Source organism: Streptomyces sp. NPDC043996, from assembly GCF_056435225.1.
Window position 1 is genome coordinate 367847 of sequence record NZ_JBWKEY010000009.1, and the last position, 56910, is coordinate 424756.

Consider the following 56910-nt stretch of genomic DNA (forward strand, 5'->3'; position numbering starts at 1 on the left):
GGTGTTGTTGTGGGGGAAGCCGTTCTTTTGGGTGTGGAGGGCTGGGGGGTTTTTCTTGTTTTCGTTTGTACCCCCCCCCCCCCCCCCCCCCCTCCCCCCCCTTTTCTCCCCCCCCCCCCCCCCCCACCCCGGTATCGGCGCTTCGCGCCTCGTCCTCACACGCCGGACGGGCTTGAACTACCGTCCGGCGGGGGCGTCGCCGCCGCCTTCTCCAGCTGGAAGGCCTCGTTGCCGAGGCCGATGCGGGCGTGGGCCGCGGGGCGCCGCACCCGCAGCGCCGTGCCGTGCGCCAGGCCCACGAGGGCGGCGACGGCGATGATCGCGGGCAGGGCCCAGCTGAGGGCGGAGCCGGGGCCCGCGGCGACGAGGACGTCGAAGTCCTTGACGGTGTAGCCCGCGATGACGAGCAGCGCGACGGCCGCGAGGCCGGAGGCGACCAGGCGCCACAGCTGCGCCCGCGCGGCCCCGCGGCGGACGAAGAAGACGATGACCGCGACGGACGCGGTGGCCATGAGCAGCAGCACGCCGAGCGCGCCGACGTTGCCGCCCCAGGTGAACAGGCGCAGGACCGGCGCGGTGGGGTCGCCGTGGGGCTTGTCGTCGGTGAGGGCGAAGACCACGACGACGACGGCGGCCACGACGGTCTGCAGCAGGGAGCCGGTCCCGGGCGCGCCGCTCGCGCTGTTGGTGCGGCCGAACGCCGCGGGAAGCAGCCCCTCGCGGCCCATGGCGAAGGCGTACCGGGCCACCACGTTGTGGAAGCTGAGGACGGCCGCGAACATGCCCGTGACGAACAGGACGTGCAGGACGTCCGTGAAGGTGCCGCCGAGCCGGGACTCGGTGAGGCCGAAGAGCAGGCCCGCGCTCTGCTCGCGCGCGGCGGGCACGATGCCGGAGGGCCCGGCGGCGACGGTGAGCGCCCAGGAGCTGAGCGCGAAGAACACGGCGACGAACCCGACGGCGAAGAACATCACGCGGGCGACGACGACTTGGGGGCGGCTGGTCTCCTCCGCGTACACGGGTGCCTGCTCGAAGCCGGTGAACGCGGCGATGCAGAAGCACAGGGAGGTGGCGACGCCCGCGCCGGTGAGCGTGTCCGGGTTGAAGGCGTGCAGCGACAGGCCCTCGGGGGCGGGGTCGGCGACGGCGGCGATGTCGAAGACGACGACCAGGGCGACCTCGATCAGGAGCAGCACGCCGAGCAGGCGCGCGTTGAGGTCGATCTTCAGCCAGCCGAGCACGGCGACCACGGCGACGGTGGCGAGGGCCGGTATCCACCAGGCGACGGTGAGGTCGAGGTGCTTGAGCAGAAGGCCGGAGATCTCGAAGCCGAGCATGCCGTACAGGCCCGCCTGGAGCGCGCTGTAGGCGACGAGCGCCACCGCGGAGGCGCCCGCCCCCGCGGTGCCGCCGAGTCCGCGCGAGATGTAGGCGTAGAAGGCCCCGGCGTTGTGGACGTGGCGGCTCATCTCCGCGTAGCCGAAGCTGAACAGGGCGAGGACGACGCCGAGCGCGAGGAAGAGCAGCGGCTGGCCGACCACGCCCATCACGCCGTACGTGGTGGGCATGACGCCCGCGACCACCATGAGCGGCCCGGTGGCGGCGAGCACGGAGAGCAGCAGGCCCGCCGTGCCGAGGCGGCCGGCGCGCAGCGCGCGGTCCTGGCCCATGTACGTGCTGATGCCGCCGGGCGCGGCGGCGGGTTTGCCGCGGGCCCCTGTCCCGGCCGCCCCCGCGGTCCGCCCCGCTCTGCCTGCACTCGTGTTCGAACTGCCCGTCGCCATGGCGCGGTGGTCCTTTCCGCTGGTCGTGGGTCGATCGGTGGCTGTGCGGCGGGTGTCGTCACGCGGTGCCGAGCGCGGCTGCGCGGGCGGCGACATACGCCTCGTGCGGGTCCCGGTCCGGGTACGACCAGGGCGCTTCGGTCGCGTACCGGCCGATGCGGTGGAACAGTGCGGCGGCCTCGGCCGACCGGCCCTCGCAGGACATGGCGTGGGCGAGGTAGTTGAGGTCGACGAAGGCGCGCGGGTGGCCGGTGCGGCCCCCGTCCTTCGGCGTCCCCGCCGCCGCGGCCGGGGCCTCCGAGGCGAGCCACCAGTCGAAGGACGCCTTCATCACCTGCCGGGCGCGGCGGCTCGTCCAGTGCCCGGAGGCGGCCGGGTCGCGGCTCTCGCTGCCGGCGGCGGCGAGGACGCGGTAGCGCTCGGCGTGCGCGATGACGGGCAGGACCGCGAGCGGTGAGCGGCGCGGCGCCTGTTCGGCGGCCCAGGAGGCGAAGTCGTACACCTCGTGCAGCGGGTCCTGGCCCGCGCCGGGCCGCCGCTCGGCGAGCCGCGCGACCATCAGGTGGTGGGCGTGGTGGTGCTCCGGGTGGCGGTGCCTGACCTCGTCGAAGAGGCGGACGACGTCCTCCTCGTGGCCGAGGGAGCGCTCCAGGAGCAGCAGCGCGAGCCACGGCGTGGGGTCGCCGGGGACGCGTGCGGCGGCGTCCCTGCAGGCGGCGCGGGCCTTCTCGGAGCGCTCCTTGCCGCGCAGCGCGCGGTGCACGGCGGCGTGGGCGAGGAGCACGGCGGCGTCCGCGCTCTCCGGTTCGGCGAGCCGCCAGTCGCGGGCCCAGGCGGTGGTGGTCGGCTCCCGGGCGAGCACGTCGCAGCGGTGGCCCCTGCGGTCCCAGTCGGTGCCCGTGGCGGCGAGCAGCTCCCGCACCTCGCTCCAGCGGCCCTGCGCCAGCGCGGCCCGCGCGGTCACGAGTTCGGCGTCGTCGAGCGCGGCGTCGAAGACCTGGGCGGCGCGTTTGCGAGAGCGACCGAGTGGTGGGGGTGGTGGCACCGCGGGCGTCCTCCCCGACGCGGTAGGCGAGCGTGTGATCACGCACAGCCAACCGGCAGGCGGCACTCCGCGTCAAGGCCCATACGCCCCAAGCGTCTTGACGCGCCGCACACACCTCCTGGCGAACTCCTTCACAAGGAGCACCAGTTCACCTCATACACCGTGAAATGCACCGCGAACGGCGCCGCACTCCGTGCCACGAGCCTCCTCGCGGGCGCCGGTCGCGCGGGCCGACGGGCGTTCGCTAACCCACTGCCTTTGCAGCCGCACGCCCCGCGGCCCGGCCCGAGAAGAGGCAGCCGCCGAGGAAGGTGCCCTCCAGGGAGCGGTAGCCGTGCACACCGCCGCCGCCGAACCCGGCGGCCTCGCCCGCGGCGTACACGCCCGGCAGGGGCGCGCCGCCCTCCTGGAGAACGCGCGAGGACAGGTCGGTCTCCAGGCCGCCGAGCGTCTTGCGGGTGAGGATGTTCAGGCGTACGGCGATCAGCGGGCCCGCCTTGGGGTCCAGGACGCGGTGCGGGGCGGTGGAGCGGATGAGCCGGTCGCCGATGAATTTGCGCGCGCCACGGATGGCCATGACCTGGAGGTCCTTGGTGAAGGGGTTGACGATCTCGCGGTCGCGGGCGGCGAGGGTGCGGTGCAGGGCGGCCTCGTCGATGAGGGGTTCCTTGGTGAGCGCGTTCATGCCGCGCACCAGCGCGCCGAGGTCCCGCTCGACCACGAAGTCGACGCCGTGGTCCATGAAGGCCTTGACCGGACCCGGCACGTCGGCGCGCGCCCGTTCGATGACGCCGCGTACGGACTTGCCGGTCAGGTCGGGGTTCTGCTCGGAGCCGGAGAGGGTGAACTCCTTGCCGATGATGCGCTGGTTGAGCACGAACCAGGTGTGGTCGTAGCCGGTGGACATGATGTGGCTGAGGGTGCCGAGGGTGTCGAAGCCGGGGAACAGCGGCACGGGCAGCCGGTGGCCGCGCGCGTCCAGCCACAGCGAGGAGGGGCCCGGCAGGATGCGGATGCCGTGCCGGTGCCAGATCGGGTTCCAGTTCTCGATGCCCTCGGTGTAGTGCCACATGCGGTCGCGGTTGATCAGGCGCGCGCCCGCGCGTTCGGCGATGCCGAGCATCAGTCCGTCCACGTGCGCGGGCACCCCGGAGATCATCTTGCGCGGCGGCCTTCCCAGGCGCTCGGGCCAGTTGGCGCGGACCAGGTCGTGGTTGCCGCCGATGCCGCCGGAGGTGACGACGACGGCCTGGGCGCGGAGTTCGAAGGAGCCGGTGACCTCGCGGCCGCTGGCCTGGCCGCGCTCCACCGTCGACGCCTCCAGGACCTCGCCGGTCACGGTGTCGACGGCGCCGCCGGTGCGGGCGAGTCCGGTGACGCGGTGGCGGAACCTCAGCTGGACGAGACCGCGTTCGACGCCGTCGTACACGCGGCGCAGGAACGGCGCGAGCAGTCCTGGCCCGGTGCCCCAGGTGATGTGGAAGCGGGGCACGGAGTTGCCGTGGCCCTGGGCGTCGTACCCGCCGCGCTCGGCCCAGCCGACGACCGGGAAGAACCGCACGCCGAGCCCGTGCAGCCAGGCGCGCTTCTCGCCGGACGCGAAGTCCACGTACGCCGTGGCCCACTCGCGCGGCCAGTGGTCCTCCTCGCGGTCGAAGGCGGCGGTGCCCATCCAGTCCTGGAGGGCGAGTTCGCGGTGGTCCTTGATCCGCATGCGGCGCTGTTCGGGCGAGTCGACGAAGAAGAGCCCGCCGAAGGACCAGTGCGCCTGGCCGCCGACGGACTGCTCCGGCTCCTGGTCGACCAGGATCACCCGGCGGCCCGCGTCGACGAGTTCGGCGGTGGCCGTGAGCCCGGCGAGTCCCGCGCCGATCACGATGACGTCCGCGTCGTAGGCCAGGACGGCTCCTTCTCGACGTACCGAGTGGGCGAGTTGCAGAGTCCCCCGAGGTCCCGGTTGCCCGGCGTTCTGGCTTCCGGTTACTCGTGGGTCAGATCCTGGATAGCCCCGCGCCCCACGTCAACCGCCAGGAGCGGACGGTTCGCGCCGCGGACCGCTATCACGGCCGCGCAGCCGCTGGCGGGCATCGCCTGCGGCATGGGCTTCCTCGGCGACCGGGTGCGCACGGACACCGGCGCGCTCGCCTGGGAGGCGGCGGGCCTGGCCGGGATCGTGACCGGCATCGTGCTGCTCGGCCCGCACCCGGCGATGCCCGCGGGCACGGGCGGCGGGGGCACCGGGGCACGGGCCTCCGCGCTGGGCTGAGCCGCCGGGGGGCTGAGCCGTGAGGGGGCCGGGCTGCCAGGATGGCCGCATGAGCGCTGACGCCACGAACCCCGCGGACGAGGTCCTGACGATCGTCGACGAGCACGACCGCGTGGTCGGCGAGGCCCCGCGCGGCGAGGCGTACGCGCGGGGGCTGCGCCACCGCTGCGTCTTCATCGAGGTCCGCGACGCCGAGGGCCGCGTGTTCGTGCACCGCCGCACGCCCACGAAGCTCGTCTTCCCGTCCCTGTACGACATGTTCGTCGGCGGGGTCGTCGGGGCGGGCGAGTCCTACGACGACGCCGCCCTGCGGGAGGCGCGGGAGGAACTCGGCGTCACCGTCCTGCCCCGGCCGACGCCGCTGTTCAAGTTCCTGTACGACGACGGCGCGGGCCGCTCCTGGTGGTCGTACCTCTACGAAGTGCGCTGTACGAGCCCGGTCGACCCGCAGGTGGAGGAGGTCGCCTGGCACGGCTTCGTCACGGACGCGGAACTGGAGCGGGCGGCCGGACAGTGGCGGTGGGTGCCGGACGGCCTGGACGCCTACCGGCGGCTGCGCGCCTTCCGCGGCGACCCGAGCGGCCCGTCCGGCGGGTGAGGACGCGGCCGGAGGGCGACGAGCGGCGCCCGCGCCTCGGGGAACCTAAAGTGCGACGGTGAGCACCTTCATACAGAGCCTGAGGCTGTGGATCTCGCCCGCCCGGCTGCGGGCGGAGGGCGAGACGCCCGACTACCGGTTCTCGCTGGCCAACGAGCGCACCTTCCTCGCCTGGCTCCGCACCGCGCTCGCGCTCATCGGCGGCGGCTTCGCCGTGGACCAGTTCCTGCCGGACCTCAGGTGGGGCGTCCGCGTGGGGCTCGCGCTCGCCCTGCTCGGCGCCGGGGTGCTCTGCGCGCTGCGGGCCATCAACCACTGGGTGCGCTGCGAGCGGGCGATGCGGCGCGGCGAGGACCTGCCCGTGTCGCGGTTCCCGGTGCTGCTCGGCGTCGCGGTGGCGGTGGTCGCGGTGGCCATGGTGGTGGTCGTGCTCTTCGGGTGGGAAGGGTGACGGCCGGGACCGGGGCGGGAACCAGGGCGGGGGCCGGGGCGGGCGCGGGCCGGGACCCGGGGCTCCAGCCGGAGCGCACGCGTCTGGCGTGGCGGCGTACGACGCTGGCGTGCACGGTCGCGGCGGTGCTCGCGGTGCGGGCCGCGCTCCACGGCGGCCCATCGGCGGCGGGGATCGCGGCGTGCGCGCTGATCCTGCTGCTGTGGCTCGGCTTCCTGGCGGCGGCGCACCGCAGGATCACGGCGCTCGCGGCGGCCCGCCCTGAGGCGCTCGGCGCGGGGGCGGCGGCCGTGGCGGCCCTGTGCGCGGGGGCGCTCGCGCTGTGCGCGCTCGCCGTGGTGCTGTGAGCGGTGCCGGGCCCGCGGGCCGCGGAGCGCCAGCGGGGAGCCAGCGGGGCGCTAGCGGGGAGCCAGCCCTCCCAGCCCACGGTCACCACGACCTTCCCGCGGACCCGCCCCCCCCGCTCAGCCGACGGGCCTCGGCAGCCCGCTCCAGCGCACGTCCTGCCCGGCGAGTTCCATGCTGCTGTGGCTCAGCTTCCCGGCGGCGACGCACCGCAGGATCACGGCGCTCACGGCGGCCCGGACCGAGGCGCTCGGCGCGGGGACGGCGGCCGCGGCGGCCCTGTGCGCGGGGGCGCTCGCCGTGGTGCCGTGAGCGCGGGCCGTGGAACGACAGCGGGGCCCTAGGGCGTGTCCGAGCCCTCCCAGTCCACGGTCACCACGATCTTCCCGCGGGTCCGCCCCTGCTCGCTCAGGCGGTGGGCCTCGGCGGCCCGCTCCAGCGGGAACGTGGCGTCGACGTGGACGGTGAGCACGTCCTGCTCGGTGAGTTCCGTGAGGCGCCGCAGGTCGTCGGCGTCGGGGCGGACGAAGCAGTACCGGCCGCCGAGGCCGATCACGGAGCCGTCGGCGATCGAGGCGAGGCGGCCGCCGGGGGCGAGCAGGTCAGCGGAGACCTTGAGCGTGTCGCCGCCGATGGTGTCGAAGGCCGCGTCGACGCCCTCCGGGGCGAGGGCGCGGACCCGCTCGGCGAGGCCCTCGCCGTAGCTGACGGGCTCGGCGCCCAGCTCCCGCAGGTAGGCGTGGTTGCGTTCGCTCGCGGTGCCGATGACGCGGGCGCCCGCGTGCCGGGCTAGCTGGACGGCGAAGGAGCCGACGCCGCCCGCGGCCGCGTGCACCAGGACCACGTCCCCGTCACCGACCGCGAGCGCCTTGTGCACCACCTGATAGGCGGTGAGCCCGGCGAGGGGCAGGCCCGCGGCCTCCTCGAAGGTCAGGTTGCGGGGCTTGCGGGCGAGGGTGCGCACGGGGGCCGCCACGTACTCGGCGAACGTGCCGCGCGACAGGAAGTCCTCGCGCACGTACCCGATGACCTCGTCGCCGACGGAGAACTCGGGGACGGCGGCGCCCGGCTGCACGACCACGCCCGCCACGTCCCAGCCCGGGATCACAGGGAAGGCGGTGTCGAGGACGGAGTCGAGGTAGCCCGCGCGGCACTTGTGGTCGACGGGGTTGACGGCCGCGGCCCGCACCTTCACCAGGACGGTGTCGGGGCCGACCTTGGGGTCGCGCACGTCGCCGTACTCCAGGACCTCGGGTCCGCCGTACTCCCGGTAGCTGATCGCCTTCATGGGGTCGCCTTACGCAGTCAGGGCACTACCGGCAAAGTTCGCACAACGGGAGCCAAGGGGCATCGAGGGCTAGCCTGAGAGGGTCATCCGGCTCACGGGAGGCGTACTCATGACCACGCTCCACCAGGAACACACGGCCCACGACCACGCGCACGGACCCGCCTGCGGGCACCCCGAGGTCCCGCACGGCGACCACGTCGACTACGCGCACGACGGCCATCTCCACCGCGCCCACGACGGCCACTACGACGAGTGCGAACCGGGCGGCCACACCGCGCACGACGGCCACGACCACCAGCACGGCGCCCAGTGCGGGCACCAGGCGGTGACGCACGGCGACCACGTCGACTACGTCCACGACGGCCACCGGCACGCGGCCCACGACGGCCACTGGGACGACCACTGACGCCCTAGGGCCCTGGCCGCCGCTCCCGGCGGCGGCCACCGCGATCCTGATCACGTTCGGGCACCCCCCTCTGGACGACATACCGACTGGTCGGCATCATGAACGCCAGCGCACTGTCCGCCAGTTCGGCATCCGCCCGCCCACGATCAGGAGCGACCGCCCATGAGCGCAGACCACCCACCCGGCCTGGACCTCGACCGGCTGCGGGGCCACCTCGACCGCGAACGCCCGGGGCTCGTCGGCCGGGGCCCGCTCACGGCCCGCCTCATCGAAGGCGGACGGTCGAACCTCACGTACACGGTCACGGACGGCGCGGCGCGCTGGGTCGTGCGCCGCCCGCCGCTCGGCCACGTCCTCGCCACCGCGCACGACATGCGGCGCGAGCACCGCGTGATCAGCGCGCTGCACCCGACGGCCGTGCCGGTGCCGCGCACCGTACTGCTGTGCGAGGACGAGTCGGTACTCGGCGCGCCGTTCTACGTCATGGAGTTCGTGGAAGGCACGCCCTACCGCACGGTCGACCAGCTCGCGCCGCTCGGGCCCGAGCGCACCAGGGCCGCGGTCCTCGGCCTCGTCGACGCGCTCGTGGACCTGCACGCGGTGGACCCGCGGTCGGTGGGGCTCGACGACTTCGGGCGGCCCGAGGGGTTCCTCGACCGGCAGCTGCGCCGCTGGGGCAAGCAGCTGGCGGCCTCGCGCGGGCGCGAGCTCACCGGGATCGACGAACTGCACGCGGCGCTCGGCCGACGCCTTCCCGCCTCGCCCGCACCCACCGTCGTGCACGGCGACTTCCGCCTGGACAACGTCCTGATCGACTCGGGCGACGGCTCTGACCGGATCTCCGCCGTCCTGGACTGGGAGATGTCCACGCTCGGCGACCCGCTCACCGACCTGGGCCTGCTCGCCATGTACAGCGTGCGCCTGGAGGTGCCCGACTCCCCCGTCAGCACCACCGCGAACGCCCCGGGCCACCCGGACCCCGCCGAGCTGATCGAGCGGTACGCGGCCCGCTCGGGACGGGACGTGTCGGCCCTGCCCTGGTACACGGCGTTCGCCTGGTTCAAGCTCGCCGTGATCCTCGAAGGCATCCACTACCGCTACACCCTCGGCCAGACCCTCGGCGCGGGCTTCGACCGCATCGGCGATCTGGTGCCGGTGTTCATCCGGCACGGACTGACCACCCTTCAGGAAGGCTGACCGGACCCCATGGACTTCGCATTCGACGCCCGCACCGAGGAACTGCGCGGCAGGCTGCTCGCCTTCATGGACGAGTACGTGTACCCGGCGGAGCCGGTGGCCGAGGAGCAGCGCGCGGCCCTCGCCTCGCCCTGGGACACGCCCGCGGTGGTGGCGGAGCTGAAGGCCGAGGCCCGCCGCCAGGGCCTGTGGAACCTGTTCCTGCCCGACTCCGGGCACGGCACGCACGGCGCGGGCCTGACGAACCTCCAGTACGCGCCGCTCGCCGAGATCACAGGCCGCAGCCCGCAGCTGGCGCCGACGGCCCTGAACTGCGCGGCGCCGGACACCGGCAACATGGAGGTCCTGGCCGAGTTCGGCACCCCCGAGCAGCGGAAGGAGTGGCTCCAGCCGCTGCTCGCGGGCGAGATCCGCTCGGCGTTCGCGATGACCGAGCCCGAGGTGGCCTCGTCGGACGCCACGAACATCACCACGCACATCCGGCGGGACGGCGACGCGTATGTCGTCACGGGCCGCAAGTGGTACATCTCGGGGGCGATGAACCCCGACTGCAAGGTCTTCATCGTCATGGGCAAGACCGACCCCGAAGGGCCCGACCTCCGCCGCCAGCAGTCGATGGTCCTGGTCCCCCGCGACACGCCGGGCGTCGAGGTGCGCCGCGCGATGCGGGTGTACGGGTACGAGGACCACCACCACGGCGGGCACGCGGAGGTCGTCTTCGACGGCGCGCGCGTGCCGGTGGCGAACCTGGTCGGCGAGGAGGGCGGCGGCTTCGCCATCGCGCAGGCACGGCTCGGGCCCGGCCGCATCCACCACTGCATGCGGCTGATCGGCATGGCCGAGCGGGCGATCGACCTGATGTGCGCGCGGGCGGTGTCCCGCACCGCCTTCGGCAAGCCGCTGGCCGCGCAGGGCGTGGTGCGGGAGTGGATCGCCGACGCGCGGGTCTCGGTGGAGCAGCTGCGCCTGCTGGGCCTGAAGACGGCGTGGCTGATGGACACCGTGGGCAACAAGGGGGCGCACACCGAGATCCAGGCCATCAAGATCGCCACCCCGAGGGCGGTCGTGGAGATCCTGGACCGGGCCGTCCAGCTGCACGGCGCGGGCGGGGTGAGCCAGGACTTCCCGCTGGCCGAGCTGTGGGCGGCGGCGCGCACGCTGCGCCTGGCCGACGGCCCGGACGAGGTGCACCAGCGCTCCCTGGCCCGGCGCGAGCTGAAGCGGTTCGCCTGACGGCTCCGGGTCCCGGGCGGGGCCCGGGGCTCAGGGTCTGAGCGCCCGGAGCAGCAGGTCCGCCAGGTGGTCGGCGACCTGCTGGGGCGTCAGCGGACCGTCGGGGCGGTACCACGTGGACAGGTGGTGGACGGAGCCGAAGTGGTAGTCCACCACCAGGTCCGCGGGGGTCGCCGAGGAGAACACGCCGGCCTCCTGGCCCTCCTCGACGAGCGCCCGGAACCGTTCGTGGTAGCGGCGCCGCTCGGCCCGCACCTGCTTGTGCTTCTCGGGGCTCAGGTGGTGCATGGAGCGGAAGAAGATCGCCGCGTCGTCCAGGTTGGCGATGGTGGTGACCACGACGTCGGCCGCCGCGTCCCGCAGCCGCCGCTCCACCGGCGCGTCCGCGTCCGCGAACGCGTCGAGCCGCTCCTGCTGGACCCGCAGCATGCGCGCGTACACCTCGTGCAGCAGGTCGTCCTTGGAGCCGAAGTAGTGGTACAGGGCGCCCTTGGTGACGCCGGCCGCCTCCACGATCTCCTGCACGGACGTGCGGTCGTAGCCGCGGTCGGCGAAGAGCCGGGTGGCGGCGGCGAGCAGCCGCTGGGGGACGGGTGTGCCGTCACCGTCCGTCGTCCTGGCCACTGCCGCCACCTTCCTTCCAGTCACATGTCATGTGTCGCGTCGTCATCGCGGGTCCCGTCTCTCACACGCCACCGGTGACAACGCGGTTCCCGCCGCAGGATCTTCCCATTCGCCGCTGCCGTTTACCGCGTCGCCTCCCACTTGCGCTGGATGTGGTTCATGCTGGTGAGCCACTTGTCGGGGGCGGTGGCGCGCGCCTCGTAGTAGGCGGCGACCTCGGGGTGGGGCAGGATCAGGAAGCGGTCGTCGGCCATTCCGGCGAACAGCGCGTCGGCGACGTCGTCCGGATCGATGGCGGTGGGCACGAGGACGAGCTCGCCCGCGGACCCGGCGGCGGTGAGCATGTCGGTGCGCACGCCCTGCGGGCAGATGGCGTGGACGCGCACGCCCCGGTGACGGTAGGTCAGGGACAGCCACTCGGCGAAGGCGTACGCGCCGTGCTTGGTGACGCTGTACGGGGCGGCGCCCACCATGGTGAGCAGCCCCGCCGCCGACACCGTCGAGACGAACCGGCCCTCGCCGCGCTCCAGCCAGGCGGGCAGCAGCGCGTGTGCGGCCCGGACGTGCGCCATGACGTTCACGTCCCAGGCGCTCGCCCACACCTGTTCGTCGGCGGCCTCGGTGCCGCCCGCGGGCAGGCCCGCGTTGGCGCAGTACACGTCGATGGCGCCGTCGAGCGCGGCGAGCGCCTCGGGCAGGACGGCGGAGGCGTCGCCGGGCACGGCCGTGCCGCCGATCCCGTCGGCGACGGCGGCGGCCTTGGCCGCGTCCAGGTCGTTGACGACGACGCGGGCCCCGGCCGCGGCGAATCGGCGGGCCAGTGCGGCCCCGATCCCGCCCCCGGCGCCGGTGACGACGACTGCCTTGCCCCGCAAGCTCTCCACGGACCCTCTCCCTTACGTCCTCGACCAGCTGCGCGAGCAGACTAACCGGTCGGTATGTGTGGGTGGAAGGGGTGCCGTGGAGGGGGCCATGGCAGGGGGTGTGGAGGGGTCCGTACCGGTAAAGCGGTAGGCGCCGCGGGGAGCTCGCCCCCGTGGCGGCCGGGGTGCCTCCCGGCTGGTGACGCGCCGCGGGACCGGGGATCGTGATCCATGGCCCAAGTCGGGCGCACGGCAGGCGAGTTGAGGAAGTGGTACGGCATGGCACGACACCGGGCACACACGGCGCGGCACACGGCTTCCCTGCTGCTGGCGACGGCGGTCGGCGCGGGCCTGCTGGTGGCACCGCAGGGCGCGCGGGCGGCTCCGCGCGCGGACGAAGGGACAGGACCGGTGCGGGCGATCGAGCGGGTGGCGCAGCCGCTGCGCTCGACGGCTCCGGGCGGCGGCGCGAAGGACCTGCGGCCGCTGGGCGCGATGGTGGGCGGGGCGACGGTGGTGGGCCTGGGCGAGGCCACGCACGGGTCGCACGAGTTCTTCACCATGAAGGACCGGGTGTTCAGGTACCTGGTCGAGGAGAAGGGCTTCACCACCTTCGCGCAGGAGGTCAGCTGGACGACGGGCCTGCGCTTCGACGCGTACGTGAGCGGCGGCCCGGGCAGCGTGCGCGCGCTCGTCCACCGCGAGCTGGCGAAGACGCCGTGGGACACCGACGAATACGTGCGGCTGCTCACGTGGATGCGCGCCTACAACGAGCGGCACCCCGAGCGGCGGCTGCGCTTCATGGGCAACGACCTCAACTATCCGCACCTGGGCGAGGAGGTGTACGACGGGGTGACCGACTACGTCCGGCGGCACGAGCCCGATCTGCTGCCGCGCCTCACCGCGCTGTACGCGCCGCTGCGGCGCCTCACGGACGGCGACGCGCACATGGGCAGGCCGCTCGCGGAGCGCGAGCGCCTGGCGGAGCGGGCCACGGCGGCGTACCGGCTCCTGAAGGAGCGTCGGCCCGAGGGCGGGAGCGAGCGGTTCGCGTGGGCGCTGCGGCACGCCCGGTCCATCCAGCAGACCGCGCGCGTCTACGCCTTCGACCTCGGCACCGCCGACGGCGACCGGGCGGCCATGCTGTACCGCGACCGCCTCATGGCCGAGAACACCGCCTGGTGGCAGCGGCACACGGGCACCAAGGTGCTCCTTTCGGCGCACAACGCCCACGTCGCGTACGCCTCGTACGACCCGCGCTACCCGAAGATGCAGGGCGCCTTCCTGCGGGACCGGCTGGGCGCGCGGTATGTGAGCCTGGGGTTCACCTTCGACGGCGGCGCGTTCCTGGCGCAGCCGAGCGGCGAGACCGCGTGGAAGCCCTTCGCGGTGGGCCCGGCCCCGAGGAACAGCAACGAGCACACGCTCGACAAGGTCCGCCCCGACGGCTCCGCCGACTACTACGTGGACCTGCGCACGGCACCCCGGGCCGCCCGCGCCTGGCTGAGCCGGGCCCGTCCGACGTACACCATCGGCGCCGGCTGGCCCGACGGTCCGTACCAGGTCGCCCTCGCGCCCTCGCACGACGTGCTCATCCATCTGCACCGGGTCACGGCGGCCCACCGCCAGCGCCCTTGACACGGGCGCCCGCGGCGGGGGAAGACAGCGGGGACAGCCTCAGCCGCAAGGGAAGGCGTACTCGGACTTGTAGCTGAAGTGGTTCCGCATGCTCGCGGTCACTTCCGAACATACGAAACTGGAGACGTAGACGGGGCCCGCGTACTGGGTGAAGTTGCCCGAGTCCGTGTCACACCCGCTGCCGCCGATCGTCTGACACACCTTCAGGGACATGTACTGACTGCCACCGGCGTTGTTGTCCAGGATGGCGCAGCCCTTCGAGCCCTTCATGTAGGTGAACAGGAGCCCCTTCCGCTTTCTCGGATCGACACCTTCGGGAAGGGGAATGGCCCTGTTCAGCTCATAGCCGGAGCCGCACGCGGTAGCGGCGGCCGCGACATCCTGGGGGGCCTCTCGCGCGATGTTCCGGGTCCCCGTGTCGGCACCCTTCGAGATTTCCACGTTCGGCTCTTGAGCGGCGACGGTCTGCGCCCCCGCGAGGGCAGAGACAGCCAGAACAGCCGTGGCCAGGACAGTACGCACAATCATTCGCGATGTCGACATAGCAAACAAGATCCTTTCGTTCCGCAGGCGAGGCACCAAAGCTCAAGCACTCTAAGCCGCGCCTACATCGCCCCATCAAGGGAGCGTGCGAGGCCCTCAAGGCGATGACTTGAAAGCGTTTGCAAACGGAATGACCTGATGGATTCTTAGTGCGCCAGCCACCAGTGAGAGCTTGCGCCGTCTCCATGAAACGGAGCGGCAGGAACAGAAATCAGCCCCCGTCTAAAGTGACTTGAAATCGTCGCCCCTTCGGCCATGACGACCCTCGCGACGAGGCCCTCCCGCTCACTTCCGGAGCCATAGACTCCGGACCGCTGTCCGCGGCCCGGCCTCGCCCAGCGGCATTCAGATGCTTTGCACCTGCACGGAATGCTGGGTTCCTCTCCTCCGGTCACGACGAGGCGTTCCGCTTCGTGGCGCTGTTCGCCACGCTGGTGGCCTCGGTGTGCCGCTGGCTTCCGGCCACCCTCCGGCACGCACGGATCTGGCCAACTGCCCCGCGCGGCGGGACGATGCGGTGGTGGAGGCCTTCTGGGAATTGACCTTCGACGCCGACGGGGACGTCGACGCCGCGCAGCGCGACCGGCTCCTGTCCGGCGCCGAGGACCGGCGCGTCACCGATCTGGTGGTGTTCGCGCACGGCTGGAACAACGACCGGCGCGCGGCCCGCGGCCTGTGCAAGCGCTTCGTCGCGCCCCTCGACGGGATCGTGGGACCGGACGTGCGCCTCGGCTGCGCGGTCGTCCTGTGGCCCGCGGAGCGCTTCCCCGACGAGCCGTTCCCCGACTTCGACCCGTCCGCCGCCCCGCCCGCGCTCTCCCCGGCGGCGCCGCCCGCCCTGGACGAGCCGATGCGGCGGGTGCTCGACCGGATGTTCCCAGGCCCCGATCAGGCCGCGCGGCTCGACCGGCTCGCCGTGCTCCTCGACGAGCGCTCCGAAGTCCGCTCCCGGATCGATGAGTTCGCGCGGCACGTGCGCGATCTGGTGGCGGTGCGCGAGTCGAGCCCCGCGCACCAGTTCGCCGACGACATCGGCGCGGGCGAGCCCGCCATGCTCACCGACGACGCGGTCGCGGTCTGCGAGGTCCTCGCCGCCGCGCTGGAGCGCGCGGGCGCGCCACACCTCCTCGGCGGCCTGCGCGACCGGCTGTGGCGCGGGGCGCGCGAACTGCTGCGCCAGGCCTCGTACTACGCGATGAAGCGGCGCGCGGGCGCCGTCGGCCAGGTGGGCCTCGGGCCCGCGCTCGGGCTGCTCGTGGGGGACGTGCCCGGCCTCCGGGTGCATCTGGTGGGGCACAGCTTCGGGGCCAGGCTCGTGTCGTACGCGTTGCGCGGGATGCCCGCGGGGGTGCGCTGCGTGAAGTCGGCGACGCTGCTGCAAGGGGCGTTCTCGCACTATGCGTTCAGCGAGCGCCTGCCGCACGACCCCGCGCGCGGCGGCGCCCTGCGCGGGGTGCCGCGGCGCGTCGACGGGCCGCTCGTCGCCTGCTTCTCCCGCCACGACGACGCCCTCGGCAGGTTCTATCCGCTGGCCTCCAAACTCGCCGGGGACTCCGCCAGCTTCCTCGGCCTGTGGGAGCGCTGGGGAGCCCTCGGATACGACGGGATCAAGGCGGTCGACGGCGCCGCACGCGTGCGCCTGGGCGCCGCGCTGCCCCGGGGCGGCTGCGTGAGCGTGGACGCGGCCTCGGTGGTGCGGCGGGGCGGGCCGCCCAGCGGCGCGCACAGCGACATCTGCCATGAGGCGCTGGCGCGCGTGGTGTGCGCCGCTGGGCGGATCGCTACGGCGTGAAGGCCGTTGGGGCGCGGGCTCGGTCTGCGGCCGCGGGCCCGTTGTGGCTGGGCGCGCAGTTCCCCGCGCCCCCGCGGGGCGCTTCGGCAATTCGCGTTCACCGGCGCCGGGGGAACTCCACCACCTGCTGGTACGTCGGCCGGTTCTGCCACTGGATCGCGCGGTGCGTGATGCCGCCGAGGGGCCGGTGGATCACCGCGTCCGCGCACCACTGGTCGCCCGCCTTGCAGGAGGCGTCACCGGGGTAGACCTCTGCCGCCGGGACCGCGAGGGCCTGCTTCAGCGTGGTCAGGAGCGTCTCGCGGCAGGCGTCCAGGGTGCCGCCGCCGCAGTGCGCGGTGCGGCTCCAGCCCTGGGCGGGCCTGCCGAGCGCGGTCCGCAGGTCCTTGTCGACATATCCCCACCAGCCGTACTGGAACGCCGACCCGGCGTGCGCCCCGGTCGGTCCGTGCCCCGCCGAGGGCGCCTCGTCGACGCCGAGCTGCGCGGTCAGCGCCTCGTACAGCTCCTTGCCGAGTCCGGGCTTGAAGGCGGCCTCGACGAGCCTCGGCCACCAGGCGTCCATGACGCGCACGGCGTCGGGGTGCGCGTAGGTGTGCGAGCCGCGTGCGGTCTCCCTGCGCTGGGCGCCCGCCGTGCGCCAGGCGTCCAGCTGCTCGACGGCCCGGGCGAGCGCGGGGTCGTCGACGGCGCGGGAGCGGATCACCTCGAGCAGCTCGGGCAGGACCTGTTCGCCGCGCAGGTCGGTGACGGCGGCCTCGGCCATGGCCCGGGTGAGCGAGGCGCGGGTGACGCCGCCCTTCTCCACGAGCCTCTTCACCCGTCCTTCGAGGAGGTCGCCGCGGTGCACGGCGCTCATGCCGAAGCCGCCTGAGGTGTAGTCGGTGGCCTGCTTATTGTTCCAGGAGATGTAGTAGTCCTGGTTGACGGACTGCGGGTGCGCGGCGGGCGGGGTGCGCGCGGAGGTGTTGTCCGCCGGGTCGAAGTCCCGCCACTCGTACTCCCGCTGGGCCGCGACCGGGAAGTTCGGGTCGACGCCGCTGGCGCGCTCGGGGTTGGCGCCGCTGTTGTAGTAGGCGGTGTCGCGCGCGTCGGCGTAGAACCAGTTGAAGGCGTAGGAGATGTGCTCGGCCGCCTTCTTGAAGGACGCGGCGTCCTTGACGTATTCCGGGTCGTTCAGCATCTGGAAGCCGATGATCGAGTCGGCCTCGTGGCGGTAGGTGGAGCGCAGCGAGACGTACGCGACGGGACAGCCGTCGACCGTCGCGCGGTGCGTGACGACTCCGTAGCGGGTGCGGAACACCTGCATGCGGTAGGAGCCCGCGGCCGTGGAGTCGGCGAGCGATGGCTTCCAGGCGTTCTTGCGCTCCAGCTTCTCCATGGGCACGCAGGTGCCGCGGTAGCGGTAGTGCGCGGACTGCTTGGTGGGGGTCCCGCCGCCGGGTTCGCACAGGTCGACGGCGTAGGTGTCGGTGATGTCCTGGGTGGCGGAGGTCGCGGACCACGCGTAGTCCTGGCCGCGGCCGAGCTGGACGTACATGCCGACGCCCGCGAAGGACACGCCGCGCGCGCTGATGCCGGGGCCCTGGAGCTCCTGCTGCATGAGCAGCTGGGGCGCGAAGTAGCCGGTCTGCGGGCCGAAGACGGCGACGGGGTGGCCGCTCGCGGTGTGCTCGCCCGACACGAGCAGCGCGTTCGACATGCCCTTGCGCTGGGCGGTGCCGAACAGGTCGGCGGGCAGGACGCCGCCGTCGTGCATGCCCTGCAGGGGCCGCAGCTTCTTCGGCGCCTTCACGGGGTCCTTGGCCGCGGTCCTCGCGCCGCCCTCGCGGTCGAACACCAGCTGTTCGCGCTGCACCGAGCCGGGGTCGGGCAGGGCCGCGCCGCGCGGGTCGGCGGGCTTGCCCGCGTACGGGAAGCGGCTGCCGTCGTGGAGGGTCTGGACGGTCTCCGGGTCGTTGCGGGCGCGGAAGTCCTCCCAGACCTCGGTGCCCTTCTGTACGCCGTACTTCCGCTGCGCGGCGAGCAGCGAGAGCGCGGACTCGACCTCTCCCCCGCCGCCGTTGCCGAACAGGCCGCCGACCACGGACGCGAGCGCGATCATGTCGGTGATCTTGAAGGGTGCGATCTCGCCGACGTTCGTGATGGCGTCGATCTTCCCGGTGAGGACGTACTCGCCGGGGAAGTAGCGGCCGTCCTTGGCCTGGACGCGATAGGCGTTGAGGCCGTCGATGTAGGCCTGCGCGTCGGCCATGGCCCGCTCGCCGCGCTCGCCCTGGGTGCCCTTGATGTAGTCGACCTGCCGCTGGAGGTCCTCTTCGGTGTACGGGGCCTGCGGCCAGAACTGCTGCTCCAGGCCCTGGTTGGCCGGGGCGCCGCCCGCGAAGGGCGTGAGCTGGCCGCGGCCGATGTGCCGGAACAGGTCGATCAGCCACAGCCGGTCCTGCCCGGCGGCGTAGCCCGCGCCGAACTCGGTGCCGTAGCGGGTGGTGCCCTGGATGTGCGGGATGCCGTACTTCTTGTCCCGGGTGATCGTCACGTCGTCGCGGGGCCTGGTCACGGAGGCGACCTGGTCGGCCTGCACGCCGAAGGAGGCGTCGCCGAAGAACTCGCCGAGCTTGTCGTCGGTGAGCGCGGGGTAGCCGGTGGCGAGCGCGTCGTAGGGCCCCACCTGGTCGTCCGCGTGCGGGGGCTGGGTGCCGAAGACGCGGTGGCTGAGGATCTCGGCGAGGGTGGCGTTGCCGCTCGCGCCCGGCGGCAGCACGTCCGCGCACTGGTCGCCGCAGTAGTCGGGGGCGGCGGGCGGCGGCTCGGCGGCGGCCGCGCCGGGCCCGGGCGCGAGCAGCAGGGAGGCGCCGAGGGCGAGGGCGGCGGGCAGGGTCAGGGCGCGAAGGCCCCGGCGGCGGGGGGCCTGGCGGCGGGGGCCCTGGCGGGCTCGGCGGCTTCTGAGGCGTGCGCTGCGTGGACGCATGGGCGCTCCTGCGGGTCCGGAGATGCTGGTGTCTTCTCTGGGGTGTCCTCGGAGGTGCGGGGTGGACGTGGGCCCTGGCGCGGGCCGACGCGGCGGAGGCTACTGGCGGGTTGTCGAACCTGAAAGATGAACAACCGTCGCCTTTTCACAACCGCCACAAGCCGGCGCCGCGCGGCGGCCGCGCTCCCGCCCGCACCGCACCTCCACATCCCTCGCGCATCCCCGGCGCCCCCTGGGGAACGCGCTGGTGAGAGGCCATTCGAAATCGGATGGCACCAAATCGCGTGTCGATACGTCTACTCGGTGTCCGCTGGGTCACTGGCGACGTCCGAGAAGGTGCGACGGAGGTGCAGGGCGATGGCCGGATTCCGGAGTCTCGCGAGACAGGTGCGCGATCCGCAGAGCGACTTGGCGCTGCGGCGCTATTCACTGCGCAAGTGCCTGGAGAGATTCGCCCCCTATGGCCACCGGGCGACCTGGGACCATCTGTGCTCCCGGGCGGGCTTCGGCCCCGAGGACCGGTCGCCGGATCCCGCGCGCCTGGTGTCCGCGCTCGACGAACTGCAGGCGGCCCGCGATGTGTGGCTCGCCTACGAGGAGGACTTCGCGCGGCGCCGCCGCAAGGAGAAGCACGACGGCCTGCGGCGGCCCAGCAGCGTCGACGACTGGCACCGCTGCACGTGGGGCGGGCATGGGGTCGCCTGGTGCGACGACCCCGGCGTGCACCCGTCCGTGCCCCTTGCCGAGGTGCTGCGCCGACTGATCACCGCCCTGGAGCGAGAGCCGGGCGCCGCCTGCCCCGTGTGCGGCGACGCGGCCCTCGAATGGCGCTACGGCCTGGCGCACGAACCGTCCTCGGGCCCCGTCTGCACCGGCTGCGGCATCGTGGTGCCCGCGCCGGTCCTCACGCCCGAGGCGGTGCGGGGGGCGCGGGTGAGGCGGTCGCGGTCGCTGGTGACCGCCTGACGGGCGGCCGCCTCAGGGCCTGATGACGTCCGTCTGTATGGCCAGCTTGAACTCGGCCAGCAGCAGCGGCGCGGCGATCCTGACGTCGCCGGGGCCGCGCGCGGAGATCTTCAGGCCCACCGGGGTGCCGGGGTGCACGAACATCTGCCAGCTGCAGGTGCGGTACTGGCCACCGCGGGTGGGCACGTGGTCGGTGGTGGCGGTGGAGTCATAGCCCGTCGACAGGTGCAGCGGATCGCGCACGAAGCGCGAGCGGTACTCCGTCGGCCTGCTGTCGGGCTCCCAGAAGACCATCGCCGTCAGAGTGGCCCACCCGTCGTGGCTCGGCCAGATCAGGCCCGAGCGCGCGTCGGGGAACTTCGACGGCTTGGCTCCGCCGTGCCCCGGACCGTGCATGCCCCAGGGGTCGTACGCCTCCTCGGCCACGTCGTACGGGAAGCGCACCAGGTGGTACCCGTCGCTGTCGTACGTGATCCGCTGCCGCCCCCCGCGGGCGGCCTCCCATTTCAACGAGCAGACGGCAACGCTCATCGACTCTCCCCGTGTGTGATGTCATGGCCTGACGCTCTGGCAGGCGTGACGTACAAGTACACCCCAAAGCTTCACGGTGAAAGGGCGGGCGAGGGAAAGAGCCCGCCCGGCGTTTGAGGGCGAGCGCGCAGCGCGATGATTCAGCCCGTCCGGCGTTTGAGGACGAGGCGCGAAGCGCCTATCGCCGGTCAGGGCGCCCCACGGCGCTCGCCGAGCAGCCGGGAGCCCACGATCCGGTCGCCGAAGACGTCGTCGGGGTTGGAGAGCACACAGGTCTCCATGGAGAGGCAGCCGCACCCGATGCAGTCCGTGAGGTGATCCCGCAGCCGCCCCAACTGCAGGATGCGCTCGTCGAGTTCGGACCGCCAGGTCTGGGAGAGCCGGGCCCAGTCCTCCCGGTTGGGCGTACGCCCCTCCGGCAGCTCCGCCAGCGCGTCGCGAATCGTGGCGAGCGGGATGCCCACCCGCTGCGCGGCCCGGATGAAGGCGACGCGCCGCAGCGTGTCCCTGCCGTAGCGGCGCTGGTTTCCCGAGGTGCGGCGGCTGCTGATGAGCCCCTTGGTCTCGTAGAAGTGGAGCGCGGAGACGGCCGCGCCGCTGCGCGCCGCCAGCTGGCCGACGGTCAGTTCGTGGATCTTCTCTGGGATCTGGGGCACCCCTCGAAGCCTACGTGACCGCTCGTTGACACCGGTCAGCGCACCCAGCATGCTGAGCAAGCGCTTAGTTCACCCACGCACGGGAGGCCGCACATGGCAGAGCCGAGGATCTTCACGTCCGCCGACGAGCTGCTCGCCGCCGTCGGCGAACAGCTCGGGCACAGCGACTGGCTGGAGGTCGACCAGAAGCGGATCGACCTGTTCGCGGAGGCCACCGGCGACCACCAGTGGATCCATGTGGATCCGGTGCGGGCCGCGGCGGGCCCGTTCGGGGCGACCATCGCGCACGGGTACCTCACGCTGTCGCTGCTGCCGGTCTTCGTGCCGCAGGTGCTGCGGGTCGAGGGCATGCGGATGGGCCTCAACTACGGCACGAACAAGGTGCGCTTCCCCTCCCCCGTGCCGGTCGGCTCCCGGCTGCGCGCGAGCGCCTCGCTGACGCGGGTCGAGCCGACGAAGGACGGCGGGGTGCAGGTGACGGCGGCGGTCACGGTGGAGCGCGAGGGCGCCGACAAGCCCGCCTGCGTGGCGGAGTCGGTGTCGCGCTACTACTTCTGAGCCGGCTTCAGCTCCGCGCGGCTTCCCGCGTCGCCCCGACCATGCGCAGCACCAGGCCGGCGTAGAGGGCACCGACCTCGTCCGGGGTCCGGTGCCCGGCGGCGTTGAACCAGCGGGCCACGTCGATGCAGAGCGAGAGCACGGCGAGGGTGGTGCCGGGCACGTCCGGGACGTCGAACTCGCCCGTCCGCACCCCGTCGTTGATGATCTCCCGCACGGCGGCGTCGGACTTCCGGCGCAGCGCCACGATCTCGGTGCGGTGCTCGGGGCCGAGCGCGTCGAGCTCGTACTGCACGACCCGGGCGGTCATGTGGTGCCCGGCGTGCCAGCGGACGAAGGAGCGCACGGCGTCGGAGAGCCGCTCGGCGGCGGTGCCCCCGCCGTCGGCGGCCGTGCGCAGGATGTCGAGGGCCTTGGCGTGGCCGAGCCCGCTGATGCGGTGGAGGAGCTCTTCCTTCGTCTTGTAGTGGATGTAGAGCGCGGCGGGGCTCATTCCGGCGCGGCCCGCGATGTCACGGGTGGTCGTCGCGTGGTAGCCGCGCTCGGCGAAGGCCTCGACCGCGGCGATCAGCAGCCGCCTGGCCGCGTCGGGACTGACCTCGGCCCACGGCTGTTCCTCGCCGGGGGTCTCTTTCGCCGCACCCATGCGCGCTCCCTTCCACCGCTTTGGACCGTCACCCTACCCTGAGGGTGAGCAAGCGCTTAGGCAAGTGGCCGGGGGCGGGCGGACCTGCGCGGGCGCCGGTCAGAAGGCGGAGACGCCGGTGAGCGCGCGCCCGATGACCAGCTTCTGGATCTGGCTGGTTCCTTCGTAGAGGGTCATCACGCGGGCGTCGCGCAGCAGCTTGCCGACCGGGTACTCGTCGATGTAGCCGTAGCCGCCGAAGACCTGGAGCGCCTGGTTCGCGGCGCGCACCGCGGCCTCCGAGGCGAACAGCTTGGCCTTGGACGACTCGGTGGCGAAGGGCAGCCCGCGGTCGATGAGGTCGGCGACCCGCCAGGTGAGAAGGCGGGCGGCGTCCACGTCCACGGCGATGTCGCTGAGCAGCTCCTGGACCAGCTGGTGGCGGGCGATGCTCTTGCCGAACTGCTCGCGCTCGGTCGCGTACGCCACCGCCGCGTCGAGGGCGGCCTGGGCGATGCCGACGCAGCCCGCGGCCACCGACATCCGCCCCTTGGCCAGGGCCGCCATCGCCACCGAGAACCCCTTGCCCTCGGGGGCGAGCAGGGCGCTCGCGGGCACCCGGACGTCCCGCAGGACCAGTTCGGCGGTGGCCTGGCCGCGCAGGCCGAGCTTGCCGTGGACGGCGCGGCGGGTCAGGCCGGGGGTGTCGGCGGGCACGAGGAAGGCGGAGACGCCCTTGTGTCCCGGGGTGTCGTTGGTGCGGGCGAAGAGCAGCACCACATCGGCCCAGGTGCCGTTGGTGATGAACATCTTGGAGCCGTTGACGACGTAGGCGTCGCCGTCGCGGACGGCCCTGGTGGTGAGGCTGCCCGCGTCGGACCCGGTGCCCGGCTCGGTGAGCCCGAAGCACCCCACGGACGCGCCGGAGGCGAGCCCCGGCAGCCAGCGGCGCTTCTGCTCCTCGCTGCCGAAGGCGGCGATGGACTTCGCGACGAGCCCGAGCGAGACCGAGACGATGCCCCGCACGGCGGAGTCCCCGCGGCCGAGCTCCTCGGTGACCAGGCAGTACGTGAGGTGGTCGCCGCCGCTGCCGTACTCCTCGTCGAGGGTGAGACCGAGGAAGCCGACGTCGCCGAGCTTGCGCACGATGTCCCGATCGACGCTCTCGGCGCGGTCCCACGCGGCGGCGTGCGGGGCGATCTCGCGCTCGACGAAGTCCTTCGCGAGCCGCCGCGCGGCGTGCTGCTCGTCGCTGAGCTCCAGGTTCATCGCGGCCTCCCGGCACGACAGGGTCTTAAATTAGCAGTGCTAGTTTCTGTGGGCAGCCCTACTATGTGCCGCATGGCCCGACCGCGCAAGCCCCTCCTCAGCCGCGACCGCATCGTCGACGCGGCGCGCGCCCTCGTGGACGCCGAGGGCCTGGCCGCGGTCTCCACCCGCCGCCTCGCCGCCGAACTCGGCGTCAGCGGCCCCTCCCTGTACAACCACTTCGCCACCAAGGACCAGATCCTGGAGGCGGTGGCGGACTCGGTCAGCGCGCAGGTCGACCTGTCGATGTTCGAGGACGGCCGCGACTGGCGGACCGCGCTGCACGACTGGGCCGTCTCCTACCGCGCCGCCCTCACCCGGCACCCGAACATCGTCCCCGTGCTCGCCCGCGGCCCCGGCCGCCGCCCGGCCGGACTGCGCCTCGCGGACGCGATGTTCGGGGCCATGGTCGCGGCGGGCTGGCCCCCGGCGCAGGCCACGTCGATCGGCGCGCTCATGCGTTACTTCATCATGGGCTCGGCGCTCGGCTCGTTCGCCGGGGGCTTCGTCGACGACGAGACGGCGTACGACCCCGCGGACTACCCCCACCTGGGGCAGGCCCACCTCCTCGCGGAACACCAGGAACGGGTGGACGAGCGGGCCTTCGAGGCGGGCCTGCGGGCGCTCCTGGACGGCCTCGCGCTGCAGTACGAGCGGGCGGTGGCCCCCGCGGGCTGAGGGCGCTCGGTCAGGATCAGAACACCACCAGCGCCCTGCCGCCCTTGCCCGCGCGCATGCGGTCGAAGGCCGCGGGGATCTCGTCCAGGGCGATGCGGTCGGTGACCAGGGCGGACAGGCTGAGGCGGCCCGCGCGGACGTGGTCGGCCAGGACCGGCAGGTCGGCCGCCGGGTCGCAGTTGCCGTACACGCAGCCCGAGAGGGTGCGGCCCCAGTGGAAGAGCTCCAGGGCGTTGAAGGTGACCCGCTGGTCCTTGCCGCCGATGCCGACGACCGTGGTGCGGCCGCCGCGGCGGGTGGACTCCCAGGCCGCGCGGATGGTGACCGCGCGGCCCACGCACTCCACGGCGACGTCGACGCCGTGGCCGCCGGTGAGCTCGCGCACGGCGCGGGCCGTGGTGTCCGAGGCGACGACGTAGTCCGTGGCTCCGGCCTCGCGGGCCAGGGACTCCTTCTCGGGGGCCACGTCGACGGCGATGACCTGGGCCGCGCGGGCGATCCGCGCCGCCTGCAGGGTGGCGAGGCCCACGCCGCCGACGCCGAAGACGGCGACCGTCTCGCCCTCGCGGACCTGCGCCGCGTGGTGCACCGCGCCGTATCCGGTGAGGACGGCGCAGCCGAGGAGGGCGGCGTCGGCGAGGGGCACGCCGTCGGGCGCGGGCAGGACGCACCCTGCGGCCACCACCGTCTCCTCCGCGAACGCGGCCACGTTCAGGCCGGGGTGCAGCGGGGTGCCGTCGGCACGGCGGGCGTACACCCCGCCCATGCCGGTGAGCGCGTCACCGCACAGCCAGACCTCGCCGAGTCCGCAGGCGTGGCACTTCCCGCAGGACGGAGCCCAGTTGAGGACCACGCCGTCGCCGGGGGCGACATGGGTGACGCCGGGGCCGACGGAGACCACGGTGCCCGCGCCCTCGTGGCCGAGGACCACCGGGACCGGCACCCGCATGGTGCCGTCCGACAGGGACAGGTCGGAGTGGCAGACCCCGGCGGCGGCCAGGCGCACCCGCACCTGGCCGGGGCCTGGCTCGGGCAGCTCTATCTCGCTGATCTCCAGGGGGGAGCCGATGGCGGGCAGGACTGCGGCGCGGACCACGATGACGTTTCCTCCAGGGACGGGGGCGTATACGGGGGTGCGTGTACGGGCGTGTGCCGGGGGTGTGTACCGGGGGGCGGGGCTAGAACTGGAGCGATTTCGTCTGCAGGTACTCCGCCAGGCCGTGCCTGCCGAGTTCTCGGCCCACGCCCGACTGCTTGTAACCGCCGAACGGGGCCAGCGGGTTGAAGCGCCCCCCGTTGATGTCGACCTGCCCGGCGTCCAGGCGGCGGGCGAAGGCGACCGCCTCCGCGTCGTCCGCCGCCCACACCGCGCCCGCGAGCCCGTACACGGTGCCGTTCGCGATGGCCTCGGCGTCGGCCTCGTCCTCGTAGCGGATGAGGGAGACGACCGGGCCGAAGATCTCCTCCTGCGCGATGGTCATCTCCGGGGTGACGTCGGCGAAGACGGTGGGGTGCACGTAGTAGCCGCGCTCGCGCGGGGCCTCGGGGCCGCCCGCGACCAGGCGGGCGCCCTCCGCGACGCCCTTCTCGATGTAGCCGCGCACGCGGTCGCGCTGGCTCGCGCTGACGACGGGGCCGATGCGCTCGCCGTACTTGGCGGCGGCCCGCGCCGCCAGGGCGACCGCCTCGTCGTACCGCGAGGTGTGCACGAGCATGCGGGTCCAGGCGCTGCACGTCTGGCCGGAGTTGGCCATCACGTTGGCGACGCCGACGTTCACGGCCTTGACGAGGTCGGCGCTCGGCAGGATCACGTTGGCGGACTTGCCGCCGAGTTCGAGGGCGACGCGCTTGACGGCCGCGCCCGCGATCGCGCCGATCTTCCTGCCGACGGCCGTCGAGCCCGTGAACGACACGAGGTCGACGCCTTCGTGCTCGGCAAGGGCCTGGCCCGCGACCGGGCCGAGCCCGGTGACCAGGTTGAACACCCCCGCGGGCAGGCCCGCCTCATGCACGATCTCGGCGAACAGCTGGGCCGTCAGCGGGGTGTTCTCGGCGGGCTTGAGGACGACCGTGCAGCCCGCGGCGAGGGCCGGGGCGACCTTGGCGACGATCTGGTGGAGGGGGTAGTTCCAGGGCGTGATGGCGCCGACGACGCCGATCGGCTCGGCGTGGACCGTGGAGTTGCCGACCCGCTCCTCGAAGGAGTACGTGGCCGCGAGGTCGGCGTACGAGCCCGCGACCCGCACCGGTACGTCCGCGTGCACCGACTCGGCGAACGGCGGCGGGGCGCCGAGTTCGGCGGTGACCGTCTCGGCGATCTCGGCCCTGCGGGCGGCCAGGCCGTCGCGGACGGCGGCGAGCCTCGCGGCGCGGTCCGCGGGTGGGGTCGCCGCCCACGCGGGGAGCGCCGCGCGGGCGGCGCGGACGGCGGCGTCCACGTCGGCCGGGGTGCCCGCGGGGACGTGGGCGATGACCTCTTCGTCGGCCGGGTTCACCACGGGGATGGTGTCCGGGGTGGTGGCGGGGCGCCAGTGCCCCGCGATGTACATGCCGGTGTGGGGCTTCATGGCCCCCAAACTAGCGCCGATAGTTTTTCCCCACCAGGCCCTCTGGCCGAGCTGTTTCCCCCCACCCACCCGCCCCTCCCTCGCGCTACGCGCGTGTCCTCAAGCGCCGGACGGGCTATATCTCCCACCCGCCCGCCCTTACACCTGCGGCTGCAACGGCACCCCCCGACCTAGCGGCTCGCGGGTGGGTGGGTGGGAAAACACCGCGCGAGCGCGGGAACACCCGCGCCAGCGCGGTGATCTAGCCGTCCGGCGGCAGTTCAAGCCCGTCCGGCGTTTGAGGACAAGCGCGCAGCGCGGAGATTCAGCCCGTCCGGCGTTTGAGGACAAGCGCGCAGCGCGGAGATTCAGCCCGTCCGGCGTTTGAGGACAAGCGCGTAGCGCGGTGTTTCAGCCCGTCCGGCGTTTGAGGACGAGGCGCGGAGCGCCGATATCGGTGAGCGGGGGAACGGGGGCAGCCGCACCCGGAGTGGGAAGGGGCGGGCCTGGGGCGCGCCGCGAGGTCAAGGGGTGCGCGCCCCCAAGCCCGCCGCCGCCCCCAAAAGCACCCCCAGCGTCACGAACGGCGCCCCCACCCCCGCGACCCCGGCGACGAGCCCGGCCGCGGCGGGCGCGGCCACCTGCCCGAGCCGGTTCCCGGTGAGCCGCAGCGCGAGCGCCGTGGACCGCGCCCCGTCCGGCACGGCCCGCACCACGGTCGTCATGGACAGCGGCTGCCCGACCCCGAGGCAGAACCCGAGCAGGGCGAGCACCACGCCGAGCGCCCACACGGGCAGCGGCAGCGCGACCCCGGCGCACAGGATCCCGCCGAGCAGACAGGTCCCGACGATGAGGGCCCGCCGCCCGACGAGCCGGATCAGCGGCGTCATCACCAGACGGCAGGCGATCGTGGCGCCCGCCCGCAGGCTGAGCAGCACCCCGACGGTCGCGGGCGCGATCCCCCGGTGCTCGCCGACGACCGGCAGATACGCGGTGAGGATGTCCGTGGCGGAGAGCACCGCGAGGCTGACGGCCATCCCGGCGGGCACCCCGCGCGCGCCCAGGATGCGCCGCACGGGCACCTTGTCGCCGGGCCCGCCCGGGGCTCCCCGCGCCGAACGCCGGGTCCTGGCGCGCTCGATGCGCCACAGCGAGGCGAACGCGGCGGCCGCGACCCCGGCCGAGGCGAGGAGGGCGAGCGCGCTGGTGCGCCCGGTGTCGCCGCCGATCAGCGCCCCGGCCGCGAGGGGCCCGACGAGCTGCCCGAGGGAGGCTCCGATCGTGAAGTGGCCGAAGTTCCGGTCCTGTTCGGCGGGCTCGGACTGGCGGGCGACGACGGACTGCGCGCCGATGACGAAGCACAGGTGGCCGAGGCCCAGCACGGCGCTGTACGCGGCGAGCGTCCCCAGGGACGCGGCAGTGCCGCTGAGCGCGCAGCCGCCAGCGATCAGGATGACGCCGACCGTCAGCAGGGGCGCGCAGCGCGCGTGGTCGGTGCGCCGCCCGAGCGGCACCGCGGCGAACAGCGGAAGCAGCGCGTACGCCCCGGCGATGACACCGATGGCGCGTTCGTCGGCGCCGAGCGACAGGGCCCGGTACGACACGGCGGGCCTGGCCATGGACACCGCGCCCTGCGCGCAGCCGAAGGCGATGACGAGCCGCAGCAGCCAGCCCCTGCCGCCGTGGCGCCGTCCCATCAGATGACGCCGAAGAGGATCCCGGCGCCGAGGACGACGAGCGAAGTGAGCACGGCCCACTTCACCGTGAACCGGGTGTGGTCGCCGAACTCGACCTTGGCCATGCCCACGAGGACGTACACGGCGGGCACGAGCGGGCTCGACATGTGCAGCGCCTGACCCGCGATGGAGGCACGGGCGATCTCGATGGTGGAAACGCCGTGGGCGTTGCCCGCCTCGGCGAGGACGGGCAGGACGCCGAAGTAGAAGCCGTCGTTCGACATGAAGTACGTGAGGGGGATCGAGAGCAGGCCGGTGACCAGGCCCATCTGGCCGCCCATGCCGTCGGGGATGGTGTTCACGAGCCAGTCGGCCATGTGGTCGACCATGCCGGTGCCGGTGAGAACGCCGGTGAAGACGGCGGCGGCGAAGACCATGCCGGTGACGTTGAGGACGTTCTCGGCGTGCGCGGCGATGCGGGCCTTCTGGTCGGGCATGTGCGGGAAGTTGACAGTGAGGGCGAGCGCCGCGCCGAGCAGGAAGAGCACCGGGATCGGCAGCAACTCCATGATCATCGCGGTGAGCAGAAGCACCGTGAGGCCCGCGTTGAACCAGTACAGCTTGGGCCGCAGGGTGGGGCGGTTCGGGTCGAGCCCCTGGAAGCCGTCGTCCTCGTCGGCGTCCGGTCCGGCGACGGCCGTGGCGGGGCTGGCACCGCTCCCGGCGCCGTCACCCGTGGCCGTGCCGGATGCGCCCGTACCGGACGCGCCCGCGCCAGATCCCGTACCGGAACCACCTGTACCGGAACCACCCGTACCGGAACCACCCGTACCGGAACCGCCCGCGCCGGAGCCCTTGGTGAAGCTCACCCGGCGGGACACCCCGTCGCCGTCGCCGCCCGTGCCGACCAGCGCGGGCTCGCCCGCGGCCGTCTCGCGCTCCAGGACCTCGTCGAGCGACAGGACGCCGAGCCGCTTGCGCTCGCGCAGGCCGAGCGCGTACGCGAGGACGAAGACGGCGACGAGGCCGACGGCGAGCGCCGGGATCATCGGGACGAAGATGTCGGCGGCGTCGACCTTCAGGGCGGTGGCCGCGCGGGCCGTGGGGCCGCCCCAGGGCAGGGTGTTCATCACGCCGTTGGCGGTGGCGGCGACGCCCGTCATCACGACGAGGCTCATCTTGAGGCGCTTGTAGAGCGGGTACATCGCCGAGACGGTGATCATGAAGGTGGTGGAGCCGTCGCCGTCGAGCGAGACGATCGCGGCGAGCACGGCGGTGCCGACGACGATCCGCATCGGGTCGGCCTTGCAGAAGCGCAGGATGCCGCGGACGATCGGGTCGAAGAGGCCGACGTCGATCATGACGCCGAAGTACACGATGGCGAACATGAGCATCGCGGCCGTGGGTGCGAGGTTGCCGACGCCGTCGAGGACGTAGTCCCCCAGGTGGGCGGCCTTTCCGACGAAGACGCAGAACAACGCGGGGATGAGTACCAGGGCCGCGATGGGCGACATCTTCTTCATCATGATCAGCACCAGGAAGGTGGCGATCATGACGAATCCGAGGATTGTCAGCATGGGAGCTACCTATCGTTCACCGTCGAACTGCCACCAGGTCTGGCGGTGCGGATGACGGTAGGACCCGCTCTCCAGCGTTAACAAGATGTTGACGTGCGAGCAATAAGCGCAAAACTCCAGGTCAACGCGGTGCCTGCGGGGCGGGCTCGGTGAGCGGAACGACGGTCACGGCGAAGCCGTTGAGCACGGCCGTGCCCGAAAGGGGGTCCAGGAGGCTCCCGTCGAGGAGCTGGTTGACGTTGGCCCCGGGGTTCTCGCCCGCGACGGTGAGCCGGGTGCCGGGCCGGTCGTGGCCCCAGCCGTGGGGCAGGCTCACCACCCCCGGGCGCACGGCGTCCGTGATCTCCACCGGGACCGTGATCTCGCCCCCGTCGGCGCTCACGCGGGCGCGGGCGCCCTCGCCGAGGCCGAGGCGGACGGCGTCGCCGGGGTGGACGTGGAGGGTGCAGCGGTTGGAACCGCCGGTGAGGGCGGGGACGTTGTGCATCCAGCTGTTGTTGGAGCGCAGGTGGCGGCGGCCGACGAGGACGAGTGCGGCGGGCGCCTCGGACAGGGCCCGGGTCAGGCGTGGCAGATCGGCGGCGATCGGCTCGGGGAGGAGTTCGACGCGCCCGCTGCGGGTCTTGAGCACGGAGGGAAGGCGGGAGGTCAGCGGCCCGAGGTCGATGCCGTGCGGGTGGTCGAGGAGCCGCGCGAGGCTCAGGCCTTCGGGCTCGGCGCCGAAGCCGTCGCCGTACGGGCCGAGGCGCAGCATCAGGTCCAGGCGCCGCTCGGGTCCGCTCTCGCCGGTGAGGAGCGCGGCCAGGTCCCCCGGGTCGCGGCCGTGCACGGGGCCGTGCGGCTCGGTGACGGCCTTGGCGAGGGTCCGTTCGACGGCGAGGGCATCGACGGCCGCCGGGTCCGCGCCGTGCGCCCCGGTCGCGGCGAGCGTGAGCCGGGCGAGGATCTCCGTCTCGGGCATCCGGCCTGCGGCCAGGGGGACGGCGGCGCGGGTGTAGCGCACCTGGTTGCGGACGGCGAAGGCGTTGAAGGCGAAGTCGTGGTGGGGGCTCTGCGCGGGCGGGGGCGGCGGCAGGACGACGTGGGCGTGGCGCGCGGTCTCGTTCAGGTACGGGTCGACGCTGACCATGAAGTCCAGGCCCGCGAGGGCCTTGTCGAGGCGGTCGCCGTCGGGGGCGGAGAGGACGGGGTTGGCGGCGATGGCGACGAGGGCGCGCACGGGTCTTTCGCCGAGGCCGCTGTCCGGCACCCGGGGCGGGGTGTCGATCTCCTCGGCGAGCGCGGCGATGGGCAACTCGCCCTTGGCTTCGGGGTGGCCGCTGACGCGGCTGCGCCAGCGGCCGAGCGCGAAGCCCTTGCCGGGGCCCGCGGGGCGGGGCGCCCGGTCGGTGGCGGCGAGGGGGAACAGGGCGCCGCCGGGCCGGTCGAGGTTGCCGGTCAGGACGTTGAGGACGTCCACGAGCCAGCAGGTGAGGGTGCCGAGGGCGACGGTGCTCGCGCCGACGCGCCCGTAGACGGCGGCGGTGGGCGCGGCGGCGAGGTCGTGGGCGAGAGCGCGGATCGTCGCGGCGGGCAGGTCGCAGGCGGCGGCGACCGCTTCGGGGGTGAAGTCCCGCACGGCGTGCCCGACGTCGGCGACGCCGGTGACCTGTCCGGCCAGGGCGCCGAGGTCGGTCAGGCCGTCCGCGAACAGGACCTGGACCATCGCGGCGAGCAGCAGCGCGTCGGTGCCGGGCCGGATCGCCAGGTGCCGGTCGGCGAGCTTGGCGGTGCGGGTGCGGCGCGGGTCGACGACGGTGAGGCGGCCGCCGCGGGCGCGCAGCGCCTTGAGCCTGCCGGGGAAGTCGGGTGCGGTGCACAGGCTGCCGTTGGAGTCCAGGGGGTTGGCGCCGAGCATCAGCAGGTGGTCGGTGCGGTCCAGGTCCGGTACGGGGATCGCGAAGGGGTCGCCGAAGAGCAGGCCGCTGGAGACGTGCTTGGGCATCTGGTCGACGGTGCTCGCGGTGAACAGGCTGCGGGTGCCGAGGCCGCCGAGCAGCAGCGGCGGGTAGAGGGCGCCCGCCATGGTGTGCACGTTGGGGTTGCCGAGGACGACGCCGACGGCGTGCGGTCCATGCCGCTCGACGACCGGGCGCAGTCCGGCGGCGACGGCGTCGAACGCCTCGTCCCAGCTCGCTTCCCGCAGCTGTCCGCCCGCGCGGACCAGGGGGCGGGTCAGCCGGTCGGGGTCGGCGTCGGCCGCGCCGAAGGAGGCGCCCTTGGGGCAGATGAAGCCGTGGCTGAAGACGTCGTCGCGGTCGCCGCGGGCGCCGGTCACGCGCGTTCCTTCGATGGTGAGGGTCAGTCCGCAGGTGGCTTCGCAGAGCGGGCAGATGCGCAGGGCGGTGCGGGGCATGGGCCCTCCAGGGGCGGCGGCACGGGTGCGCGGTACGCCCTCAGCATACCGACCGGTATGCACAATGCCAGGGGCGTGGGGAGCCCCAGAGGGGCCCGGGGTCAGCCGAGGGCGCGCTCGACGTACGCGTCCAGCAGGGTGCGGGTCTCCTCGACGAGGTCGGGGTCGCCCGCCGGGTCGGCACGGAAGGCCAGTTGGAGGAGCGCGTCGACGGCCTCGACGGCGACGAGCACGGCGCGGCGAAGGCGGGCGTCGGCCGGGCGGCCGAGGTGTCCCGCGAGCAGCTGGGCGACGCGGTCGGCGACCGTCTCGTTCGCGTCGGGCATCGCCTCGGGCGCCGAGGGGACGCCGAAGTCGACGCGGCCGAAGCCGGGGACGGTGCGCTTCATCAGCAGGTACTCGTCGAAGGCGGCCCCGACGGCGCCGCGCGGGTCGCCGCGCGGCACCCCTGCCATCCGGGCGGTGACGCGGCGGGCGTAGGCGTCGAGGTTGCGGTGGGCGAGCGCGTCGGCCAGGGCGCGCTTGTTGCCGAAGAAGCGGTAGACCGAGCCGATGGGGACGCCCGCGCGCTCGGCGACGGCCCGCGTGGTCAGGTCCTCGTAGCCGACCTCGTCGAGGAGGTCCGCGCAGGCGTCGAGGATCCGGGCCAGGCGCTCGGCGCTGCGGCGCTGCACGGGGGTGCGGCGCAGCGCGGCGCCGTCGAGCCCCGCGCGGGGGGCTCGGGCACCGGCACTGTCGCCGTTCCGGTCGCGCATCCCGGGAGAGTAGAGCACCGTTCACATTTCACGTATCCCCTTGCGCGGTGAATTATCGATTCCTATGGTGTTCCATAGGAATCATTGGCACGGGAGCCGAGGAGCTGGCATGAGCGGGGACCACCCGAGGGACGCAGCGCGCAAGACGGCCGAGGGACTCCAGTACCTCTCCGGATTCGGCAACGAACACAGCTCGGAGGCGGTCCCCGGCGCCCTGCCCCACGGCCGCAACTCACCCCAGCGCGCCCCCCTCGGCCTGTACGCGGAGCAGCTGAGCGGCACCGCCTTCACCGAGCCGCGCGCCCACAACCGCCGCTCGTGGCTGTATCGCGTCCGCCCCTCGGCCGCGCACCCGGCGTTCACCCGCGTCGACAACGGCGCGATCCGCACGGCCCCCTTCACGGAGTCCGTGCCCGACCCCAACCGGCTGCGCTGGAACCCGCTGCCGGAGCCCGCCGAGGGCACCGACTGGCTCGCGGGCCTGTGGACGCTCGGCGGCAACGGCGACGCGACGCAGCGCACCGGCATGGCCGTGCACCTCTACCACGCCAACGCCTCCATGGACCGGGTGTTCAGCGACGCCGACGGCGAGCTCCTGATCGTCCCCGAGCACGGCGGTCTGCTCCTGCGCACCGAACTGGGGCTGCTGCACGCCGAACCGGGCCACGTCGCGCTGATCCCGCGCGGCGTCCGCTTCCGCGTCGAGCTCCTCGACGACAGTGCCCGGGGGTACGTCTGCGAGAACTACGGCGCCGCCTTCCAGCTCCCCGACCTCGGCCCGATCGGCGCCAACGGCCTCGCGAACGCCCGTGACTTCCAGGCCCCCGTGGCGGCTTACGAGGACGTCGAGGGACCGGTCGAGGTGGTCAACAAGTTCTGCGGCAACCTCTGGTCGGCGACGTACAGCCACTCGCCGCTCGACGTCGTCGCCTGGCACGGCAACCACGTGCCGTACGTGTACGACCTGCGCCGCTTCAACGTCATCGGCACGATCTCCTACGACCACCCGGACCCGTCGATCTTCACGGTGCTCACCTCGCCCTCGGACACCCCGGGCCTCGCGGGCGTGGACTTCGTCGTGTTCGCGCCGCGCTGGCTGGTCGGCGAGGACACCTTCCGGCCGCCGTACTTCCACCGGAACGTGATGAGCGAGTACATGGGCCTGATCGAGGGGGCCTATGACGCCAAGGCGGAAGGCTTCGTTCCGGGCGGGGGTTCGCTGCACAACATGATGTCGGCGCACGGCCCCGACCGGGAGACCTTCGAGCGGGCCAGCGCCGCCGAGCTCAAGCCGCAGAAGATCGACGACGGCCTGGCGTTCATGTTCGAGACCCGCTGGCCGGTGACCGCCACCGCGCAGGCGGCGGGCGCCGGCCATCTGCAGCGGGCGTACGACGATGTGTGGCAGGGTCTTGAGCGTCATTTCCGGCCGTAGTACCACCGCTTCCGGCCGCTGTTCCGCGTCGTAACGGAAGTACGGAGTTCCACGTGACCGCTTTCGCCCCGGACTCGATCGTCCTGAACCGGAAGCTGCCCCTCTGGTATCAGGTGTCGCAGTCCCTGCGCGCCTCGATACTCGGCCGGGCACCGGACGCCCCGCTGCGCCTTCCCACCGAGGAGCAGCTCGCGGGGCACTACGGAGTGAGCGTGCTGACCATGCGCCAGGCCCTCAAGGAACTGGAGGCCGAGGGCCTCATCAGCCGGCACCGGCGGCGCGGCACGTTCATCGAGCCCGGGGTGCAGCGCGGTTCGCCGGTGCGGCTGCTCGGCTCGGTCGACGCGATCGTGGCCCAGCAGTCCGGCATGGACACCAAGCTCCTGTCGCACGGCCGGGAGCCGGTGCCCGCCGACCTCGCCGAGCACTTCCCCGACCTGGCCGAGGTGGCGACCTACCACCGGCTGCGCAGCGACGCCAAGACCGGCGAGCCCACCAACCACGCCCGCAACCACGTGCGCCCCGACCTCGCCGAGCGCATCGACCCCGTGGCCCTGGAGCGCTGGCCCATGACGAAGGTCCTGCGCGACGAGGTGGGCGTGGCCATCTCCCGCATCACCGACACGGTGGAGGCGCGCCTGGCGGACCCGGAGACGGCCCGCCTGCTCCAAGTGCCGCTGCTCAGCCCGATCCTGCACTACACGGGCATCACGTACGACACCGAGGGGCGGGCCTTGGACGTGGCCCGCATCCAGTACCGGGGCGACCGCTTCTCCTTCACCGTCACGCTCGAGGCCACCTGACGCCGCCGGAGCCGTGCGACGGCTCGCCGCGGGCCCGCCGGGCCGTCGTACGATGCCGGGCGTGACGTACGAGGACGCGCCGCAGCTCGCCGATCTCATGCCGTGGTCCGTCGCGCCGCTCAGGACCGGGCGCGGCTGGCCGATGGGGCCCGACGCCGCGTCCCTGAAGGCCCGTTGGGACGCGTTCGTGCGGGCCGACGCGGCCGGGCGCGAGGCGCTGCTCCGGCCGAGCCGGGCCCGCACCCTGCACACGCCGGTCGCGCGGCTGCCCGGCCAGGGCGGCGGCACGGTGCGCCTGGCGCGCGAGCACGGCCCCTGCCCCGAACCCGTCCGCGTGCTGCACGGCCCCTTCGACGAGCAGTGGCTGCTGCCCGACCACCGGCTCCTGGACGCGGCCCGGCCCGAGCTGTGGCGGGTCATCGGCGCCGGTCAGCTCTTCCTCACCGAGCAGGGACACGTACCCGACGCGGACGCGGGGCCCGCCGTCCTTGCCTCCGCGGTGCTGCCGGACGGGCACTCCCCCGCCGGGCGGCCCGGCCGCATCCGGCCGCTGTACCGGCGCCCCGGCGGCGTCGAACCGAACGTGGCACCCGGCCTGTTGACGCACCTCGGCGAGCGGTACGGCACGGACGTCACCCCCGAGGACCTGCTCGCCTGGACGCTGGTGGCCGCCGAGGCCGCCGCCGGGGGCCGCGTGGTGCCGCTGCCCTCGGACGCCGGTGCGTGGGCGCGGGGCCTTGAGGTGGGGCGCCGGGCGCTCTGGCTCCAGCTGCGCGGCGACGCCGGTCAGCGGCCCAAACTCCCGGGCGGGCGGCGCCCTTACGTGCGCGCGCCGCTGCCCGCGTGGCCCACGGCGCTCGACTACGACCGCGAGGAGGAGACCCTGCGCGTCGGCGCGGACGGGGTGGTCGCGCCGGTGCCCGCCGGGGCGTGGGACTTCCGGGTCAGCGGGGTGCGGGTGCTCCGGCTGTGGTTCGAGCGCCGGGTGGCCCGAGCGGAGCCCGGCACGCTGGAGGCGCTCGGCCCGTCCGCGTGGCCCCAGGCCTGGACCTCCGAACTCCTGGAGCTGATCACCGTCCTGGCCCTGCTCGCGGAGCTGCCCGCGCTCGCCCTCGGCCCCGGGCCCGGGATCACCGCCGCGGACCTGCGTGCGGCGGGGGTCCTTCCCGTCCCTGCGGGGGCGCGGCGTCCGGCGTCGGTCCTTGACCACGACGAGGAGGGCCCCGAGGGCCAGTTCGCCCTGCTGTGACCCCGGCGTCGACGGGGGTTCCCGGGGTTCACGCCGTCCCCCGGCGCAGCAGCGCCACCAGGCTCAGGGCCTGGAGCACCGCGAGGAGCACGACCCCGGCGTGGAAGCCTGACGTGCCGCCGCCCGCGAGCCCGTAGGCGAGCGCGGAGACCGCGGGGCCCACCGTGAAGCCCAGCGTCCGCAGCGTGTTGGTGACCCCGCCCGCCGTCCCGACCAGGTCCGGCGGCGTCGCCGCCAGGATGCCCGTGTTGACCGGCGTGCCGAACAGCGCCTGTCCCGCGCCCGCGAGGGCGAGGCGCCAGCCGATGTCCCACAGGCCCGCGTCCGGCCCGAGCGTGAGCATGCTCAGCACTCCGGCCGCGGTCAGCGCGGCGCCCACCGCGCCCACGAGCCGCTGGGGGAAGCGGTCGGCGAGCGCCCCGCCGAGCGACGCGGTGAGCGCGACCGCCCCGATGAAGAACATCATCGCGAGCCCCGTCAGGGACGCTCCCGCGTCCAGGACGTCGGCGACGTAGTACGGCAGCAAGAAGTACGACAGACCGGTGAAGGTGCCGCTGAGGAACAGGGCGAGCACGGGCAGCCCCACGCCCGGAAGGCGCAGCAGGTCGAGCACCGGGCGCGCGGTGCGCAGGCGCGCCCACCACGCCCCGCCCGCGAGGGCCACGGCGGCGGCCGCGCCCGCGGCGACCGGCTTGTCCGCGTCGATCCGGTCGAAGGCGACGAGCAGCGCCGTGACGGCGCCGCCGAGCACCACCCCGTCCCCGGCCAGGGCGCGGCTCGGCGGCGCGAGGCCCTTGTCGCCGCGCGGGATCAGCCGCGCGCCCAGCCACACCACCGCGATCAGGACGGGGATCTTCAGCAGGAACACCGGCCGCCAGCCGTAGGCGTCGACGACGACCCCGCCGAGGGACGAGCCGCCCATCGAGCCGATCGGCATGATCGTGGCGATGTAGCCCATGGCGCGGCCCCGGCGCTCGGGCGGCACGCTCGCGGCGACCACCGGCATGTACAGGGCGGCGAGCACGGCGCCCGCCACGCCCTGGAGCACGCGGGCGGCGATCAGCACCGGCAGGTTGGGGGCGAGGGCGGCGAGCACGCTGGTCAGTCCGATCGCGGGCACCGCGAGCAGGAACACCGCGCGGACGTCCACGCGGTCGCTCCAGCGCCCCGCGGGCAGCGCGAGCGCCGCCGTGGGCAGCGCGTAGGCGAGGAGCACCCACTGGGTGCCGGAGGAGCCGACGCCGAGGTCGTCGCCGATCGCGGGCAGCGTCACGGCGGACAGGCTGAGCTCCAGGGTGACCATGAGCATGGCCAGGGCCATCACGACCACGGGCGCCCAGCGGGTGGGCGGCGGGGCCGCGTCGGGTGGGGTGCGGGAGGCCGCTGAGGTGGGTCGCGTCATGCCGTCGACGCTACGAAGGCACGGGCCCGCGCCGCCTCTGTCGGATGACTGGGGTGCCGGGGCGGGCCCGCCCCGGTCACCGACCCCAGTCACCCACCCCAGTCATCCGACAGAAGCGAGGCCTCCGCTCCCGCTCCTAGCGTCGGTCACGTCAGCCCACGGCACGGACCGAGAGGACCACCCCATGCACGCCATCCGACTGCACGCCTTCGGCGGCCCCGAAGAGATGCGCTACGAAGAGGTCGCCGACCCGCGGCCGGGACCGGGGCAGGTCCGCGTCGCCGTGCGGGCGGTGGGCGTCCACCTGCTGGACACCGCCCTGCAGCGCGGCGCGGGCGACGAGCTGCCGTTCCCGCTGCCGGACCTGCCCGTCACGCCAGGACGCGAGGTCGCGGGCGTCGTGGACCGGCTCGGCGACGGCGTCGGCGAGGAGTGGCTCGGGCGCCGCGTCGTCACCCACCTCGGCCTGGTCAACGCGGGCTACGCCGAGCTCGCGGTCCGCGAGACCGCGGCCCTGTTCCCGCTGCCCGACGCCCTGTCGTACGAGGCCGCGATCGCGATGGTGGGCACCGGCCGGATGGCGCTCGGCGTCCTCGACGTGGCCGCTCCCACGCGGGACGACGTGGTCCTGGTGACCGCGGCCGCGGGCGGCATCGGCTCACTGCTCGTGCAGGCGGCGCGGAACATCGGCGCGACGGTCGTGGGCGCGGCGGGCGGCCCGGAGAAGACCGCGCGGGTGCGCGCCCTCGGCGCGGACGTCGCCGTCGACTACGCCCGCCCCGGCTGGGCGGACGAGGTGCGCGCCGCGCTCGGCGGCCGCGAGGTGGGCGTCGCCTTCGACAGCGTGGGCGGGGCCGCGGGCCGCGCGGCGTTCGACCTGCTCGGCTACGGCGGCCAGTTCGCGATGTACGGCTGGTCGTCGGGGACGCCCACCGCGTTCACGTCCCAGGAGCTGCACGAGCGGCTCCTGACGGCGACGTACGCGCTCGGCCCGCGCATCCTGCGGGTGCCGGGCGGCCTGCGGGCGCTTCAGGAGCGGGCCCTCGCCGAGGCCGCGCGGGGCAGCCTCGTGCCGCCGGTGACGACGTTCCCGCTGCGCGAGGCGGCCGCCGCGCACCGGGCCCTGCTCGGCCGGGCGACGATCGGCAAGGTCGTCCTCGTACCCGGCGACGTACCGTCCGAAGACTCCTCCTCCCACGACTCGAAGACGAACCCGAAGGCGAAGGTGGCGTGATGACGATGCGCGCGATGGCCCTGACCGAGTACGGCGCCCCGGAAGTCCTGCGCCCCCTGGAACTTGACGTTCCGGAACCTGGTCCCGGGCAGCTGCGGGTGCGGGTGCGGGCCGCCGGTGTGATGCCCTTCGACACCGGCGTCCGGCAGGGCGTGATGCGCCCGCCGGGCACGGCGTTCCCGATCGTGCCCGGCAACGAGTTCGCGGGCACGGTGGACGCGCTGGGGCCCGACGTCACGGCGTTCTCCCCCGGCCAGGCGGTGCTCGGCTTCACCCTCCTCGGCGCGTACGCGCCCTACGTCGTCGTCGGCGCCGACCAGGTGGTGGCCAAGCCGGACGCGATGGACTTCGTCAGCGCGGGCGGCTTCTCCGGCAACGCGCAGGGCGCGCACATGGCACTCAGCGCGGTCGGCGTGCGCCCCGGCGACACGGTCCTCGTCCACGGCGCCGCGGGCGGATGGGGCACCCAGGCCGTGCAGTTGGCGCGGGCCTGGGGCGCCGCGACCGTCATCGGCACCGCCAGCGCGCGCAACCACGACTACCTGCGGAGCCTCGGTGCCGTGCCCGTCGCTTACGGCGAGGGCCTGGAGGACCGCCTGCGCGCCCTGGCGCCCGACGGCGTCGACGCGGCCGTGGACGGCGCGGGCCCCGCCGCCCTGCGCGCCTCGGTCGCCGTGGTGCGGGACCGCCGGCGGGTGGCGACGATGCTCGCGGACGAGGAGGCCGAACGCCTGGGCGTGCCGCTGCTGCGCGGCACCCGCACGGCGGAGCGTCTGGCCGAGGTCTCCGCCCTGTACGCGAAGGGGCTGCTGCGGGTGCACCTGCGCGCCACGTACCCCTTGGCGGAGGCGGCCGCCGCGCACCGCGCCGTGGAGTCGGGGCACGGCCGGGGCAAGGTCGTCCTGACCGTCGGCTGACCGGGACCGGGCGGACCCGCACCCCCGGGGGAAGCGGGGGAATATCCCGCACCCGGGCGCGGCTGAGATGAACCATGCTCGAAGGCCGCACCGAGGAACTGTCCCAGCTCACCGCCCTGATCGCGCGGGCCCGCCAGGGGCACAGCGCCGCCCTGGTGCTGCGCGGCGAGGCGGGCATCGGCAAGTCCGCCCTCCTCGACGAGGCGGCGGCGTCCCTCACGGAGGCCGCTCCCCAGGGGCGGGTCCTGCGCACCACCGGCGTGGAGGCCGAGAGCGAACTGCCCTTCGCGGGCCTGCACATGCTGCTGCACCGGGTCACCGACCGCGTCGGGAACCTGCCCGCCCCGCAGGCGGCGGCCCTGCGCACCGCGCTCGGCCTCGCGGGCGACGGCCCCGGCGACCGGTTCCTGACGGGCGTCGCCCTGCTGACGCTGCTGTCCGAACTGGCGGACGGCGACGCCGGCGGGGCGCCGCTGCTGTGCGTGGTGGACGACGCGCACTGGCTGGACCACGCGTCGGCGGACGCCCTGCTGTTCGCCGCGCGCCGCCTGACGGCCGAGGGCGTGGTGATGCTGTTCGCGGCCCGCGAGCCGCACGCGCCGCCGTTCCCCGCGCACGGCCTGCCCGAGCTGCGCCTGACCGGCCTCGACGACGACGCGGCGGACCGGCTGCTCACCGCCCACGCCGCGGATCTGCCGCCGTACGCGCGCCGCCAGATCCGCGCCGAGGCGCGCGGCAATCCGCTGGCCCTGCGGGAGCTGCCCGCCGCCCAGCGCGAGGGCCACCTCACGACGCTCGGGCCCTCGGCGCCGCCGCCGGGCCAGACCCGGGTCGAGCAGGCCTTCGCCGACCGCGTCGCCGCGCTGCCCGAGGCCACCCGGACCCTGCTGGTGGTCGCGGCGGCCGAGGGCACCGGCGACCTGGAGGCGATCGCGGCCGCGGCGGCCCGCCTCGGCGCCGCCGTCACCGATCTGGAGCCTGCCGAGCGCAAGCAGCTGGCGCGCGTCGAATCCGGGCGGCTCGCCTTCAGCCACCCGCTGATCCGGACCGCCGCCTACCGCGGCGCCCCGCTCGCGAGCCGCGTCGCGGCCCATCGCGCGCTCGTCGACGCCCTGCCCCGCGGGGGCGACGCGGACCGCGCGGCCTGGCACCTGGCGGCGGCCACCACCGAGCCCGACGCGCACGTCGCGGACGTCCTGGAGGAGACCGCGGGGCACGCCCGCGCCCGCGGCGGCCACGCGGCCGAGGCCGCCGCCTTCGAGCGGGCCGCGCGGCTCACCCCGGACGGCCGCGAGCGCGCCCGGCGCCTGGCGCTCGCCGCGTCGGCGGCGGCGGACGCGGGCCAGGGCGACCACGCGGAGCGGCTCGCCCTGCGCGCGGGCCCGCACCTCGGCGACCCGGCGCTGCTCGCCAGGATCGCCCGGGTCCGCGCGGGCGTGGCCCGCGAACGCGACCAGCCCGAGGCCGCCCACACGGTGCTCGTGGACGCCGCGTCCGCGCTCGCAGAGCGGGCGCCGGGCACGGCGGCACAGCTGCTGTACGAGGCGATGACGGCGGCCTGGGCGACGGGGCACGGCCCGGCCGTGGCCGACATCGCGGCCCGGGGCGCGGCGCTCGCCGCCACCGCGCCGCCCACACCGCCCACACCGCCCACGGCACCGCCGTATCTGCCCGCCGTCGCGGGCCTGGCCCGGCTCGCCGCCGGGGACCCGGGTGGGGCGCTGCCGCCGCTGCGGGCCCTCTTCGACTCCGTACGCGCCGACGCGCACGGCCTCAGCCTGCGGGAGCGGGCCTCCATCGCCGGGTGGTTCGCCCCGCTCGGCGACCTGGAGAACGGCGTCGCGCTCGCTGCGGAGCTGGAGCGGGAGTGCCGGGAGCGGGGCGCGGTGGGGCCGCTGCCGCTGGTGCTGCTGCTGCGGGCGCGCGCCCGGATCCTGCTCGGCCGCCACAGCTGCGCGCTCACCGGCGCGGCCGAGGGCGTCCGCATCGCGCGGGACAGCGGCCAGCGCCACTACGCGGCCCAGCTGACGGGCGTCCTCGCCTACCTCGCGGCGCTCGACGGTGACGAGGCCCGCGTCAAGGAGCTCGCGGGCGCGATCGGCCCGGGGCAGGCCCCGCCGGGCCGGGTGTGGGCTGCGGCCGCCCAGCCGCTGCTCGACCTGGGGCTCGGCCGCTACGAGGAGGCGCTGCGCGGCTACGAGGACCTGGCGTCGGGCCCCGCGGGCCGCACGGTCGTGGCCCTGCACTGTCTGCCGGAGCACGTGGAGGCGGCGGCGCGCGCGGGGCGGCCCGAGCGGGCGCGGGAGGCGGCCGAGCGGTACGCGCGCTGGGCGGAGCACACGGGCGCGGCCTGGGCGCGGGCGATCGCGGCCCGGTGCCGCGCGCTGCTCGCCGACGAGACGGCGGCCGCCGGTGCGTTCGAGGAGGCGCTGGCGCTGCACGGCGGGGACGGCAGGCCGTTCGAGCAGGCCCGCACCCGGCTGCTCTGCGGCGAGTGGCTGCGGCGCGCGGGCCGCAGGAGCGAGGCGCGGGCGCCGCTGCGCGCGGCGCTGGAGGCGTTCGAGCGGGTCGGGTCCGCGCCGTGGGCGCGGCGGGCGGCGGCGGAGCTGCGGGCCACCGGGGAGAGCCGGGCGCACCGGGGCGGGGAGCGGGCGGCGCTGGAGCGGCTTACGCCGCAGGAGCGGCAGGTGGTGCGGCTCGCGGCGGCGGGTCTGACCAACCGGGACATCGGCGGGCAGCTGTTCTTGTCCCCGCGCACGGTGGGCTACCACCTGTACAACGCGTATCCGAAGCTCGGAGTGTCCTCGCGGGGCGAGCTGGCCCGCCTCGGCCTGCGGGAGCGGGAGGAAGTGGACGAGGTAAGTCCGCCCGGCGGCTGAGGGCGGGCGCGCGACGCTACAGCAGGGCACGGGCCGGGGCGGGCACGCCAACGCGCCTGTGTGACGGGGGAGTTACCGTCACCAGGCGCACAGGTGCCGAGCAGTGGGCGACGGGGGAAGCGTGGGCCCCCCGGAACCGCCCAGGACGCCCACGCCAGAGGTCAGTGGCCGCCGAACAGCGTGCGGCGCAGCCTGCGCAGCGGCGCGAACAGCGAGACGCGACGCACCTGCGCGCGCTTGCCGCTTCGCTCGTGCGCGGCGCCACGCGAGGTGAGCTCGCGCATCAGCAGCGTCGCCTCGGCCGCCTCGCGCTGCGGGACGGCGGGGCCGCCCAGCACCGAGAGATGACGGTCGAGACGCGAGCTGGTCGCGCCGCTCCCACATGTGATCGCAGGGACCCTCGCCCTGCTGCGCACTGTTATCTGTTCCATGTCACTCCCCACCCGTACGAGGGCACCCGGCCCAGGGCAGGTTAACCCTATCGCCCCAGCATGACACTCGTGTATCCCGGTGGCGGGATTCACCTTCTCCACAAGGAGGTTGACGGTTACTCTCCGAATCCAACTGATTCCAGGCCGAGTTGGACGAGGGGCGAGGTGGTGGGCCTGGGCGAGCCACCGGCGGGTTCGGTGGTGACAGCGAGTGACCGTACCCCCGGGGTCAGATCCTGGGCGACCACCGGCGTTTCGCCATCGAGCAGCCCGAGCGAGCGGGGCGCGGCCCCGGCGCGCATCACCCACAGTTGATGCGCGCGCCCCTTCGGCGGGCCGCCGAGGCCCGTGACGCTCACCACGGCCCGGCGCTCGGCGCGGGACGCGACGACGTTGATGCCGCGTCCGCGCGCGTCCCTTCCGGTGTCCGCGCGGGCGTCGGGGGCGGCCAGGACGTGGGCGATCTCACGTGCGGCGGCGCGCTCGTCGTCGAGTTCGCCGTCGGTGCGGACCAGTGCGAAGGCGAGCAGGCCCGCCGCGAGGAGGGCGAGCACCGCGGCGGACGTGGCGAGCAGGAACGGGCCGCGGGCGGCGGCGCGGCGCACGGGCACGGCCGCCGCGGGCGGCGCCGCGTGGAGTGCCGGGGCCTCTGGGGGTTCCTGTGCCGTCGTACGGACGGCGGCGAGGATGCGGTCCCGCAGGTCCGGGGGCGCGGGAACGGAGGCCGCGCGCGCCAGGCGCAGGGTGTCGACGGCGAGCGCGCGCACCTCGTCGGTGCACCGCCCGCAGGAGGCGAGGTGCTTCTCGAAGCGGCGCGTCTCGTCCGGGTCGAGGGCGTCGAGCGCGTACGGCACGGCGAGGGAGTGCGGGCCGCGGCCGAACCGCACCCCGCTCACGTACCGGCGCAGGCGGCGCAGCGGGGCGGGCCCTTCGCTGCTCCCTCCGCGGGCCCCTTCGCTGCTCCCTCTGCGGGCCCCTTCGCGGTCCCCTCCGCGGCTCCCTTCGCGGCTCATGCGGCGGCGCCCAGACAGTCCCGGAGGCGCAGCAGGCCGTCCCGCATCCGGGTCTTGACCGTGCCGAGCGGCACGGAAAGGCGCCGGGCCACCTCGCGGTAGGTGTAGCCGTCGTAGTAGGCGAGGGTGACCGCCTGGTGCTGGAGGTCGGTGAGGCGCTCCAGGCAGCGGCGCACCCACTCCCGCTCCAGGCTGCCCTCCACCTCCTCGACGACCTGGTCGAAGGCCGGGCCCTCGTCGCGGTGGGCCGCGCGCCGCTCGCGCTCACCGGCCGCGCGGGCGCTGCGCACCCGGTCCACGGCCCTGCGGTGGGCGAGGGTGAGCACCCACGACAGGGCCGAGCCGCGCGCCGGGTCGAAGCGCCCGGCGGTGCGCCACAGCTCCAGGAGCACCTCCTGGGTGACCTCCTCGGACTGCGCGCCGTCCCGCAGGACTCTGCGCACCAGGCCGTACACCGGCCCCGACACCAGGCCGTACAGGTCCTCGAATGCCTTGTGGTCGCCGCGGGCCACTCGTGGCAGCAACTCGTCCGCCTCCACCGCGTCCCCCCTCTGTTCGCGGGCGCTCAATTCTGGACTCGGCGGTGGTTCGGGGCGAGCCCCTGGACCGGATTGCCGCGCGCGCCCCGGATTTCCCCGCCGCCGGGCCAATCCGCCGGGCCCCGGGCGCCGAATGGCGTGCGTCAGGCGGACCGCGCGGTGAGCGCGCGGCCGCACTCTCCACAGTTGAGGACGGACGCGATGTCAGCAGTCGTCACCAGGCGTGCGAAGCGGCGGAATTTCCGGGCCGTCGCCGCGCTCGTCTGTGGTGCGCTGGCCGCCGGGGGGCTCGCAGCCGCCGGGGTCAGCACGCTCGAACCGGAGGCGGCCAGCGCCTCCAGCCACCGTGAGGCCCCGTTGATCTCGGGGCAGCCGCAGTACGACAACACGGACGTATACGCCTTCGTCAGCCCCGACCGGCCCGACACGACGACGCTCGTCGCGAACTGGGTGCCGTTCGAGGAGCCCGCGGGCGGTCCCAACTTCTATCCGTTCCCCGAGGACGCCCAGTACGACGTGCACATCGACAACGACGGCGACGCGCAGGGCGACCTGCTCTACCGCTGGACGTTCGACACGCGCACCCGGAACGGGGACACGTTCCTCTACAACACCGGCCCGGTCACCAGCCTGGACGACCCGGACCTGAACGTGACGCAGACGTACGACATCGAGCTGCTGCGTCTGAAGGACCAGAAGGTCGTCTCCACCAAGAAGGTCGCCGACGACCTGCCGATCGCGCCGTCGCACGTCGGCAAGGCGTCCATGCCCGACTACGGCAAGCTGCGCGACCAGGCCGTGCGCAAGCTGCCTGGCGGGAACACCGCGTTCGCCGGGCAGGCCGACGACCCCTTCTTCCTTGACCTCAGGGTCTTCGACCTGCTGTACGGGGGCGACCTCTCGGAGGTCGGCCGGGACACGGTCGCCGGGTACAACGTGAACTCGGTGGCGCTTCAGGTGCCGAGCGCCGAGATCCGGCAGTCCAAGGACCAGCCGACCGTCGGCGTCTGGTCGACGACGCAGCGCAAGAACGCGGCGGGCAAGTGGACGCAGGTGTCCCGGCTCGGCGCGCCCCTGGTGAACGAGGTCGTCGTCCCGATGAAGGACAAGGACAAGTTCAACGCCTCCGCGCCGTGGAACGACGCGCAGTTCCTGCCGTACGTCCAAAAGCCCGAGCTGCCGAAGCTCATCGAGAAGTTCTACAAGATCAAGGCGCCCAAGGAGCCCCGCAAGGACCTGGTCTCGGTGTTCCTCACCGGCGTGAAGGACCTCAACCAGCCGCCGAACGTACGGCCCGCCGAGGCGCTGCGCCTGAACACGTCCATCAAGCCCGCCGCCTCGCCGAAGCGGCTCGGAGTGATCGACGGCGACAACGCGGGCTATCCGAACGGGCGGCGGCTCGCCGATGACGTCCTGGACATCTCGCTCCAGGTCGTCGAGGGCGAACTCGTGGGCCAGAAGAACGACTTGGGCGACGCGGTCGACGCCAACGACAAGCCGTTCGGGAACTCCTTCCCGTATCTGGCGCTGCCCACCGCCGGATCGCGGGGGCCCGTGGCCGAGAAGGGCGGCGGCTCGGGCAACAGCGCCCGGGACGCCCTCGCCGGCGGGGCGCGGCCCCTCGGCTCCGGCTCCTCGGACTCCGACGACACGGTGCTCGTGGCCTCCGCCGCGGCCGGTGGTGCCGGGGTCCTGCTGGTCGGGCTCGGGCTGCTGTGGTGGCGCCGCACGCGCGGCGTGCCGGCCGGGGGTGGCTGACATGGGCCGTGCCTCTGGGCGCGGGCTCGCCGCCGCCATCGCCCTCGCGGTCGCGCTGACCGCGGGCGCGGTGGTCGTCGGCGGGTCACCGAAGGAGGAGGGGCGGCCGTCAGCGGCGGCCGCCCCGCCCGCCGCCGCCTGGGAGCGGCTGCCGCCGGGCGACCTGGACCGCGGCGTCGCGTCCCTTCGGGAGCAGGTGCGGGCGCAGCCCAGGGACGCCCGTTCCTGGGCCGCGCTCGGCCTCGCGCACGTCGAGCAGGCGCGGCTGCGGGGCGATCCGTCCCGGTACGCCGAGGCCGAGCGCGCCCTCGGCCGGGCGCTCGCGCTGCGGCCCGGCGACGACGGCGCGCTCGCCGGGCGGGCGGCTCTCGCCGCCGCCCGGCACGACTTCGCCGGTGCGCTGCGGCACGCGGACCGGGCGCTCGCCGTGAACCCCTACAGCGAGCGGGCCCTTGCCACGCGCGTCGACGCGCTCGTCGAACTCGGCCGCTACGACCGGGCGTGGCGCGCGGTGCGGCAGGCCGACGCGCGCCGCCCGGGCATCCCGGTGTTCACGCGGTACGCGTACGTACGGGAGCTGCGCGGCGACGTGGCCGGGGCGCGGCGGGTGCTGCGGCAGGCGGCGGGGGACGCCCGGACGCCCGGGGACGTCGCCTATGTCGCCACGGCGCTGGCGCAGTTGGCGTGGCGGCAGGGGGACCACGCCGCGGCCCTGCGGCACTGCGCCGCCGCGCTGCGGGCCGAGCCCGGGCAGGCGGCCGCCCTGGAGACGCGGGGGCGCGTCAGGGCGGCGCGCGGCGAGACGGCCGCGGCGGTCGCCGACCTGCGGGCCGTCGTCGCCCGGCAGCCGCTGCCCGGACCGCTGGTGGCCCTCGGCGAGCTCCACGAGGCGCGCGGGGAGCGGGCGCGGGCCCGCGAGCAGTACCGGCTCGTGGACGCCTGGACGCGGCTCGCCCGCGCCAACGGCGTCGACCCCGACCTCGACGTCGCGCTCGCCGCGGCGGACCACGGCGACCGCGCCGAGGCCCTGCGGGCCGCGCGGGGCGCGTGGGAGCGGCGGCGCACGGTGCACACCGCGGACGCCCTCGCCTGGGCCCTCCACGTCAACGGCCGCGACCGGGAGGCGCTGCGCTATGCCCGGCGGGCGACGTCCACGGGGTTCCGTGAGGCGTCCTTCCGCTACCACCGGGGCGTCATCGAGTCGGCGCTCTCCCCCCGGGCCGGGCGCGCCTGGCTGCGCTCCGCCCTCGACCTCAACCCCGGGTTCTCGCCGCTGGGCGCCCGGGAGGCACGACGGCTGCTGGGGGGTGACGTCATGACGGTACGTCCACGACGTCCGAGTGCGGGCCGGCGGCTGACGCCCCCGCACCCCCGCACGGCGAACACCTCCCGCCCACCCGACCCCACCCAAAGGGCCGCGAACCCCACACCCTCCGACGGCGGCACGCCCGCTGCCCAGAACGGCACCATGACAGCCCATCCACACCTTCCGGACACAGCCCGCAGGCTCACGCCCCCACGCCGCCACGCGACGAACACCACCCACCCGCCCACCGACTCACCCGGCCTCACCAGGCCCGACCACACCCAACACACCGCGAACCCGCCACCACCCGACGGCGGCACGCCCGCTGCCCGAAACAGCACCATGACGGCTCATCCGCACTCTCCGGACACGAGCCGCAGGCTCACCTTCCTACGCCGCCGCACGGCGAACGCCTCCCTCCCGCCCACCGGTCCACCCGGCCCCACCGGGCGCGACCACGCGCGAGGCGCTGCGGGCGCGCCACCGGCCGACGGGGGCGTGTCCTCTTCCCGTGCGGGCGCGGTGCGGGGCAGCGCGGGATCGGCGTCGTCCCAGGGCCGGGCCGCCGCGGCCCGGCGGCCGTCGCGCTGGGCGGGGGGCTTGCGGCGCGGGCGGTGGGTGCGGCGGGTGCTCGTCGTCGTGGCCGTGGTTCTGGGTGCCGCCGTGCCGGTGGGAAGCGCCGAGGCGCACCCCCTCGGCAACTTCACCGTCAATCAGTACGACGGCCTCCGGCTCGCCCCGGGCGCCCTCGTCGTGGAGCACGTCGAGGACCTCGCCGAGATCCCCGGGTCCCAGGCCGAGCCCGCCATCGCCCGGCAGGGCGAGGCGCGGTGGGCCAAGGACCGCTGCCGCGCGGCGGCGGAGGGCACCCGGGTCCAGGCGGGCGGCCGCCGCGTCCCGGTCACCGTGGCCACGGCCCGCGCCCGGGTGCGTCCGGGCCAGGCGGGCCTGCCGACGGTGCGCGTCGAGTGCCGGCTGACCGCCGGACTCCCGCGCGGAGCCTTCGCCCTGCGCTACCGGTCGGCCCCGCAGGACGCCCCGGGCTGGCGCGAGATCACCGCGCGCGGCGACCGCGTGACCCTGTCCGGCGCGACCGTGCCGACGGACTCCGCCTCCCGGCGCCTCACCCGCTATCCGCCCGGGGCCCCGTCCCCGGACACGACGTCCGCCCGGCTGCGCGCGACCCCGGGCGGCCCCGCCCTCGCCGAGGACCCGGTGGCGCCCGACTCCGCCCTGCCGCGCGCCGCGACCGACGCGCTCACCGGGCTCGTGGCCCGGCACGACCTGACCCCGGCCTTCGCGGCCCTCGCCCTGGCCACCGCGATGTTCCTCGGGGCCCTGCACGCCCTCGCGCCCGGCCACGGCAAGACCCTGATGGCCGCCACCGCCGCCGCGCGCGGGCGCGCCTCCCTGCGGGACGTCCTGCCGCTCGCCGCGTCCGTGACGGTCACCCACACGCTGGGCGTGGTGGTGCTCGGGCTGCTCGTGGCGGGCGGCTCGGCGGCGGCGCCCTCGGTGGTGGCGTGGCTCGGCGTGGCCAGCGGCGCACTGGTGGCGGGCGCGGGCGCCCTCCTCGTCCGCAGGGCGTGGCGGCGCGGCCGCGCGCACCACGGACATACGCACGCCCACAGCCACCACCCACACCACCACGAACACCCCCACCCGCACTCCCACGACCACGCGCACCCACACCACCACGGCCACTCCCACCCGCCCCCCACGCTGCGCGGCACCCTGTTCCTCGGCTTCGCCGGGGGCCTGGTGCCGAGCCCCTCCGCCGTCGTGGTGCTCGTGGGCGCGGCTGCGCTCGGCGAGGCCTGGTTCGGGGTGCTGCTCGTCCTCGCGTACGGGGCGGGGCTCGCCGTCACGCTGACGGCGGCCGGGTTCCTGGTCGTGCGGCTCGGTTCGGCGGCGGGGCGGCGCCTGGCCCGGCGCCGCCGCCTGCCGCGTCTCGCCCACCGCTTCGCGCCGCTCGGCTCGGCCTGCGTGGTGCTCGCCCTCGGGTGCGGATTGGTGGTCAAGGGGGCGGCAACCGCGCTGGGTTGAGCTACTTTTGGGGGGTATCGCACGGCTGCGAATGGGGGGCTCGTGACCGATCAGACGCGTGTCATCGCTGGGCGCTACCGCCTCCTCTCCCCGCTCGGCGAGGGCGGCATGGGCACGGTCTGGCGGGCCCGTGACGAGGCCCTCGGCCGTGAGGTCGCCGTCAAGGAGGTCCGCGCGCCCGTGGGGCTCCCGGCGAGCGAGGTGGAGCGGCTTTACGCCCGCCTGGAGCGGGAGGCCTGGGCGGCGGCCCGCATCCCGCACCGCAACGTCGTCACGGTGTACGACGTCGCCCGCGAGGAGGGCCGCCCCTGGATCGCCATGGAGCTGGTGCGCGGCGTCTCCCTCTCGGACGCGCTGGAGGCCGAGGGCCCCATGCCGCCCCAGCGCGCCGCCCACATCGGCGCGGAGGTCCTCGCCGCGCTCCGGGCGGCGCACGAGGCGGGCGTGCTGCACCGCGACGTGAAGCCGGGCAACGTCCTGCTCGCCAACGACGGCCGGGTCGTCCTGACCGACTTCGGGATCGCCATGGTGGAGGGCAGCTCCGCCCTCACGATGACGGGCGAGGTCGTCGGCTCGCCCGAATTCCTGGCCCCGGAGCGGGCGTTGGGTCAGCGGCCAGGCCCCGAGTCGGACCTGTGGTCGCTGGGCGTGCTGCTGTACGCGTCCGTGGAGGGCGTGTCCCCGTTCCGGCAGGACACCCCCCTGAGCACGCTGCGCGCGGTCGTCGACGAGGAGCTGCCGCCGCCGCGGCGCGCGGGGCCGCTGGCGCCGGTCATCGAGGGGCTGCTGCGCAAGGACCCGGCCGAGCGCTCCACGGCCGCCGACACCGAGCGCGATCTGCGCCTCGTCGCCGAGGGGGGCACCCCGGGCCCGCGCACGGCCACCGCGGGCGTGCCGTACGAGCCGACCGTCATCGCCCGCCACCCATCGGCCCCTCCCCCGCCGCCCGGGGGCTTCGGACCCGCGTCCTCGGCGTCCACAGCGTCCTCGGCGACCACCGGCACCCCGCACGGCGGCACCACGGCCACGACGGGCACGGCGGACACGGCCCGCTCCCGCCGCTCGGCCACGGTGATCGTCGCGGGCCTGGCCGCCATGCTCCTGGCCCTCGGCGGCCTGACGTACGCCCTGGTGAACGGCGACGACGACGGCGACGGGGGCGACACCGGGCGCGGCTCATCGGCGGGCGGCTCTGCGGGCTCGGGCGGCGGCAGCGACAGCGGAGGAAGCGGCAACGGAGGCGGTAACGGCGGCGGCAGTGGCTCCGGCGGAGGCGGGAGCGGCAGCGGCGGAGGCGGGAGCAGCGGAAGCGGCGGAAGCGGCAGCGGCGGGTCCACCAACGGCGGTGGCGGCAACGGCGGTTACACCAACGGCGGCGGCACCGGCGGCACGACCAAGCCGCCGCCGCAGAGCGTGCGCGTCACCCTCACCGGGCACCGCACCGAGTACAGCGGCCCCTGCCCGCCACCGGCGGCCGAGGCCCCTTCGTTCACGGCGACGTTCACGGTGGGCCGCGTCCCGGCGAGCGTGCAGTACCGCTGGGTGACCGCCGAGGGCACGTCCAGCGACCCGGGCTGGAAGACGCTGCCGTTCGCGTCGTCGGGCGGCAAGAGCCAGCAGGTCAACCATGTCGAGGTGCCGGGGCACACGGCCGCGGGAACCTACGACAACCAGCTCAGCGTGGAGGTCCGCGCCCCGGTGGGGGCACGCTCCGGCTCCGTGTCGTACTCGGTGACGTGCGACGAGGAGGAGCCCACGACGGGCGGGGGCTCCTCCTCGCCTTACGAGCCCTGAGGGCCCGTCAGGCAGGGTGGGTCAAGCAGGGTGGTGCGGCGCGGTTCAGGAGGCGGCGCGGCTGAAGACCGGCAGGTAGCCGCCGGACTGTCCGGCGGCGGTCGGGTGGTAGGACTCGCCGATGTTGGTCCACACCACGCTGTGCAGCCACGGGTCGCCGGAGCAGATCTCGTGTCCGGCGAAGGTGGAGTTGACGTCGGCGAAGGTGAAGCCGTGGTCGGCGGCGCGCTTGGCGGTGGCGGTGTTGAGGTGGTCGGCGGCGCCGTTGATGGCCCTGCGCTCCCCCTCGGTGAGCCCGGCCAGGCAGCTGCCGCCCAGCTTGTAGAAGCGCGGGTAGCTGAGCACGACCACGCGGGCCGACGGCGCCTTGCCCTTGATGGCCGAGTAGACCCGGTCGAGCTTGCCGGGCAGGGTCGAGTCGACGAACGCCTTGGCCTGGTTGACGCGCGTCACACAGGCGGACTCGGACTGGAGCACACACGTCGTCATGACGTCGGCGAAGCCGGCGTCGTTGCCGCCGACGGACACCGACACCAGGCCCGTGCCCGAGTTCAGCGGCCCCAGCTGATTGGCGACGACGTCATCGGTGCGGGCGCCGGAACACGCCGTGAAGCTGAAGCTGGACGGGGAGTTGGCGGCGGCCCACAGGGCCGGGAAGGCGCGGGTGCTGCGCTTGCAGCTGCCGCTGCCGCTGTCGTAGTTGCCGGAGCCGACACCCGAGGAGTAGGAGTCACCGACCGCCACATAGGCGGGGGCGGCGGCCTGTTGGCCGCTGGAGTCGGCGTGCGCGGCGCCGACCCCGGTGAGGGTCGCGGCCGCGGCAAGGAGGAGCGAGGAAGCATACGCCGTGAAACGGGACAATCTCATGGAACCTCCCTAAGCAGGATTTCTGCCTCGACAGTGGTAGCACGCACCACGCGTCACCGATAGTGTCCATGTCATTCAATTCTTCAGTAATTCCCTTTCCCGCACGCGGAGTTCATCGATCCGCTCCGGGTGCTACGGCGAACATCTGCACAGCCTCTCCGCACCTTGACGAGCCCCCGCCCGCTGGGCCACATTGAAGCCCGGCATCCGGCGCTTCGGGGGGCAAGTCGCCCATGCAGACCATCGGGTTCAAACCGTCGTCACCTGGTACGGGACGGGGTCGGCGGAATCCTGACGACCACGCGCGCACGACGGCGCGCGCCGATCTCACCCCGCTGCTCGCGGGGTTCGCCGCCGCCGCGGGGTGCACGGGAGCGGTCTTCGCCCTGCTCGACCTCGCCTCGCCGGTGCGCGGGCCCTTAGCGCTCTTCTTCCTCCTCGCCGCTCCCGGCGCCGCCGTCGCGTACTGGCTCCGAGGCCTCGACACCTGGGGCCGCGCACTCGCCGCCGCCTGTGCGGCGATCGTCGTCAACCTGCTGGTCGCCCAGGCCATGCTGGCCCTGCACGTGTGGTCGATCCGCGGCGGCGTCGCGGCGGTCGCGGGGCTCAGCGCGGTCATCCTCCTGTCGGCACTGGCGCGGCGACCGCGAGACCGCGCCCCCGAGTAGACGGACCTGATGACGTGGAGATCACGGTGCACCGCCCCGGTGAACTCACCGATACCGACCGGGCGGCATGGACCGCCCTGCAGTCCAAAGCCCATCTGCACGGCTCACCACACCTCGCGAACCCCTTCCTGTCCCCCGAGTTCACCCTCGCCATGGCGCGGGTGCGGCGCGACGTCAGGGTCGCCATCGCCCGGGAGGCCGGCGAACCGGCCGCGTACTTCCCGTACCAGAGGTCCAGGACCGGCGTCGGCCGGGCCGTCGGCCTCGGTGTCTCCGACTGCCAGGGCGTCGTCCACCGCCCGGGCTTCACCTGGGACGCGCGCCAGTTCCTGCGCGCCTGCGGCCTGGTGATGTACGAGTACGACCACCTCGCCGAGGGCCAGGAGCCCTTCGAGACCGGCAGGACGCGCCGGTTCGCCTCCCCGGTCATGGAGCTGGAGAACGGGTACGGCAGCTATCTCGACAAGGTCCGCGCCGACTCCCCGAAGTTCCTCCGCACCACCCTCGCCAAGGGCCGCAAGCTCGCCCGCGACCACGGCGAGGTGCGCTACGTGCACGACGAGCGCGACCCCGAGGCGCTGCGCACCCTGATGGCCTGGAAGTCCGCGCAGTACCGCAGGACGGGCCGCAGCGACCGCTTCGCCCACGACTGGATCACCCAGCTCGTCAGCCATCTGTTCCACACCCGCGCGGAGACCTTCCAGGGGCTGCTCTCCGTGCTCTACGCCGGGGGCGCGCCCATCGCCGCGCACTTCGGCCCGCGCACCGAGCGCGTGCTCGCCTGCTGGTTCCCCGCCTACGACCCGGACTTCGCGAAGTACTCACCCGGTCTGCTGCTGCATCTGCGCATGGCCGAGGCGGCCGCGGGCGACGGCATCGCCCAGCTCGACCTCGGGCGGGGTCAGAAGCAGTACAAGGACTCCCTCAAGACACGGGAGCTGACCGTGTCCGAGGGGTGGGTGGCGCTGCGCCACCCCATCGCTCTCGGCCATCGTGCGCACCGCACGCCGGCCCGGGCGTTGCGCAACACCGTGGTGAGCCGACCGGAATTGTTCGGACCGGCGGATCGCCTGCTCAAGGGCCTGGGAAAGATCCGTTCCCGGCACCGGAATGAGTGAGAAGCGGACAGGAAGCGCCAGTGAACGACAGAGAAGGCCAGAGATCCAGACGCTCGGAAACTGTCTGAAGACAAGGGTCAATTTATCGAAAACGTGAGACCTCGTTCCAGGTCTTGCCATACGGTCGCAAGCATCAATACCGTCGTACATCCACCCGCAACGGTGCATCGGCAGTCGGTCTAGGGGAGGGCTCAAGACCGCGATAGCACGGGAGCGGGGCGCGGTAGGGGGGTGCCCGTGCCCGGTGACCACAAGTCGTCCGGGTCACGTGCCGCGCAGTCATGCCAGCTCACTCGGGCATGCACGGAGTTCGTTCCGTCATGACCGCACGTGAGAACCCCCTCTTTCGAACCGGATCGACAACCGGACCGCCCGGGGGCGGGCGGTCCACCGGACGAGAGGGACAAGAGACTCATGAGTTCTACTGTGCGCCCGGCGAATTCGGGCCAAGATCCTTTAATCGACCCTTCTACGAGTGCCGCGTCCGGTAATCAGGAGCGGCCTTCGATGACCGGTGGCGGATTGCCCGCCATTCCGAGTCAGCAGCAATACAGGCCGGTCTCCTCACATCTGGCGATTGCGCCTCCGGTGAGCGTGGTCATTCCCGCCATGAACGAGGCGGAGAATCTTCCCTATGTGTTCAAGACGCTGCCCGAGTGGGTTCATGAAGTCGTCCTCGTGGACGGCAATTCCACGGACAACACGGTGCAGGTCGCGCGCGAGCTCTGGCCGGACGTGAAGGTGGTCCGCCAACTCGGCAAGGGCAAGGGCGACGCGCTCATCACCGGCTTCGAGGCGTGCACCGGCGACATCATCGTGATGGTCGACGCGGACGGCTCGGCGGACGGCCACGAGATCGTCTCCTATGTCTCCGCGCTCGTCTCCGGCGCCGACTTCGCCAAGGGCTCCCGGTTCGCCAACGGCGGCGGCACGGACGACATGACGCTCATCCGCAAGCTCGGCAACTTCGCCCTGTGCGCGGTGGTGAACGCCAAGTTCGGCGCCCGCTACACGGACCTGTGCTACGGCTACAACGCCTTCTGGCGGCACTGCCTGGACAAGATCGAGCTCGACTGCACCGGCTTCGAGGTCGAGACGCTGATGAACATCCGCGTCGTCAAGGCGGGGCTCAAGGTCCAGGAGATCCCGAGCCACGAGTATCTGCGCATCCACGGCGTGAGCAACCTCAGCGCGGTGCGCGACGGCCTGCGGGTGCTCAAGGTGATCCTCACCGAGCGCTCCAACAGGCGTACCCAACGGCGGAGTTCGCGCTCCGTCGCCCTGCCGCCGCGCCAGGGAGAGGTTTCTTGATCACCATTTCCGTGGTGATCTGCGTCTACACCGAGGACCGCTGGGAGGACATCCTCGCGGCGGTCTCCTCGGTGCGGGCGCAGTCCCACACCGCACACGAGACCCTGGTCGTGGTCGACCACAACGAAGCCCTCAGAGAGCGCCTCTCCCAGGAGTACAAGGAGGCGCCGGACGTACGGGTGCTCGCGAACGCGGGCCCCCGCGGCCTGTCCGCGGGCCGCAACACCGGCATCGCCGCGTCCAGCGGCGAGGTCATCGCCTTCCTGGACGACGACGCGGTCGCCGAGCGCGACTGGCTGCGCCGCTTCGCCGAGGGGTACGACGACCCGCGGGTGTACGCCGTCGGCGGCGCCACCCGGCCCGTCTGGGCCTCGCGGCGGCGCCCCGCCTGGTTCCCCGAGGAGTTCGACTGGGTCGTCGGCTGCATGTACCGGGGCCATCCGACCGGCCGGGCGCGGGTGCGCAACGTCCTGGGCGGCAACGCCTCATTCAGGCGCTCCGCCTTCGAACTCGCGGGCGGATTCGCCACCGGCATCGGCCGCGACGGCGACAAGCGCCCGCTGGGCTGCGAGGAGACGGAGCTGTGCATCCGCCTCACCCGCGCCCGGCCCGACGCCGTGCTCCTCATCGACGACCGGGCGGTCATCCACCACCGGGTGCCCGCGGCGCGCGAGCGGTTCCGCTACTTTCGCAGCCGCACCTACGCCGAAGGCCTCTCCAAGGCGCTGGTGGCGCAGAGCGTGGGCGCGGTCAAGGGCCTGGAGTCCGAGCGGCGTTACACCACCCGGGTGCTGCCCGCCGGGGTGGGGCGCGGACTGCGCGACG

Annotated in this window: 48 protein-coding genes and 1 pseudogene (1 of these 49 running past the window's edge); 26 read left to right on the forward strand and 23 right to left on the reverse strand. The window is 74.1% G+C overall.

The annotated features are described in order from the left end of the window. Positions 1 to 155: 155 nt before the first annotated feature. The 3 genes from AC07A4_RS24875 to AC07A4_RS24885 all read right to left on the reverse strand — a co-directional run bounded on the left by AC07A4_RS24875 (position 156) and on the right by AC07A4_RS24885 (position 4729). Positions 156 to 1784: an APC family permease gene (locus AC07A4_RS24875; protein WP_478602329.1), complete on the reverse strand. Its 1629-nt coding sequence runs from the start codon at positions 1782 to 1784 to the stop codon at positions 156 to 158. Positions 1785 to 1842: 58 nt separating this feature from the next. After that, the gene (locus AC07A4_RS24880) at positions 1843 to 2829 is read right to left on the reverse strand and encodes a hypothetical protein (RefSeq protein WP_478602331.1); all 987 of its coding nucleotides are present in this window, start codon (positions 2827 to 2829) and stop codon (positions 1843 to 1845) included. Positions 2830 to 3073: 244 nt separating this feature from the next. After that, positions 3074 to 4729: an FAD-binding dehydrogenase gene (locus AC07A4_RS24885; protein WP_478602460.1), complete on the reverse strand. Its 1656-nt coding sequence runs from the start codon at positions 4727 to 4729 to the stop codon at positions 3074 to 3076. A gap of 156 nt (positions 4730 to 4885) precedes the next feature. Between AC07A4_RS24885 and AC07A4_RS24890 the strand changes: the two are divergent. The 5 genes and pseudogenes from AC07A4_RS24890 to AC07A4_RS24910 form a co-directional block, all read left to right on the forward strand. Next, positions 4886 to 5095: pseudogene (locus AC07A4_RS24890) on the forward strand (DMT family transporter); the annotation flags it as partial. A gap of 49 nt (positions 5096 to 5144) precedes the next feature. Next, positions 5145 to 5693, forward strand: coding sequence for an NUDIX hydrolase (locus AC07A4_RS24895; RefSeq protein WP_478602332.1), 549 nt, complete (start codon positions 5145 to 5147; stop codon positions 5691 to 5693). Positions 5694 to 5751: 58 nt separating this feature from the next. Then, complete coding sequence (locus tag AC07A4_RS24900) at positions 5752 to 6144, forward strand: YidH family protein (RefSeq protein ID WP_478602334.1); 393 nt, start codon at positions 5752 to 5754, stop codon at positions 6142 to 6144. Beyond that, positions 6141 to 6491 (forward strand): DUF202 domain-containing protein, encoded by a 351-nt coding sequence (locus AC07A4_RS24905; protein WP_478602336.1) that lies wholly within the window; start codon positions 6141 to 6143, stop codon positions 6489 to 6491. Before AC07A4_RS24900 ends, AC07A4_RS24905 begins: the two co-directional genes overlap by 4 nt. A 172-nt stretch (positions 6492 to 6663) precedes the next feature. Further along, positions 6664 to 6801 carry a hypothetical protein gene (locus tag AC07A4_RS24910; protein ID WP_478602338.1) on the forward strand — a complete coding sequence of 46 codons (138 nt, stop codon included), beginning with the start codon at positions 6664 to 6666 and terminating at the stop codon, positions 6799 to 6801. A 28-nt stretch (positions 6802 to 6829) separates the two neighbouring features. Here AC07A4_RS24910 and AC07A4_RS24915 read toward each other — a convergent pair whose 3' ends face one another. After that, complete coding sequence (locus AC07A4_RS24915; protein ID WP_478602340.1) at positions 6830 to 7777, reverse strand: NADP-dependent oxidoreductase; 948 nt, start codon at positions 7775 to 7777, stop codon at positions 6830 to 6832. A 109-nt stretch (positions 7778 to 7886) separates the two neighbouring features. Between AC07A4_RS24915 and AC07A4_RS24920 the strand changes: the two genes are divergently transcribed. The 3 genes from AC07A4_RS24920 to AC07A4_RS24930 all read left to right on the forward strand — a co-directional run bounded on the left by AC07A4_RS24920 (position 7887) and on the right by AC07A4_RS24930 (position 10613). Beyond that, a complete protein-coding gene (locus AC07A4_RS24920; protein WP_478602342.1) occupies positions 7887 to 8183 on the forward strand; it encodes a hypothetical protein in 297 nt (98 codons plus the stop codon). 162 nt (positions 8184 to 8345) lie between these two features. Further along, positions 8346 to 9380 (forward strand): phosphotransferase family protein, encoded by a 1035-nt coding sequence (locus AC07A4_RS24925; protein WP_478602344.1) that lies wholly within the window; start codon positions 8346 to 8348, stop codon positions 9378 to 9380. Between the two features lie 9 nt (positions 9381 to 9389). Further along, entirely contained in the window at positions 9390 to 10613 is a 1224-nt protein-coding gene (locus tag AC07A4_RS24930) for an acyl-CoA dehydrogenase family protein (protein ID WP_478602346.1), read from the forward strand. A 30-nt stretch (positions 10614 to 10643) separates the two neighbouring features. On the opposite strand, the gene AC07A4_RS24935 is transcribed toward AC07A4_RS24930, so the two are convergent. Further along, complete coding sequence (locus AC07A4_RS24935) at positions 10644 to 11237, reverse strand: TetR/AcrR family transcriptional regulator (protein ID WP_478602348.1); 594 nt, start codon at positions 11235 to 11237, stop codon at positions 10644 to 10646. Positions 11238 to 11359: 122 nt separating this feature from the next. Beyond that, a complete protein-coding gene (locus AC07A4_RS24940; protein ID WP_478602461.1) occupies positions 11360 to 12112 on the reverse strand; it encodes an SDR family oxidoreductase in 753 nt (250 codons plus the stop codon). 267 nt (positions 12113 to 12379) lie between these two features. Between AC07A4_RS24940 and AC07A4_RS24945 the strand changes: the two genes are divergently transcribed. After that, positions 12380 to 13738 (forward strand): erythromycin esterase family protein, encoded by a 1359-nt coding sequence (locus AC07A4_RS24945; RefSeq protein WP_478602349.1) that lies wholly within the window; start codon positions 12380 to 12382, stop codon positions 13736 to 13738. A gap of 39 nt (positions 13739 to 13777) precedes the next feature. On the opposite strand, the gene AC07A4_RS24950 is transcribed toward AC07A4_RS24945, so the two are convergent. Continuing rightward, positions 13778 to 14179, reverse strand: a complete 402-nt coding sequence (locus AC07A4_RS24950; RefSeq protein ID WP_478602351.1) for a hypothetical protein — start codon at positions 14177 to 14179, stop codon at positions 13778 to 13780. Between the two features lie 622 nt (positions 14180 to 14801). Here AC07A4_RS24950 and AC07A4_RS24955 point away from each other — a divergent pair. Next, entirely contained in the window at positions 14802 to 16073 is a 1272-nt protein-coding gene (locus tag AC07A4_RS24955) for a serine-threonine protein kinase (RefSeq protein WP_478602353.1), read from the forward strand. 97 nt (positions 16074 to 16170) lie between these two features. Here AC07A4_RS24955 and AC07A4_RS24960 read toward each other — a convergent pair whose 3' ends face one another. Beyond that, positions 16171 to 19044 carry a penicillin acylase family protein gene (locus AC07A4_RS24960; RefSeq protein ID WP_478602355.1) on the reverse strand — a complete coding sequence of 958 codons (2874 nt, stop codon included), beginning with the start codon at positions 19042 to 19044 and terminating at the stop codon, positions 16171 to 16173. A 357-nt stretch (positions 19045 to 19401) separates the two neighbouring features. Between AC07A4_RS24960 and AC07A4_RS24965 the strand changes: the two genes are divergently transcribed. Next, the gene (locus AC07A4_RS24965) at positions 19402 to 20010 is read left to right on the forward strand and encodes a hypothetical protein (protein ID WP_478602357.1); all 609 of its coding nucleotides are present in this window, start codon (positions 19402 to 19404) and stop codon (positions 20008 to 20010) included. A 12-nt stretch (positions 20011 to 20022) separates the two neighbouring features. Here the strand turns inward: AC07A4_RS24965 and AC07A4_RS24970 are convergent, their stop codons facing one another. Next, entirely contained in the window at positions 20023 to 20541 is a 519-nt protein-coding gene (locus AC07A4_RS24970) for a hypothetical protein (protein ID WP_478602358.1), read from the reverse strand. Positions 20542 to 20729: 188 nt separating this feature from the next. Beyond that, positions 20730 to 21197 carry a redox-sensitive transcriptional activator SoxR gene (gene soxR / locus AC07A4_RS24975; RefSeq protein WP_478602360.1) on the reverse strand — a complete coding sequence of 156 codons (468 nt, stop codon included), beginning with the start codon at positions 21195 to 21197 and terminating at the stop codon, positions 20730 to 20732. 93 nt (positions 21198 to 21290) lie between these two features. Between soxR and AC07A4_RS24980 the strand changes: the two genes are divergently transcribed. Next, on the forward strand, positions 21291 to 21755 hold the full coding sequence (locus AC07A4_RS24980; protein WP_478602362.1) for a MaoC family dehydratase: 465 nt from the start codon (positions 21291 to 21293) through the stop codon (positions 21753 to 21755). 7 nt (positions 21756 to 21762) lie between these two features. Here AC07A4_RS24980 and AC07A4_RS24985 read toward each other — a convergent pair whose 3' ends face one another. Next, positions 21763 to 22401: a TetR/AcrR family transcriptional regulator gene (locus AC07A4_RS24985; protein WP_478602364.1), complete on the reverse strand. Its 639-nt coding sequence runs from the start codon at positions 22399 to 22401 to the stop codon at positions 21763 to 21765. Between the two features lie 99 nt (positions 22402 to 22500). Beyond that, entirely contained in the window at positions 22501 to 23649 is a 1149-nt protein-coding gene (locus AC07A4_RS24990) for an acyl-CoA dehydrogenase family protein (RefSeq protein WP_478602366.1), read from the reverse strand. Between the two features lie 72 nt (positions 23650 to 23721). Between AC07A4_RS24990 and AC07A4_RS24995 the strand changes: the two genes are divergently transcribed. Then, positions 23722 to 24366: a TetR/AcrR family transcriptional regulator gene (locus AC07A4_RS24995; RefSeq protein ID WP_478602367.1), complete on the forward strand. Its 645-nt coding sequence runs from the start codon at positions 23722 to 23724 to the stop codon at positions 24364 to 24366. A 16-nt stretch (positions 24367 to 24382) separates the two neighbouring features. Here the strand turns inward: AC07A4_RS24995 and AC07A4_RS25000 are convergent, their stop codons facing one another. The 6 genes from AC07A4_RS25000 to AC07A4_RS25025 all read right to left on the reverse strand — a co-directional run bounded on the left by AC07A4_RS25000 (position 24383) and on the right by AC07A4_RS25025 (position 33315). Then, entirely contained in the window at positions 24383 to 25462 is a 1080-nt protein-coding gene (locus AC07A4_RS25000; protein WP_478602369.1) for a zinc-binding dehydrogenase, read from the reverse strand. A gap of 82 nt (positions 25463 to 25544) precedes the next feature. Beyond that, positions 25545 to 26933: an aldehyde dehydrogenase family protein gene (locus AC07A4_RS25005; protein WP_478602370.1), complete on the reverse strand. Its 1389-nt coding sequence runs from the start codon at positions 26931 to 26933 to the stop codon at positions 25545 to 25547. Positions 26934 to 27436: 503 nt separating this feature from the next. Further along, a complete protein-coding gene (locus AC07A4_RS25010; protein WP_478602372.1) occupies positions 27437 to 28609 on the reverse strand; it encodes an MFS transporter in 1173 nt (390 codons plus the stop codon). After that, complete coding sequence (locus AC07A4_RS25015) at positions 28609 to 30165, reverse strand: CitMHS family transporter (RefSeq protein WP_478602374.1); 1557 nt, start codon at positions 30163 to 30165, stop codon at positions 28609 to 28611. The genes AC07A4_RS25010 and AC07A4_RS25015 overlap by 1 nt, the downstream gene beginning before the upstream one ends. Before the next feature lie 121 nt (positions 30166 to 30286). Then, positions 30287 to 32560, reverse strand: coding sequence for a molybdopterin-dependent oxidoreductase (locus AC07A4_RS25020; RefSeq protein WP_478602375.1), 2274 nt, complete (start codon positions 32558 to 32560; stop codon positions 30287 to 30289). A 101-nt stretch (positions 32561 to 32661) separates the two neighbouring features. Further along, complete coding sequence (locus tag AC07A4_RS25025; RefSeq protein ID WP_478602377.1) at positions 32662 to 33315, reverse strand: TetR/AcrR family transcriptional regulator; 654 nt, start codon at positions 33313 to 33315, stop codon at positions 32662 to 32664. A 109-nt stretch (positions 33316 to 33424) separates the two neighbouring features. Between AC07A4_RS25025 and hmgA the strand changes: the two genes are divergently transcribed. From hmgA to AC07A4_RS25040, 3 genes are read left to right on the forward strand one after another with little or no spacing between them, the layout of a single operon-like run. Next, the gene (hmgA, locus tag AC07A4_RS25030) at positions 33425 to 34750 is read left to right on the forward strand and encodes a homogentisate 1,2-dioxygenase (RefSeq protein WP_478602379.1); all 1326 of its coding nucleotides are present in this window, start codon (positions 33425 to 33427) and stop codon (positions 34748 to 34750) included. 53 nt (positions 34751 to 34803) lie between these two features. Next, positions 34804 to 35553 carry a GntR family transcriptional regulator gene (locus AC07A4_RS25035; RefSeq protein WP_478602381.1) on the forward strand — a complete coding sequence of 250 codons (750 nt, stop codon included), beginning with the start codon at positions 34804 to 34806 and terminating at the stop codon, positions 35551 to 35553. Positions 35554 to 35605: 52 nt separating this feature from the next. After that, positions 35606 to 36802, forward strand: a complete 1197-nt coding sequence (locus AC07A4_RS25040) for a type ISP restriction/modification enzyme (RefSeq protein ID WP_478602463.1) — start codon at positions 35606 to 35608, stop codon at positions 36800 to 36802. Positions 36803 to 36830: 28 nt separating this feature from the next. Here AC07A4_RS25040 and AC07A4_RS25045 read toward each other — a convergent pair whose 3' ends face one another. Then, positions 36831 to 38204: an MFS transporter gene (locus tag AC07A4_RS25045; RefSeq protein WP_478602382.1), complete on the reverse strand. Its 1374-nt coding sequence runs from the start codon at positions 38202 to 38204 to the stop codon at positions 36831 to 36833. Positions 38205 to 38388: 184 nt separating this feature from the next. Between AC07A4_RS25045 and AC07A4_RS25050 the strand changes: the two genes are divergently transcribed. The 3 genes from AC07A4_RS25050 (at position 38389) to AC07A4_RS25060 (ending at position 43234) form a co-directional block, all read left to right on the forward strand. Then, positions 38389 to 39438 (forward strand): zinc-binding dehydrogenase, encoded by a 1050-nt coding sequence (locus tag AC07A4_RS25050; RefSeq protein WP_478602384.1) that lies wholly within the window; start codon positions 38389 to 38391, stop codon positions 39436 to 39438. After that, positions 39438 to 40355 (forward strand): NADP-dependent oxidoreductase, encoded by a 918-nt coding sequence (locus AC07A4_RS25055; protein ID WP_478602386.1) that lies wholly within the window; start codon positions 39438 to 39440, stop codon positions 40353 to 40355. The genes AC07A4_RS25050 and AC07A4_RS25055 overlap by 1 nt, the downstream gene beginning before the upstream one ends. 74 nt (positions 40356 to 40429) lie before the next feature. Then, on the forward strand, positions 40430 to 43234 hold the full coding sequence (locus tag AC07A4_RS25060; RefSeq protein WP_478602388.1) for a helix-turn-helix transcriptional regulator: 2805 nt from the start codon (positions 40430 to 40432) through the stop codon (positions 43232 to 43234). A gap of 161 nt (positions 43235 to 43395) precedes the next feature. Here AC07A4_RS25060 and AC07A4_RS25065 read toward each other — a convergent pair whose 3' ends face one another. The 3 genes from AC07A4_RS25065 to AC07A4_RS25075 form a co-directional block, all read right to left on the reverse strand. Next, positions 43396 to 43665, reverse strand: a complete 270-nt coding sequence (locus tag AC07A4_RS25065) for a hypothetical protein (protein ID WP_478602390.1) — start codon at positions 43663 to 43665, stop codon at positions 43396 to 43398. A 116-nt stretch (positions 43666 to 43781) separates the two neighbouring features. Continuing rightward, on the reverse strand, positions 43782 to 44678 hold the full coding sequence (locus AC07A4_RS25070; protein WP_478602392.1) for an anti-sigma factor: 897 nt from the start codon (positions 44676 to 44678) through the stop codon (positions 43782 to 43784). After that, entirely contained in the window at positions 44675 to 45247 is a 573-nt protein-coding gene (locus AC07A4_RS25075) for a sigma-70 family RNA polymerase sigma factor (RefSeq protein ID WP_478602393.1), read from the reverse strand. The genes AC07A4_RS25070 and AC07A4_RS25075 overlap by 4 nt, the downstream gene beginning before the upstream one ends. 171 nt (positions 45248 to 45418) lie before the next feature. Between AC07A4_RS25075 and AC07A4_RS25080 the strand changes: the two genes are divergently transcribed. From AC07A4_RS25080 to AC07A4_RS25090, 3 genes are all read left to right on the forward strand, one after another. Further along, a complete protein-coding gene (locus AC07A4_RS25080; protein WP_478602395.1) occupies positions 45419 to 46975 on the forward strand; it encodes a DUF4331 domain-containing protein in 1557 nt (518 codons plus the stop codon). Between the two features lies 1 nt (position 46976). Then, positions 46977 to 50327: a hypothetical protein gene (locus AC07A4_RS25085; protein ID WP_478602397.1), complete on the forward strand. Its 3351-nt coding sequence runs from the start codon at positions 46977 to 46979 to the stop codon at positions 50325 to 50327. A gap of 108 nt (positions 50328 to 50435) precedes the next feature. After that, a complete protein-coding gene (locus tag AC07A4_RS25090; RefSeq protein ID WP_478602465.1) occupies positions 50436 to 52121 on the forward strand; it encodes a serine/threonine-protein kinase in 1686 nt (561 codons plus the stop codon). Between the two features lie 45 nt (positions 52122 to 52166). Here AC07A4_RS25090 and AC07A4_RS25095 read toward each other — a convergent pair whose 3' ends face one another. After that, positions 52167 to 52988 carry an SGNH/GDSL hydrolase family protein gene (locus tag AC07A4_RS25095; RefSeq protein ID WP_478602398.1) on the reverse strand — a complete coding sequence of 274 codons (822 nt, stop codon included), beginning with the start codon at positions 52986 to 52988 and terminating at the stop codon, positions 52167 to 52169. A gap of 233 nt (positions 52989 to 53221) precedes the next feature. Here AC07A4_RS25095 and AC07A4_RS25100 point away from each other — a divergent pair, with 233 nt between their 5' ends. The 4 genes from AC07A4_RS25100 to AC07A4_RS25115 all read left to right on the forward strand — a co-directional run. Beyond that, on the forward strand, positions 53222 to 53656 hold the full coding sequence (locus AC07A4_RS25100) for a hypothetical protein (protein ID WP_478602400.1): 435 nt from the start codon (positions 53222 to 53224) through the stop codon (positions 53654 to 53656). Between the two features lie 14 nt (positions 53657 to 53670). Then, complete coding sequence (locus AC07A4_RS25105; RefSeq protein WP_478602402.1) at positions 53671 to 54774, forward strand: GNAT family N-acetyltransferase; 1104 nt, start codon at positions 53671 to 53673, stop codon at positions 54772 to 54774. Between the two features lie 414 nt (positions 54775 to 55188). Continuing rightward, positions 55189 to 56085 (forward strand): glycosyltransferase family 2 protein, encoded by an 897-nt coding sequence (locus AC07A4_RS25110; RefSeq protein ID WP_478602404.1) that lies wholly within the window; start codon positions 55189 to 55191, stop codon positions 56083 to 56085. Then, a protein-coding gene (locus tag AC07A4_RS25115; RefSeq protein ID WP_478602406.1) for a glycosyltransferase family 2 protein crosses the window boundary here: on the forward strand, positions 56082 to 56910 show its 5' portion. The gene runs 179 nt beyond the window's last position; the window shows 829 of its 1008 coding nt (coding positions 1-829); it begins with the start codon at positions 56082 to 56084; the stop codon falls past the right edge of the window. The genes AC07A4_RS25110 and AC07A4_RS25115 overlap by 4 nt, the downstream gene beginning before the upstream one ends.

Coding starts and splice junctions, on each gene's coding strand:
- AC07A4_RS24875 (WP_478602329.1), bottom strand. CDS start 1,784: ATGGCGACGGGCAGTTCGAACACGAGTGCAGGCAGAGCGGGGCGGACC.
- AC07A4_RS24895 (WP_478602332.1), top strand. CDS start 5,145: ATGAGCGCTGACGCCACGAACCCCGCGGACGAGGTCCTGACGATCGTC.
- AC07A4_RS24910 (WP_478602338.1), top strand. CDS start 6,664: ATGCTGCTGTGGCTCAGCTTCCCGGCGGCGACGCACCGCAGGATCACG.
- AC07A4_RS24915 (WP_478602340.1), bottom strand. CDS start 7,777: ATGAAGGCGATCAGCTACCGGGAGTACGGCGGACCCGAGGTCCTGGAG.
- AC07A4_RS24920 (WP_478602342.1), top strand. CDS start 7,887: ATGACCACGCTCCACCAGGAACACACGGCCCACGACCACGCGCACGGA.
- AC07A4_RS24925 (WP_478602344.1), top strand. CDS start 8,346: ATGAGCGCAGACCACCCACCCGGCCTGGACCTCGACCGGCTGCGGGGC.
- AC07A4_RS24930 (WP_478602346.1), top strand. CDS start 9,390: ATGGACTTCGCATTCGACGCCCGCACCGAGGAACTGCGCGGCAGGCTG.
- AC07A4_RS24945 (WP_478602349.1), top strand. CDS start 12,380: ATGGCACGACACCGGGCACACACGGCGCGGCACACGGCTTCCCTGCTG.
- AC07A4_RS24960 (WP_478602355.1), bottom strand. CDS start 19,044: ATGCGTCCACGCAGCGCACGCCTCAGAAGCCGCCGAGCCCGCCAGGGC.
- AC07A4_RS24965 (WP_478602357.1), top strand. CDS start 19,402: ATGGCCGGATTCCGGAGTCTCGCGAGACAGGTGCGCGATCCGCAGAGC.
- AC07A4_RS24970 (WP_478602358.1), bottom strand. CDS start 20,541: ATGAGCGTTGCCGTCTGCTCGTTGAAATGGGAGGCCGCCCGCGGGGGG.
- AC07A4_RS24980 (WP_478602362.1), top strand. CDS start 21,291: ATGGCAGAGCCGAGGATCTTCACGTCCGCCGACGAGCTGCTCGCCGCC.
- AC07A4_RS24985 (WP_478602364.1), bottom strand. CDS start 22,401: ATGGGTGCGGCGAAAGAGACCCCCGGCGAGGAACAGCCGTGGGCCGAG.
- AC07A4_RS24990 (WP_478602366.1), bottom strand. CDS start 23,649: ATGAACCTGGAGCTCAGCGACGAGCAGCACGCCGCGCGGCGGCTCGCG.
- AC07A4_RS24995 (WP_478602367.1), top strand. CDS start 23,722: ATGGCCCGACCGCGCAAGCCCCTCCTCAGCCGCGACCGCATCGTCGAC.
- AC07A4_RS25005 (WP_478602370.1), bottom strand. CDS start 26,933: ATGAAGCCCCACACCGGCATGTACATCGCGGGGCACTGGCGCCCCGCC.
- AC07A4_RS25010 (WP_478602372.1), bottom strand. CDS start 28,609: ATGGGACGGCGCCACGGCGGCAGGGGCTGGCTGCTGCGGCTCGTCATC.
- AC07A4_RS25015 (WP_478602374.1), bottom strand. CDS start 30,165: ATGCTGACAATCCTCGGATTCGTCATGATCGCCACCTTCCTGGTGCTG.
- AC07A4_RS25020 (WP_478602375.1), bottom strand. CDS start 32,560: ATGCCCCGCACCGCCCTGCGCATCTGCCCGCTCTGCGAAGCCACCTGC.
- AC07A4_RS25025 (WP_478602377.1), bottom strand. CDS start 33,315: ATGCGCGACCGGAACGGCGACAGTGCCGGTGCCCGAGCCCCCCGCGCG.
- hmgA (WP_478602379.1), top strand. CDS start 33,425: ATGAGCGGGGACCACCCGAGGGACGCAGCGCGCAAGACGGCCGAGGGA.
- AC07A4_RS25040 (WP_478602463.1), top strand. CDS start 35,606: ATGCCGGGCGTGACGTACGAGGACGCGCCGCAGCTCGCCGATCTCATG.
- AC07A4_RS25045 (WP_478602382.1), bottom strand. CDS start 38,204: ATGACGCGACCCACCTCAGCGGCCTCCCGCACCCCACCCGACGCGGCC.
- AC07A4_RS25050 (WP_478602384.1), top strand. CDS start 38,389: ATGCACGCCATCCGACTGCACGCCTTCGGCGGCCCCGAAGAGATGCGC.
- AC07A4_RS25055 (WP_478602386.1), top strand. CDS start 39,438: ATGACGATGCGCGCGATGGCCCTGACCGAGTACGGCGCCCCGGAAGTC.
- AC07A4_RS25060 (WP_478602388.1), top strand. CDS start 40,430: ATGCTCGAAGGCCGCACCGAGGAACTGTCCCAGCTCACCGCCCTGATC.
- AC07A4_RS25065 (WP_478602390.1), bottom strand. CDS start 43,665: ATGGAACAGATAACAGTGCGCAGCAGGGCGAGGGTCCCTGCGATCACA.
- AC07A4_RS25070 (WP_478602392.1), bottom strand. CDS start 44,678: ATGAGCCGCGAAGGGAGCCGCGGAGGGGACCGCGAAGGGGCCCGCAGA.
- AC07A4_RS25080 (WP_478602395.1), top strand. CDS start 45,419: ATGTCAGCAGTCGTCACCAGGCGTGCGAAGCGGCGGAATTTCCGGGCC.
- AC07A4_RS25085 (WP_478602397.1), top strand. CDS start 46,977: ATGGGCCGTGCCTCTGGGCGCGGGCTCGCCGCCGCCATCGCCCTCGCG.
- AC07A4_RS25090 (WP_478602465.1), top strand. CDS start 50,436: ATGGGCACGGTCTGGCGGGCCCGTGACGAGGCCCTCGGCCGTGAGGTC.
- AC07A4_RS25095 (WP_478602398.1), bottom strand. CDS start 52,988: ATGAGATTGTCCCGTTTCACGGCGTATGCTTCCTCGCTCCTCCTTGCC.
- AC07A4_RS25100 (WP_478602400.1), top strand. CDS start 53,222: ATGCAGACCATCGGGTTCAAACCGTCGTCACCTGGTACGGGACGGGGT.
- AC07A4_RS25110 (WP_478602404.1), top strand. CDS start 55,189: ATGAGTTCTACTGTGCGCCCGGCGAATTCGGGCCAAGATCCTTTAATC.